This window comes from Pseudomonas monachiensis, assembly GCF_047345015.1.
Lineage (GTDB): Bacteria > Pseudomonadota > Gammaproteobacteria > Pseudomonadales > Pseudomonadaceae > Aquipseudomonas > Aquipseudomonas monachiensis.
This window is the reverse complement of sequence record NZ_CP178857.1, coordinates 575,344-633,014: the sequence shown is the minus strand read 5'-3', so window position 1 is coordinate 633,014 and position 57,671 is coordinate 575,344. Positions and strand designations below refer to the sequence as shown.

The window sequence follows — 57,671 nt, the reverse complement described above, 5'->3', positions numbered from 1 at the left end:
GGGGTTCAATGCGTTTTGGAGTCTTCATCAGCTTTTATTGTGGGTCCTTTATTACCAAACACGCGAAAGTCATTCGTTATACGGCAATCCACTCACGGGGGGGAGGGGTTGCCGACTTATGAACATTGCAGATGCACACAATGTACCGATTTCATCAGGTAAAACCGACGACCGCCATGGGTCGTTCCAGATCATAGCCGAGCCTGCGTCACTTGTTGTGCAGGGGCATTGAGGGCAATTGCGACAGAAGCTGACAACACAACTCATGCCTTCCGTAGGATTTTTCCCAACAGACCTCAATTTCCTCCGACAACGGCCGAAGCCCTAAGTGACAAAGTGATTTGTCCGACAATCGCTCCCCCAACAATAGCGATGCCGCACTCAAGGATCCGGGTTGACCAAGAACGTTTACGGCTGCCAATAAACCGCGAGTCATCTGCACTGCGTGGGCCGACAAGAAAATCTGGAGCGCGGATGAACATCAAACAGAAGTTGACCTGGGCGTTTGCAATCATCGCCTGCCTGCCCGTGGTGCTGGTCGCCACCCTCGTTGTGCTGAACCTGCGCAGTGATGCCAGGGACGAATTCGTCGACGGCAGTGCCCGCGAGATTCGTCAGGTCAGCAACGCCATGCAATTGTTCTTTGACGGCATCAGCCAGAACGTCGATTACCTGGCCAAGCAACCGCTGATCCGCAACTCCGACGACAGCCTCAAGACTTACATGGCCGCCAACGCCGAGAGCGTCCCCCAGGGCGAGGCGGACAAAAAAGTCTTCGCCCTGCTCCAGGACCTGGGCAACAGCCACCCGGCCTATGCCTATGCCATCCTCGGCACCGCGGCGGGCGGCTATGTGTCGTGGCCGGATGATCCGAAGCTCAATAACTACGACCCGCGCCAGCGCCCCTGGTACAAGGCCGCCCAGGCCAAACCGGGCAAGCCGTTCCGCACCGAGGCTTACTACTGGGCCCAGGACGACGCGACCTACGTCAGCACCGTGCGCACCATCGACAACAAACTGGGCACCAACGGTGGCGTGGTCAGCATCGACGTGACGCTCAAGCAGCTCACCGAAATCGTCAAGCAGATCAAGCTCGGTGAAACCGGCTACCTGATGCTGCTGGAAAACACCGGCATGGTCCTGGTGGACCCGAAACAACCGGAACACAACTTCAAACCGCTGAACAGCCTTGGCGACGGCTACGCGCAACTGGCCAAGGCCGGCAAGGGCCTGGTGGAAGTGGAGCTGAACGGCGAGCACTACATGGCCAACGTCTGGCCATCGGAGCAACTGGGCTGGACCTTCATCGGCCTGATCAAACAGGACGACGTGATGAGCTCCGCGACCCAGTTGACCTGGTTGATCGCCATCATCGCCGCCGTCCTGGCTGTCATCTTCGCCGTCGTCGGCGCCAGTTTCGCCAGCCTCATCGTGCGCCCGATCCGCAGCGTGGCCAGCGGCCTGGAAGGCATCGCCCAGGGCGAAGGCGACCTGACCCAGAACCTGCAAATCCGTGGCAACGATGAAACCGCGCAACTGGCCAACTGGTTCAACCAGTTCCTGACCGCGATTCGCAACCTGATCCAGAACATCGGCGGCGCGGCGGGCAAGATCCTCGCCACGTCCAAGAGTTCGACCCAGGTCTCCAGCGACATGGCCGAAGCCGCCGGACGCCAGCGTGAAGCGGTGGACATGGTCTCCACGGCGTTCCACGAAATGGTCGCCACCGCCAACGAAGTCGCGCGCTCTTGCAGCCAGGCCGCGGAGTCTGCCGACAGTGGCCAGCGCCAGGCGCGCGAAGGTCAGCAGCAGATCGACGCGGCGGTGAACAGCGTGGATCGCCTGAGCCAGGAAATCGAACAGTCGGCCCAGTCGATGCAACAGCTCGAACGCGACAGCAACGACATTCAGTCGATCCTGGGGACCATCCGCTCGATCGCCGAACAGACCAACCTGCTGGCGCTGAACGCCGCGATCGAAGCGGCCCGTGCCGGTGAACAGGGACGCGGCTTTGCCGTGGTGGCCGACGAAGTGCGGGCCTTGGCCAAGCGCACCGCCGACTCCACGGCGGAAATCGACGGACTGCTGGGCAATCTGGCCAAACGCACCAGCCAGGTGGCCCATCAGATGCACGCCAGCCTGGAAGTGTCCCAGCAATCGGTGACCCGCATCGGCGAGGCACGCAACAGCTTCGGACAGATCCGCGAGTCGGTGGACGTGATCCGCGACATGAACACCCAGATCGCCACGGCGGCGGAACAACAGCATCAAGTGGCCGAAGACATCAACCGGCACATCAGCCAGATCCATGGCGATGCGCAATTGGTGGCGGAACTGGCCAACTCGGCGCGCCTGGACTCCCAGAGCCTGGCCGGGTTGTCCAGTGAGCTGGACGGGTTGGTGCGCAGGTTCCGGACCTAATTAGTCGCCATACCCCCAAACCCTGTGGGAGCGAGCGTGCTCCGGGCGGCGTTCCGACGATGAGGCCACCAGTTTCAACATCTTTGTTGACTGACACACCGCCATCGCGAGCAAGCTCGCTCCCACAGTTGTTCTGTGTTCAGCGTTCGATGATGGCGGTCACGCCCTGCCCGCCCGCCGCGCAGATCGAAATCAGTCCCCGCCCCTTGCCCGCCACATCCAGCAACTTCGCCAGGTTGGCGACGATGCGCCCGCCCGTAGCGGCAAACGGATGCCCCGCCGCCAATGAACTGCCCTTGACGTTGAGCCTGCTGCGGTCGATCGAGCCCAGCGCCGCATCGAGCCCGAGACGGGTTTTGCAGTACTCGGGATCTTCCCAGGCCTTCAAGGTGCACAGCACTTGCGCGGCGAAGGCTTCGTGGATTTCGTAGTAGTCGAAGTCCTGCAAGGTCAGGCCATTGCGCGCCAGCAACCGGGGCACGGCGTAGACCGGTGCCATCAACAAGCCCTCGGCGCCGTTGACGAAATCCACCGCCGCCGCCTCGCCGTCACGCCAGTAGGCCAGGATCGGTAAGCCGCGTGCCTTGGCCCATTCCTCGCTGCCCAACAGCACCAGTGACGCACCATCGGTCAGTGGCGTGGAGTTGCCGGCGGTCAGGGTGCCCTTGGCGCTTTTCTCGTAGGCCGGCTTGAGCGCGGCGAGCTTTTCCAGCGTGGAGTCCGGGCGCAGGTTGTTGTCGCGGGTCAGGCCCAGGAAGGGTGTCATCAGGTCGTTGTGCCAGCCCTCGGCGTAGGACGCGGCCAGTTTCTGATGGCTCTCGAACGCTAATTGATCCTGTGCTTCGCGCGGGATGTCCCAGGTCTGCGCCATCAACTCGCAATGCTGTCCCATGGACAACCCGGTACGCGGCTCGCCGTTGCGCGGGAATTCAGGAAGCAGATGCTTGGGACGCAACTGCAGGAAGGTTTTCAGTTTGTCGCCGGTGGTTTTCGCGCGGTTGGCTTGCAGAAGTATTTTGCGCAGGCCTTCGCTGACGCTGATCGGCGCATCCGAGGTAGTGTCCACGCCACCGGCAATGCCACAGTCGATCTGCCCCAGGGCAATCTTGTTCGCCACCAGCAGCGCGGCCTCCAACCCGGTGCTGCACGCCTGCTGGATGTCATAGGCCGAGGTGGCGGGCGACAGTCGCGAACCCAGTACGCACTCACGTGTGAGGTTCATGTCCCGCGACAATTTGAGCACCGCCCCGGCGACCACCTCGCCGATGCGCTGGCCGTGCAGGTTGTAACGCTCGATCAGGCCTTCGAGGGCGGCGGTGAGCATCACCTGGTTACTGGCCGTGGCGTAGGGGCCATTGGAGCGGGCGAAGGGAATCCGGTTACCGCCGATGATCGCGACGCGGCGCAGTTGGGTCATGAAAAGCTCCTGATGAAATTGCCAAAATTGAAACTCCCCCTGTAGGAGCTGCCGAAGGCTGCGATCTTTTGACTTGGCTTTTTTGGAATCAAGATCAACAGATCGCAGCCTTCGGCAGCTCCTACAATGACCAAGCGTAGGCCTTATCTCGTGGATCGAACGACTGATCGCCATTCGTGGTCCACACTTTGATCCCCAGCTTTCGGAGCGCGTTCCATGTCTGACCGCTATATCGACTTCGCCAATTCGTCCATCGGCCACCGCCTGGTCGGCGCCCTGGGGTTGCCGACGCCGACCAGGCTTGAGCGCTGGCAAGCGGGCCGGTTGCGACCTGTGGAAGGCGCACTGCTGATCGGCGGCGGGCCGTTGACCGAACACGTCAACGCCTTCGCCAACCGCCTGACCGACGCGATCTACAGCTACGGCACCGAGCCTTCGATGGCCACGGCCTGGATTCCCGGCCACGGACCGAAACTCAAGGCCGTGGTATTCGACGCCAGTGACCTGCTGCACACCGATCAGCTCAAGCAACTGCGCGAGTTTTTCCAGCCGCTGATGAAGAACCTCGAACACTGTGCGCACCTGGTGATTCTCGGGCGTGACCCGCAAACCCTGCGCGACCCGTTCGCCGCCAGTGCACAGCGTGCCCTGGAAGGTTTCGGCCGTTCCCTGGCCAAGGAATTACGCAGCGGTGCCACCCTGCAATTGATCTACGTCGGCGAAGGTGCCGAGGCGCAGCTGGAAGGCCCGCTGCGGTTTTTCCTCTCGCCGAAAAGCGCCTTCGTGTCCGGGCAGGTCATTCGCTTGAATCCGTGCGCGACGCCAGTCACCGACTGGACACGCCCGCTCGCCGGGCGCAAGGCTCTGGTTACCGGCGCAGCACGCGGTATCGGTGCCGCCATCGCCGAAACCCTGGCCCGTGATGGTGCCGACGTCACCCTGCTTGACGTGCCTGCGGCCAAAACCGATCTCGAAGCGCTCGCCGCGCGCCTCGGCGGGCGCAGCATCACCCTCGACATCTGCGCCGAAGACGCCGCCGTGCAGTTGATCGAACAATTGCCCGATGGCCTCGACATCGTGGTGCACAACGCCGGCATCACCCGGGATAAAACCCTGGCCAACATGACCCCGGAATTCTGGGACGCGGTGCTGGCGGTCAACCTCAATGCGCCGCAAGTGCTGACCAAAGCCCTGCTCGACAGCGGCACCCTGCACGACAACGGCCGGGTGATCCTGCTGGCGTCCATCAGCGGCATCGCCGGCAATCGCGGGCAAACCAATTACGCGGCGAGCAAGGCCGGGTTGATCGGTATGGCACAAGCCTGGGCGCCGCTGCTCCAAGAGCGCGGCATCAGCATCAACGCCGTGGCGCCGGGGTTCATCGAAACGCAGATGACCGCACACATTCCCTTCGGCCTGCGCGAAGCCGGACGGCGCATGAGTTCGCTGGGCCAGGGCGGCCTGCCGCAGGACGTCGCCGAGGCCGTGGCCTGGCTCGCGCAACCGGGCACCGGCGCGTTCACCGGGCAAGCATTGCGCGTATGTGGGCAAAGCGTTCTGGGAGCTTAAGGATGATCACCGACTGGCACACACTCAACCGCGAACCCGGCCTGCCGGGGTTGTACGCACGAGCGGCGACACGGCGCAAAATCACTGGCAGCCACCTGCCCGATTCGGGGTTGCGTTGCTGGGTCGAAGTCGATCCCAAGCGCCTGGCGGCCTATCGCAAGGTCTGTGGTTTCGCCGACAACGGCCTGCTGCCGCCGACCTACCCGCACATCCTCGGGTTTGCCTTGCAGATGCAACTGCTCACAGCCAGGGACTTCCCGTTCCCGCTGTTGGGTCTGATTCACCTGAGCAACCGCATTCGTGTACTGCGCCCCATGGGCGGGGTGAGTCGGGTGCGCGTCAGCGTGCAAGTGCAGAACCTGCTACCCCACGCCAAAGGCGCAACGTTCGATTTGCTGACCATACTCGACGATCAGTTGGGCCCGTTGTGGGAAGCAGAAAGCCGGATGCTCTGTCGCGGCGTCAAACTCGAGGGCGAACCGCTCGAAGAGAGCCTGGTACCGAGCCTGGCCCTGAGCGAAGTCGAGCACTGGAAAGCGCCCTCGGACATCGGCCGGCAATACGCCAAGGTGTCCGGCGACTACAACCCGATTCACCTGAGCGCGGCCAGCGCCCGACTCTTCGGCTTCCCGACCGCCATCGCCCATGGTCTGTGGAACAAGGCGCGCACCCTGGCTGCGCTGGCCGGGCATCTGCCTGTGGCGAATGTCGAGATCGAAGTGCAGTTCAAGAAGCCGGTACGGTTACCCAGTGAAGTGACGTTGCTGGCCAGTGCGCCGGGGCCGAGTGGGGACTTTCAATTGGTGGGTCTCGGGGAGCTGGAGCATATGGTCGGGCATTGGCGACCGGTGGCCTGAACGGCTGATATTTATGGTGAGGAAGCGTGCTCCTGATGGGCTGCGTACACTCAGATAATCAGGTCGGCTTTCAGGCCGCCTTCGCGGGCAAGCCCGCTCCCACAGGGATTGGGGACATCTGCAAAAATCAGGTCGGCTGTCAGGCCGCCTTCGCGAGCAGGCTCGCTCCCACAGGGATTGGGGACATCTGCAAAAATCAGGTCGGCTGTCAGGCCGCCTTCGCGGGCAAGCCCGCTCCCACAGGGCCAAGGTACATCCGCCAGGTTCAGGTCGGCTGGCAGGCCGCCTTCGCGGGCAAGCCCGCTCCCACAGGTTCAAGGTACATCCACCAGGTTCAGGTCGGCCGGCAGGCAGTCTTCGCGGGCAAGTCGGATCGCCACACCGCCGCTCCCACAGAAGAGCAAAGGCAGAGCAGCCCACACCGCGCCGCTTCTCACCACTCATCAGGCCGAGCGTTAGCTCGCCTGCAGCTCTTGATCTTGATCCACCCGCCCCCTCGGGAGGCTGAGCGGAGGTGTTCATCCGGGGATTGGCGCGCAGCGCCGTTCGACGCAGTCGAACTCATTGCATGTAGGTCGAAGCGAAGCCGACCGGAGGGCAATGCCCCCGGATGAATACCGCAGCGAAGGAACCCCGAGCCTTAGCGAGGGGCCGTACGTAAGGGGCGAGCGTTTTTTGCTTACTTTTTTAGGCGCTTGTAAAAAAGTGAGTCGCCGTAAGGGCGAAACCGCCAGCCGCCGTTACCGCAGAAATGGATATGTACTCAACCCAAACCACCAACATGGTCGGCCCAGAGGCCGCCAAGTCAACGCTTGACCAGATAAACCTGCGGCTGAGGAAACAGATTATTGAGCGTCTCCAACAACCGCACGTGATAAATCGGCTTGCGAAAAAGATCCAGCACCTGCAAGCGCAACATGTCACTGACATCATCCATGCCCGCATGCCCCGACATCACAATCACCGGCAAATGCTGGCGCGACGTATGCTCGCGCAAGCGCTTGATCAACGACATGCCGCTCTCCTCCGGCATGCGCAAATCGGTGATCACCAAAGCGATATCGGGATGCCGGGTCAGATGCTGCAGCGCGAGCTTGACCGAAGTGGCCGTAAAGCAGTTGAACCCCTCACCCTCCAGCAACTCAGCCAACTCAAGCAATGCGTCCTCTTCGTCATCCACCAGAAGCAACTGTTGGCGTGGCTGTGCGTGAGTGTTCATGAGGTAACACCTGCAATGGACGAAGCGCTGATGTTAGTACCCGATTTCAGCATTTCCGATGCCTTAATCAGGAACTAGGGACCAGTGCAGTCCTGATATTGCCGAACACCGTCCTAATATCATCCCCAACGCCCGAACTGAGCCCGGCGATAACCACCGCGACCATGGCAGCGATAACCGCGTACTCAATACCTGAAGCCCCCTCGGTATCCTTGATCAAGCCTTTGTAATATGCGATTTCGGCAGCGACCTTCAAAACAAGCGTGGAAAAAGACATGGCATTTCTCCTGGACGACGACGGGTGTTGCACGGACGCAACATGATTCCCCAGTGCCAGCACCAGCATTGTCGGCATTCCCAGGCCCAACAACTGTAAATACGCATTAATACGAAAGCATTAACCGTTTCGTTGACGTCAAAAACAGGTCGTTTTATCGCAACTTTGCACTTCCGTTAGATATTTTCCCCGCACTAATGGCATTTTGCTCTACCTGCGCTACGGTCAAATAGCGAAATAGTTCCATGTTCATAGCTGCCTGATTGCGAAGTTGTCTCGTTGGACTTGACGAGGTTTGCGCAGCAGGAAAGGGAGAGCCTTCATGAACAGCCGTGTCACTCTGGGCCTCGCCGGACTGTTTCTGGTCGGCGCCATCATTACCGGCTACTGGGGACTCTCATTGAGTCGCCAACCGGCCCCCGAGGCCGTTGCCCAATCCACCGCCAATGCACCGCTGGCCATCCCACAGGCACCTCTGTCGGCAAATGACCCGACCCGCCATCCGGTGGTCGTGCTGGTCAACGATGTCGCGCCATATACCCCGGTCACCCCCGCCGATGTCGTCCTGGAACAGTTGCACACCGCCCCGGTCGGCAGCCTGACCAGCCTCGACCAGGCGATTGGCCGTACCCCCTGGCGCGCCCTCACCGCCGGCAGCTGGCTCAACGACGAAAGCTTCGAAGCCGGCAGCAAGCTGTCGCGGATGATCCGCCCCAATGAGCGCGCCCTCGCGGTCGCCACAGACGAAGTGGTCATAGTCGGCGGGCAACTGACGCCGGGGGACTATGTCGATGTGCTGCTGTTCCTGCGCATGGACACCCTCAATCCTCAGCCAACGGCTCAACTCGTGGTGCCGGCCTTGCGGGTGCTCGGGGTCGGCGAGCAATTGGGGTTGACCAACGACGGCCAGCCTTCCAGCCCGGCGCGCAACGCCGATGAAAAACTCAAACAGGATCAATCCCGCGCCGCGGCGCGGACCGTGTTGCTCGCCGTTCCTGAACAACTGGTGAGCCGCCTGATGCTCGCGACCCAGGCCGGCGTGCTGCGCCTGGCCGTGCGTAGCGCCGATGAAAAACGCCTGGCGCGTTACTGGGCCGGCGACAGCGGCTCTGCCGCCAACCTGGCCAATGCCAACCGCGAGTTGTTGCAATTCAGCCAGTTGGCCATGACCGGGCCACCCAAACCTGTCACCACCAGCTCTGGCGCCGCGCCGCGCAAGCAGAGCGTGGAAGTCATTCGCGGTAACGAGATCACCCAACAAACACCCTGAGTCGAGCAAGGATGCCTTTCCATGCGCAGACCTTTTACGCCATTGTTCAACGGCTTGATCCGGGCCAATTTGCTCGGCGGCCTGCCGGCGAGTGCGGTATCACGTAGCGAGTTACCGCAATGAGCCAGAACCTGAGTCAAACCTTCCTCGCGATCACGCGCAACAGCACCGACCTGGAATGGCTGCAAGGTGCCCTTGCGCCCCTGGGCCAGGTGGTCAGCGCCGGTGGCGGCAGCCTCGACGAACTGTTGGCACTGGTGGACGTGACCTGCGCCAGCCTGGTGTTCATCGGCCTGGACCGCGACCACGTGGTCACCCAAAGCGCGTTGATCGAAAGCGCACTGGAAGCCAAACCGATGCTGGCGATCGTCGCGCTGGGCGACGGCATGGACAACCAGCTTGTACTCAATGCGATGCGTGCCGGGGCCAGGGACTTCGTGGCCTATGGTTCACGCTCAAGTGAAGTCGCGGGGCTGGTGCGACGCCTGAGCAAACGCCTGCCCGCTGTCGCGCCGAACACGCACCTTGGCCGCCTGACCGTGCTGTATGGCGTGCAGAGCAGCGCCGACGGCGCGTTGCTGGCCACACACATGGCGCAAGTGGTGCAAAAAAGCGGTCAGCACACGCTGCTGCTGGACCTTGGATTACCCCGGGGCGATAGCCTGGCGCTGCTGGGCCTTGAAAGCTCGTTTCATTTCGGCGATGCATTGCGCCACTTGCGACGCCTGGACGCGACACTGATCGACAGCGCCTTCACCAGTTGCGAAGCCGGGCTGCGCATCCTCGCCTACGCCAGTGGCGATGAACCGCTGGAACACACCAGCGCCGCCGAGCTGTACATGTTGCTCAGCGCCCTGCGCCAACACTTCCAGCACATCGTGGTAAACCTCACAGGTCAACCCGACAGTGAGGCGCTGCGCACCTTCGTCAGCCATTGCGACAAACTGCTGTGGTACACCGACCAGAACGTGCTCGACTGCCGCCGCAACCTCACGGTGCTCAACTTGTGGCGCGAAAAAGGCATGAAGCTCGATCACGCCAAACTGCTCGTGGACCGCTACCTGCGTAGCGTCGCACCGGACTCCGACACCCTGGGCAAGACGTTCGGCCTGGAGATCATCGCCACCCTCGCCTACAGCCCGGAAGTGCGGCTCAACGCCAAGAACCAGGGCCTGACCCTGTTCGAACTGGCCCCACGCGAGGGCCTCACCCAGGGCCTGCGCGCCCTCGGCGAGCGCCTGGCCAAGCATTCCGAAGGCCTGGCCAAACCCAAGACCGGCTGGTTCAACCGCTTGAGGGGCGCACAATGAGCAGTGAAAAACTCTTCGGTTCCCCCCATCGCGGCGCAATCGGCAACACCGACCACGAAGGCCTGAAACTGGTGCTGCACCGCTACATCATCGACGCCATCGAAGAGTCGGGGAAAAACCTGCTGGAGGGTTCGCGCCAGGCGCTGTCGCAGTTCGTGATCGACAAGGTGGCCGAGTACATCGCGCGTTTGCACCTGGCGATTTCCCGCTATGAAATGGAGCGCCTGGCCGAAGAGATCGTCGACGAACTCACCGGTTTCGGCCCTCTGGAAGTACTGCTGCGCGACCCGACGGTGACCGAGATTCTGGTCAACGGGCCGCACCGGGTATTTGTCGAACGCGAAGGCTTGCTGCACTTGAGTGACCTGCGCTTTATCGATTCGCACCACGTCGAACGTGTCATGCAACGGATTCTCGCGCCCCTGGGTCGACGTCTCGATGAGTCCTCGCCCATGGTCGACGCGCGCCTGCCGGACGGCAGCAGGGTCAACGCCATCATTCCGCCGATTGCCCTCGATGGCCCGTGCCTGTCGATCCGAAAGTTCCGCCAGGACATGCTCAAAAGCTCCGACCTGATCGCGATGCAAACCATCGATCACGGGATCTTCGAATTCATTCATGAAGCCGTGGGCAAGCGCTGCAACATCCTGATCAGCGGCGGCACCGGCACCGGCAAGACCACGCTGCTGAACATTCTCAGCCAGTTGATCAACCCCCACGAACGACTGGTCACCATCGAAGACGTCGCCGAACTGCAACTGGGCCACCCTCACGTCGTGCGCCTGGAAACCCGTCCACCGAATGCCGAAGGCCATGGCGAGGTGAAAGCCAGCGACCTGATTCGCAACGCCCTGCGGATGCGCCCGGACCGGATCATCCTCGGTGAGATTCGCGGCGTCGAAGTGGTCGATGTGCTGACCGCGATGAACACCGGCCACGACGGTTCGATGAGTACCGTACACGCCAACAACGCCCAGGATGCACTGCTGCGCCTGGAAACCCTGGTGGGCTTGACCGGTCGCAGCATCGCCGAACGCACCCTGCGACAAATGATCTGCGCGGCGCTCGACGTGGTCATCCAGCTCACGCGCCTGCCCGACGGTCGCCGCTGCGTCAGTGAAGTGGTGGAAGTCGTTGGTGTGCGCGACGACGTGTATGTCACCAACACACTGTTCCGTTTCGACCGCCACACCGGATTTGGTTTCCTGCGCGAAGCCGTGAACCCGGCTGGCGACAAATTGCGCCGGGACTCGGCGCTGTCTCCCTCGGCGTACTGAGGTCACGGCATGCTCAAACCGGCGCTGCTCATCCTCGTTTGCCTGATCTTTCTCGGCCTGGCGCTGCGCCTGCTCTATAGCGGCTTGCGCCAGACCGGCAACGAACGGATTCTGGGACGCCTGAACCAGGGACAACCGCTTCGGGCCGTGCAGAAGTCATCATGGGCGGGCCTTGAGCGGGCGTTCCTGCGTGCCGGTCTCGGACGCCCCACCGAACGCCTGGGCCAATGGCTGGTGTTCTGGATACTCGGGGTGCTGCTGGGGATTGCCCTGGGTGGCTGGATCGGCGCGCTACTGGCGCTGCTGGTGCCTCCGGTGGTGCTACGACTATTCGTCAGCTGGCGTTATCAGCGTCGCCTCAGTCGCATGATCGACCAACTGCCGATGCTGCTCGACCATGCCGTACGCAGCTTGAAGTCCGGGCGAACCCTGGCCGATGCCGTGCTCGGCGCCATCGATGCGGCCGAACACCCGCTGAAAAATGCGATGGGCCGGATTCAACGCAATGTGCAACTGGGGGTCAGCCTGGCAGACGCCGCTTCGGACTTCGCCGAACTGTACGAAAAAGACGAACTACGCCTGCTCGCACTCGGCTTGAAGGTCAACCACCACTACGGCGGCAATGCCAGTGAGCTGTTGGAAAACCTGATCAAGATGATCCGCGAGCGCGAGCAAGCGGCTCGCCAGTTGAAGGCCATGACCGGCGAAACCCGCATCACTGCCGTGGTCCTGGCCCTGCTGCCGGTCTCGGTCGCTGGCTACTTTCTACTCACCAATCCAACCTACCTGCTTTCCATGTGGCACGACAGCTCGGGGCAAATCATGCTGGCGAGTGCCTTCGGATTTCAGGTATTCGGTTGCCTGGCGCTTTGGCGCATGTTGCGTAGCCTATGAATATGACGATGCTCTTGCTGGTGAGCGCACTGCTGCTTTTCGGGGCTGCGCTGTTGTTGCTCAGCGCCTTGCTGGACCAAAGCCGACGGGCACGCCAAGTGGCCCAGCGCCTCGATGGCAAGGCGCCCGGTGATAGCCACCTCACCCAACTGCTGCATGCCCTGGGAGCCAGTCGGCTGGGGCAGCAGTCGGTCAAAATGGACAACGAAACCCAGGCCCTGCTCAACCGCCTGGGCTGGCGCAGCGTACGCCAACGCTCGCTGTTCGCCGCCTTGCAGGTGGGTGTGCCGATGTTGGCGCTGTCCTTGTGCCTGCTGATCCAGGGGCTGTTCTTCCCGAATGTGGAGAACCACTGGATCGCCCCGATGCTCGCCACCAGCGCCGGCTATCTGTTGCCCAAGCGCTGGCTGGCCGCCGCCGCACAGCGTCGGCAAAAACAACTGGCCACCGAAACCTCGACCTTCATTGCACTGCTGCGCACCCTGTTCGAATCCGGCATGGCGGTGGAGCAATCCCTGCGTGTGCTGAGCCAGGAGGGCAGGCAGTTGCTGCCCGTCCTGACCCATGAACTGCGCCTGATTCTGACCCGCGTCGACTCCGGCCTGGAACTGGGCGAAGAGTTGAACAAGACCACCCGCTTGCTTGCGGTAGACGAGTTCACCGACACCTGCGTGATCCTTCAACAATTGATCCATCAGGGTGGCGGCGCGATGAAATCCCTGCTGGCGCTCAAACAGTTGCTCGACGACCGACGCCTGACGCGCCTGCAGGAATACATCTCCAAAATGTCCGCCAAAATGTCCGTGGTGATGATGCTGTTTCTCTTCCCGGCGTTATTGATCGTCCTGGCCGGCCCGGGCTTCACGGCCCTGGCCAGGTCCTTTGGGCACTAATCCTGCGGATCGAGATTATCCAGCGCCCGATTCACCGCCAGCTCACCCAGCATGATCACCTGCGCAATCCCCAGCATCGTATTGCGCTGCGAGCCCTGCAGAAACCCAGCGAAATCACTCGCCATCACACTCGCCGACGCCAGTGACTCACAGGCGTGGGCCAGCAGGGTTTCGGTGTCGATATTCGGGGCGATGACAAACATCGTGCCTGGCTTGTGGGTGACAGGTTTTGGGGGATTTGGGGTGGGTTTGATCATGGTGAAGCTCCAAGTATGAGATGGAGCTGCCACTGATCGCCGCGACAGCAATCAAGGGTGGCAGCTGTACGCGGGGTCGCGGACCGAGCTACTTGGAAACCCGGCATACCCGAAGGTATCCCGCGCACAGCCACCATTACATCAAACGACAAGCACCGAAGCGCTCCGGTTTGAGCCGGTGGATTATGCACCAAGTAGACTAAAAGGCCGCGACAGCCCGGTCACTGATTTTGCAGCGACCGACAAAGGCTAGAGATCGCGCTTCCGACGGACAACCTGAAAAGCGTGTCGGAGATTTCCCAGGGGTTTGAGGAAAACTACACAGGAATGTGTTGGCTGAAAGGACGTCATCGCGGGCAAGCCCGCTCCCACAGAAAGGCAAAGACAGGTCGGCGTACACCGCGTCGCTCTTCACCACTCATCAGGCCGAGCGTTAGCTCGCCTGCAGCTCTTGATCTTGATCCACCCGCCCCCTCGGAAGGCTGAGCGGAGGTGTTTATCCGGGGATTGGCGCGTAGCGCCGTTCGACGCAGTCGAACTCATTGCATGTAGGTCGAAGCGAAGCCGACCGGAGGGCAATGCCCCCGGATGAATACCGCAGCGAAGGAACGCCGAGCCTAAGCGAGGGGCCGTACGTAAGGGGCGAGACCTTTTGGTTACTTTTGGGGCGTTTGCCAAAAGTGACCCGCTGTAAGAGCGGAACCATAAGCAGCCGTTACCGCAGCAACGGATATGTACTCAACCTAAACCACCAGCATGGTCGGCCCAGAGGCCGCCAAGCCTCAGTGCGCCGTAACCCGCTGCCGCCCCACGGTCCCACTGGGCGACAAGGCCAACGCCAACTGCGTCCGATTATGCATATGCGTCAACCGCAACACCTGCGACACATACAACTTCACCGTGTTCTCGGTAATCCCCAACTCACAGGCAATCTGATAATTGGTCTGCCCCTTGCCCACCAACCGCGCCACGTCCAGTTGCCGCGGTGACAGCTGATTGAACATCGCCGGAACCTCCACCGCATCACCATCAGCGACACCCGCGTCAGCCGCATGCGGCCCACGCCGAACCTTGTCCAGATCCTGGTACAGATCATCGATCGACTCGGACAGATACTGCAGCTTCTGATTCAAATGCCCCAACTGCAGGTTCTTGTGCCTCTCCTGCAAGGCCACTTCCTGCCGCTGCAACCCCTCGAACAACTCATCCAGATCGATCGGCTTCTGGTAATAGTCGGCAACGCCAGCGCGCAGGGCCTTGATCACATCCTGCTTGTCGGCACACCCGGTGAGCATGATCGCCTCGAACGCCCGGTGCTTGCCCGATAGCCGCTGCAACTCCTGCATCAGCTCAATACCGTCCATGCCGGGCATGTGAAGGTCCAGTAGCACCAGGCCGATATCGAGGTCTTCGTTGAAACGCTCGATCGCCTGATAGCCCGATTCGCAGGGAACACAACGGTAACCTTTGCCCTCCAGAAACTCGCAAAGCTCTTCAACGATCAATGGCGCATCGTCGACCACAAGGACTTTTACTGCCGAAGTAAACTTGCTCACGAGTAACTCCCTGTCAGGTCAAAGGTTGACCCGTCCCTCAGCGACAGCCAGCGGCTGTACAACTTCTGTCTGAAAAGTAGACGTAGTTTGCGGCTATGTACACAAAAGGGTCGGCTAGCGGAACCAGGCAAATGTCAGAATCAGCCCCACCAGCACGAAGGGTGCAAATGGCTGCTTCCTTGACAGTTCAGGTGCCATGTAAAAAAGATGGGTTCTAAGCCCTTGACCCATATGAAGCCAGACTCTTGGCGCCAGCAGCAGCCAGAAAACGCTGGCCAATCCGGCGCCAATAAACGTGCCGAGCACGTGCATACCGTCCGTCGCAAGAGCCAGGGCGGCCATGAGTTTCACGTCGGCGCCACCCATTCGCTTCATGGCATAGCCCGGTAGCGTGAAGCCCAGGGCCAACAAAAAGGCCCAGCCACCCTGTTGTGCCTCGGCACCCAGCCAGGTCGTGCCGCTCCACAGCAACCATGCCAGGGCCAGGGCACCGCCGCCCAGGGTGAGGCCGTTGACGATGTGCCGTTGCCGGGCATCCTGTGCGGCGCACAGCGCCAGCCAGATCAGTAGGACAAAGCTCTGCATTCGGTAAAAAACGTCCGTTTTGGCTGAATGATTCTATGCTGACATTACTCAGTGTTGGTCAGGGTAGACGCACTCATGAAAGCCAGCCTCCCCCACAAACAAAAAGGTGCCGCCGCAATTGAATTCGCCTTGGTGTTCATCATTTTTTTTGGCGTGTTCTACGGCATCATCAGCTACAGCCTGCCGCTGCTGTTGATGCAGTCATTCAACCAGTCGACCGCCGAAGCCGTACGCCGCAGCGTGGCGCTGGACCCCGCCACCCCGGGTTACAGTGCCGCGCTGATCGCCCGCGCCAAGACGGAGCTGACCACGCAAACGGCCTGGATTGCGCCGGCCCTGAACTTCAATGTCGCCACTGATGCCACCGTCACTTATGTGGGCGGCTTGCTGACAGTGCGCATCAGTTACCCCACCAATAAAATCAGCGCCGTCATCCCGTTCCTGAACCTGCCCGGCATCGGTCAGGTACCCAATCTGCCGGCGACCCTCACGGCCAGTGCGAGCCTGCAATTTTGAGTGCCGGGGACAAATTGTTCGGGCGCCTGCTCCACCGACACCCGCCGCCGCCACCGGAGCCGCCGGAGGCACTGCAGGTGCACAGCTTCGGATTGCAGATGCAGCTCAATGCCGAGGGGCGTGTCGTTCAATTGAGCGGTCCGCTGCGGCACTTGCTGGCCCAGCATCCCCCCAGCGCACAGGCACCGCACCTGCTCGACTTCCTGTTGCCCCACAGCAGCCTCGTCATCGAAGGCTCGCCAGCGGACTGGCAGGGACAAACCCTGGACCTGGACTTCTGCAGCCTCAACGGTCCGCCGCTACATTTGCGCGGCTGGGTGCAACCCTTGGCCGATGCCTGGCTGTTGCAGATGCTGGACATCGGTGACTTGCTGCTCGAACGCCGGCAATCGCGCAACCGCGAACAATGCCAGGTGCTGGCGCTGCAAATCGCCGGACAGTTGCGCCTGTGTAGCCTGACTCGCCTGCCCGAGATGCTGGCCGAACAACTGCAAAGCCTGGCCCAGCGCTTTCAGATCCCGTGCATTGCCCTGGCCTTGCTCGATGAGCAGGAACAGGGTTGGCAAATTTACCAGCACTACGCGGCCCTTGATGCAGCGCAACTTTGGCAAAACGGTCAACGCCTGGGCACGGGGTTGGACAGTCTGAGCGGCTCCGCACCGCAGCACCTGACCCCGCGCGAACACCCGCGCCTGCAGGGCACGTTCGGCAATACCGATGGCTTCGCCGTGCCTTATCACGATGCGCAAGGGGTGGTTGCCTGGTTGCTGTGCGGTTTCTTCACGGCGCAACAACGCGCCCCCGATGTCACGGAACGCGACTGGCTGCAAATCACCGCCGCGCTCGCCAGCCCCTTGCTCGGGCGCCTGCGCGAGCATCGGCATCATCTGCAACTGGAACGCCTGGAATCGCTGCAAGCCTTGCTGGGAACAGGCTGGTGGGAAGTCTTCAGCGACAGCGACGAGGTTCAGTTGGCGCCTTCGCTGGTCACCACCCTGAACCTTGGAACATCGCGTTTATCCGTGCAGGACTGGCTCGAACAGGTGTATCCCGTCGACCGCGAAGAGCTGCGCATGCGCCTGAAAGACTTGCAGACGCAGGGCATTCCCCTGCTGCTGTGTGTGCGCCTGTATCGCCCCTACAATGCGCCCGAACCCATCTGGTATCGCCTGCAAGGCCAGGCCCTGGGCGCGGGGAAAAACCGTCGGCTGGTGGGTTTCATGCTCGACATCAGCGACATAAAGAACCAGGAGCAGATCGCCGCCGCCGCCCGCGCACGCCTGGACAATCTGATCGCCAGCTCTCCGGCGGTGATTTACGTACAGCGCTATGTCGAAGGTGTGTTGCAACCGGTGTTCTTCAGCGACAGCCTGTTGCCACTGCTCGGCTGGACCCTCGCCGACTGTGCGCCCGGGGCGTTGGTTGAACGGGTACATCCCGACGACCGCCCGCAGTATTTCGAGCGCACGCGGCTGTTGCTGCGTGAAGGCTCGGTGCGCGCCCGCTATCGGTTGCGCGACAGTCGCGGCGACTATCACTGGCTGCTGGACGAAGCGAAGTTGTTGCGCGACGACCTCGGCTTGCCGGTGGAAGCCGTGGGCCTGTGGCTGGATATCACCGAAGCGACCCAGGCCACTGAACAGGTCAGGCAAAGTGAAGAACGCTACCGGATTCTGGTGGAAGACTCGCCGGCGATGATCTGCCGCTACCAGCCGGATCTGACGCTGACCTTCGGCAACCGCCCGTTGGCCACCTACCTGGAATTGGCGCCCGAGCAATTGCCGGGGATGAATCTGGGCAACTGGATGTCCAGGGAACAGCGCGAGGCATTCACTCGACGGCTGGACCAGTTGAGCCCCGAATTTCCGGTCAGTACCGCCGAGATCAACCTGCAACTGCCCGGCCGCGAACACGCCTGGTGGGTCTGGTCCGATCGCGGGGTGTTCGATGAACAGGGCCGGTTGCTCGAGGTCCAGGCCGTGGGGCGCGACAACACCGAGGTGCGGCGCTCGCAGCAGCAGCTCACACAAAGCGCGAAAATGGCCACCCTCGGTGAAATGGCCACTGGCCTGGCCCATGAGATCAACCAGCCGCTGAACGTCATGCGCATGGCCATCGTCAACGTACTCAAGCGCCTCAATAACGGTGATGTACAGGTCGATTACCTGATCGACAAGCTCACTCGCATCGACACCCAGGTGCAGCGCGCCGCGCGGGTGGTGGACCACATGCGGGTGTTCGGCCGCCGTTCGGAAATCGAGCAGCAGCCATTCAACCCGGCCAAGGCCATCGAAGGCACGCTGGCGCTGTTGTCCGAAGGAATGCGCGGCAAAGGCGTCGACCTGCGCATCAGCGAGACCGGTTTTGAAGTGCTGGTGCGCGGCTACGTCGATCAGCTTGAGCAGGTGCTGATCAACCTGATGGTCAACGCCCGTGATGCATTGCTCGGCAAGCGCGAGGCCAACCCCGATTTCAAACCGTGGATTTCGCTGTATACCGAACGGGATACGCACTCGGTACGCCTGTGGGTCGAGGACAACGGCGGCGGAATCGACCCGCGTTTGCTGGAGCGGATTTTCGAGCCGTTCTTCACCACCAAACCGGTGGGTGTCGGCACCGGTCTGGGGCTCTCGGTAAGCTACGGCATCGTCGAGCACATGGGCGGAAAACTGAGCGTGCAAAACACCAGCGAAGGTGCGCGTTTCTGCATCGAACTGCCGATTGTGACGCCGGACTAGATCACCAGCGCCGCTCGACCCGAATGACAACTGAGGTTGGCACCCACTTCGACTTTGTCCAGGTCGATCCCCAGGCTCGCCAGCAACGTATTGATCAGCGTATCCAGTAACGGGCTGAGTACCGTATTGATCGCATTGACCAACGCAGTCGTGACCTCACTCAAAATACTGCCCAAGCCTCCCACGATGCTGCCCGACGGCCCATACATGTTCACACCAAGGTTACTCACAGTGGTGTTCAGGCTGTTGACGATGTTGGTCGTGGTAAAGGCGTAGTAAAACGGTGGCTGATTGATCTCCGGCAGGTTGGCAGCCGCCGGTGCGGAATAGACGTGGGGGATGTTGGCATTTTGGGCAACCGCAGTGTTGACCATGAGATCGATGCTGCCGCCAACACCGGGCTGATGGTTGTAGCAGGTCAGGGACAGGATCAGCAGCCGCTTGCAGGTCTGCACGCCGATGTCGATGACCTTCAGGGGATTGACGTGGTTGCTGGGTGGAACAGTGGGTGAGCCAAACACATCGGCGGGATTGATCTGCCCGATCTTCAAACCGATCAGCGTGGTGGTGGTGCTGGTCGTCAGGCTTTTGTTCGTCGTACTCACACAACTGTAAGCCGTGACATAACTCCAGGCACCGGCCGCCTCCAGGGCCACGTCGATGCGTATCGGAGGTGGCAACAGCTTGATTTCCGGCGTGTCGCACGGCACGAGCACCGCGCAGGTCAATTCGTTGACAACGCCCACCAGGTCCCAATCAAACAATGAGTTCAGGATATTGGCCAGGGGTGAAGCGAGATCGATGACAGCGTTGACCAGAGGCGTGATGGCGTCCAGCACGGGCAGGTTGATCGACAACAACGTCTTGACCTGAGCCGTGCGTACATAGATGCGGTTGGGGCCCAAAGGGGCCAATGCCGCGTTTTTTGGATTGCCGATGGCCGACAGTTGCGGGGGCTCCATCACCTGCACCCGTGCCGTGATCTGCGCCAGGCCAGCGATGTTGATCGGCAAGGTCGCGACCGCGGCATTCTTCTTGTTGGCCAGTTGTACAAACCCTTCAATCAGATCGAAGGCTTTGAGGTTCACGGCAAGGGTCGAGATGTCGGTGCCGCTTTCAACATGCAACATGTTACCCAGCACAACGGACGTCGTACCCGCTGCCACCTTCAACGCTTGCAGGCTGACAATGGTTGCAGATGCTCCAAGTGTGCCGTTGGGGTCCAGTACGTTGATGGCGGTCTGGATCAACTGGCTGACATTGATCGTATTACCCAGTACCTGATCGTAGCCAACCGCAGTCAGGCCGAGGTCGATTTTCAACCGGTTGAGGTAGCCGAGCAGGCTGATGTCGGTATTGACCAACCCGTTCCAGCCCGCCGCACTGATACTGACGTTGCCTCCCAGCAACCCTCCGAAAAGCAGACTGGTAATGGCGGCCTTGCTGGTATCAAAGGTCAGGACCGCACTGCGGATCGTCAATGAAGCCAGGGGAGGCGGCAACGCAGCGACCGCCGTAGCGCTCAGCGTCAGCGTTGAGCCCGCCGGTGCGCCGCCGGCCAACGCGCCGATGCCGCCGGCAATACTCTGTTGCACGACATGGCTGGCAATAACCCGGATAGCCTCGCTTTTGCTTGGGTCGGCAGCGAATACCCGAAGGTTGTTGGCATCCAGGGTCAGCGCACCACACGCCACAGCCAGTACGCGTCCAGTGGAGGGAATGGCGAAACCATTTCGTTGCGCGCTGGCCGTGGCATAGGTGTTAGCGGTTGAGCCGCCGGAACAGTCTCCCCCCCTGGTGGCAGCCTCAAGGGCGGCCATGTCTGCCACGCGCTGCAAACTGCGTTTTTCCAGATACAGCCTGCCGGTATCGACCACCAACAACATGAATGCCAACGCCAGAGTCAGGGTCAATGCAGCCATCAAGCCGATCGCCCCCCGTTGCCGGGCCGGGCCGCAAAACTGCAGGCGGGGAGACATGGCGCACTCCTTTGCCGGCGCACGGCCGGGCGCAACCTCCGTTGGTGAAAAGCAGTGTAGACAAGGGCGGCCGAGACTGCTGGCAACTTGCCAGTTCAGGCAATAAAAAACCCCTGTGAGGCACAGGGGTTCAGGGGCTGGCTGATTCTAGGATGCGTGCGGTGGGTAGTTAGCCAATATCCGCGTGACCGTTTCCCAGATGGCATCGCGACGATCGGTCGGGTTCGGCGTGCGGCTGAGTATCTGTTCGTCACTGCCACGCCACACCAGCTTGCCGTCCTTGCCATCGAGCAGGTCGATCTGGATGGTCGCCACTTTGTAGCTGACGTTGCGGGTTTCGTTATACATGGGGGCGCCGTAGTAGCCATACCACGGGTTACCCCAGCCGCCGCCGTAATTGGTGGTCACCTGTTGTTGCCGCTCTTCGACAATCAGGTAGGTCTGTACATTCAAATCGCCCTTGGCGCCTGCGGCGGCCGGGCGCAGACCGCGCTGATCCAGTTGATCGGCAACCGCCTGACGGACGCGCTGTTCGGTCAGGTCGCTCTTGATCCGTGGATCATCGGGACGGTATTGCAGGGCGGGTTCTTTCCAGGTCCAGCTGCGATAGGCAGCAAAGTCGCGGCTGGCGTCGAAGTCATGATTGACCTGGTTGGCGGCGCAGGCACTGAGTAGCGCGGCCACTGCCAGTAAAACAAAACGGCGGAACATGATGAGTCTCCGGTTGAAGGCATGATCCTGCGAAATGCTTCTTATTCGATAAGAAGCTAACTGGGAGGATACGCCGACATTGCCTTTTCCACAGCCTGCCGTATGGCATCGGCCCGCTCGCTTTCGCTGCCCCGGTTGCCGGTTTCAGCGCTGGCGCTCCACACCGGCTGGCCGCTCCTGGCGTCATACATATCCACCTGAACCACTACGACTTGCTCCTGATAGGTACGAACGACCGGTACAGTGGCGTACCCGCCATATCCAGGGCCATAGCCGTTGTAGCCACCATAACCGCCGCCGTAATAGTCGTCCTGAACCTGGCGCAAGCGGGTTTCCATCCGCAGGTCGGCGCTGACAAACAGGTCGGCCGGTCGATTATCGTGCAGCGGGCGCAAGCCGCGTTGATCCAGCGCATTGCTGACCGCTTCGGCGATCTGCGCCGAGTCGGCCCAGGCGGTGCCCGGTGGCAAATGCCCGTCGAGCCACGCCCAACTGCGGTAGCGCCCATAGTCACGGGGGGCTGCCGGGTAAGCGCTGCGGTCAAAGGTCTTGGCGGCCTGGGGCGGCGCCGGTGGCAATGGGTTGGACGTGGCGACATAGGGGTTGCTGCCCTGACAGGCCGCCAGCCCCAGGCAGAACACCAGCACACCTGAATGACTTTTCATTGCGTGCTCCGATCAGACAGGCCGACAGATCCAGTGCAAATATCGCCCAAGCCCGGCAAAGCCCGGATGACGACGGTGGGCCAGTTCCATTTCCAGCAGGTCCGCCAGCTCGGCGCGGGCCTGGAACTCCACTGGCATGTAATCGTGGAAAACCCGCACGCCACTCATGGTTTCGACCTTCCACAGACCTTCAAGTTGCGCCGCCAGCTCGCGCGGATCAAGGGGCTGTTGCGGGGTCAAGCTCTGCTTTTCACCGGCCATGTCGTTCTTGCGCATCTTGCGGAAATGGCCCTTGAGCAAGTTGCGATAAATCAGCGCGTCGCGGTTATAGAACGCCAGGGACAGCCAGCCGTCGGCCTTGGTCAGTTGATGCAGCACCGGCAGGATGGCGTGGGGTTCGGCCAGCCATTCCAGCACGGCGTGGCACAGCACCAGGTCGTAGGGCTCGGTGAGCTGCCCGAGCAGCTCCTGCCACGGTGCCTGAATGAACGTGGCGCTCTGCCCGGCTTCGGCAAAGCGCTGGCGGGCGCCTTCAAGCATCGGCTCGGCGGGCTCGGCGAGGGTCACCTGATGGCCGCGCTGGGCCAGCCACAACGACATGTGGCCAAGGCCGGCGCCGATGTCCAGCACGCGCAGCGGCCGGTCGGGCAGGATTTCGGTCAGGTCGGCCTGCAACACCGCGAGACGGATCGCGCCTTTGGCACCACCGTAGATTTTTTCGGCGAAACGGGTCGCCAGTTGATCGAAATGACGGTCGCTCATCAGCTGAACCTCCGTTCGCTGTCCGCCAGTTTGCTGCGCACCACGGCTTCCATGTCCAGGCCCAGCTCGCTGCACAACAGCAACAGATAAAGCACGATGTCACCGACTTCCTGCCCGGCGTGGGCAAGTTTGTCCGCCGGTAACTGGCGTGACTGGTCTTCGGTCAGCCACTGGAAAATTTCCACCAGTTCGGACATTTCCACGCTCGCGGCCATGGCCAGGTTTTTCGGGCTGTGAAATTGCCGCCAGTCATTGCGGTCACGGATGGCGTGCAGGCGTTCGGTCAGTTCAACAAGGTTCATCGGGCTCTCCTGAAGGCGTATAGCTTCGGGGGGATCACAGGTGAAGGCAAGGGGCAGAAGGTGCACGCTCTGCGTGCAACCCTCTATGCTTGTGGGAACTCGGCAGCATGATCGACAGCCCAAGACTCAATTCTCTTTAATCAGGACGTTCACTCCATGCAGGTAGAAGGTTTTTCCGAATGGCTCGGCCAGGTACTCGGCTCGATCATCCGCTTCATCGTTGATGCCCTCAGCGGGCTGTTCAATCTGTTGAGCAACGCCAGCAGCAATTTTGTCGAAGGCCTGTCCCAGGCGCTGGGCATGGATACCTCGGTCATCAGCATCGTGACCTTGATCCTCGGGCTGATACTGCTGTGGTCGGCGATCCGCGCCTTTCTCAATGCATCGTTCATCATGGGGATCATCTGGTTGGTGCTGGGGCTTTGGTTGCTCAGCTGGATCATCCACTGACACCACTGGACACCTGTGGGAGCAAACCCGCTCCCACATTTGATCGCGGTTTGCTCTCGATGTGCCGCTACAATGCCCGCTCCCCCAAGGAGCCTGCATGTCCAACCTGACCGCCGACTGGCGCGACCGCCCTACCCATCGCCGGGTCTGGGCGCTCGCTGCGCCGATGATTCTTTCAAACATTTCCGTACCGCTGGTGGCATTGGTCGACAGCACCGTCATCGGTCACCTGCCTCATGCCCACCAACTCGGCGCCGTCGCGGTCGGGGCCAGTCTGTACACCTTCCTCGCCTGGGCCATGGGCTTTCTGCGCATGGGCTCCACCGGGTTCGCCGCCCAGGCGGCCGGGCGCGGGGATGGCGCGGCCTTGCGGCAGATTCTCTTGCAGGGCCTGCTGCTCGCCATTGGCCTGGCCGTGGTCCTGGGGGCGGTGGGCGTGCCTTTGAGCGGGGTCGCGTTGCACTTCATGCAACCGTCGGCGGAGCTCGATCAACTGACCCGCGAGTTCTTCCACACCCGCCTGTTCGGCCTGCCGGCAGCGCTCGCCAGTTATGCACTGGTCGGCTGGTTTCTCGGCACCCAGAACGCCCGGGCGCCCCTGGCGATTCTGCTGAGCACCAACCTGGTCAACATTGCCCTGAACCTGTGGTTCGTCCTCGGCCTGGAATGGGGCGTTGTCGGTGCGGCCAGGGCCTCGGTGATTGCCGAATGGACCGGTGCACTGATTGGCTTGCTGATGACCCGCAAAGCCCTGCGCGCCTACCCCGGCCATATCGTCTGGGCAGCATTGGCGCTGTGGCAGAGTTGGCGGCCACTGCTGGCGGTCAACCGCGACATCTTCATCCGCAGCCTGGCGCTGCAATCGGTGTTCTTCCTGATCACGGTGCAAGGCGCACGACTGGGCGACGCCACGGTCGCGGCCAACGCTCTTTTGCTCAATGGTCTGCTGCTGACCGCCCACGCCCTCGATGGCCTGGCCCACGCCGTCGAAGCCCTGTGCGGACATGCGCTTGGCGCCCGTGACCGCGATGCCCTGCGCCGTTCATTGGTGGTGGCCGGTGGCTGGTCGTTGCTGGCAAGCCTGGGCTTTGCCGCGCTGTTTCTGTTCGCCGGGCATCTGTTCATCGAGATGCAGACCGACATTCAAAGTGTGCGCGACACCGCCTTCATCTATCTGCCCTACCTCGCCGTACTGCCGCTGATTGCCGTCTGGAGTTACCTGCTCGACGGCCTGTTCATCGGCGCCACCCGCGCCCGGGAAATGCGCAACGGCATGCTGCTCACCGTAGCGCTGGTAGTGCCCTTCGGCTGGGCGCTGCAAGGCGGAGACAACCATGGCCTGTGGATAACCTTTCTGTTGTTCATGCTGTTGCGCAGTCTGACCCTCGGTGTGATCGCCTGGCGCCTGCGCCGAAACGATGGCTGGTTCGCCGGCAGCATTCACTGATCGGGCGCGGCCCCGGCAATCAATTTCGGCCCTCACGGCCAGGGTGGTTCGTTCTGCCACAGCCGACGCAGGCTATCGAGTCGCTCCTGTTGAGTCCCGCCCGGCAGCGGCTGCATGGGCACGGCATCGGGGTGCTGCAGGCGTAGCCATATCCAGCCATCAAGTACCGGGCGCTCGCTGAAAGCCAGCGCCAGCCCTTCCTGCACATAGGTCCACAGACGAAGGAAATCGACACCGGTGGATCGGTTCCAGCGCCAGGCATGCTGTTCGAGCAGGCAGGTTTGCAGTTTTTCCTGCTGCCCGGCGCTTAGACTTTCCTCGACGGCCAACGGGCTGACCGCCAACCCCGGGTTGGACAAGCGCTGCCAGCCCTGACATCCCATCGCGCGGTCGCCCCAACTACCGCCGAACCAGCGTAACTGGTGGATAGGCCCTAGCCAGCGACTCAGCTCAACGGCATCGCAGGCATCGAAAAAATAGCTGGCCGTGATTGGGTTGTAGTAATTCAAAAGGGCCCGGTGCAGACCAAGCGTGACCGTGAGCATGCGTCGCAAATGCGCCAGCAACAACGCAGTGCCGGCTTCACTGTGCATCAGCAATCCGGGCCAGCGTTGTCCGTCGACGAAGCATAAATCGGCCAGTGCCGGGCAGGTGTGCAGATCGACCAGGACCGGCCCCTGTTCATGCAGCGCATGCCACTCCGTACCTTCGAACAACCCGAAGCATCGGGCCTGGGCAAACATCTGCCGAAGTGTGACACCCGCCTGCGGCGTGCCCGGCACATCCAGCAACAGCCACTGCGGGGGCGCCTCGGGCGTGCATGTGGCGATCATGCTCCAGAGCTCTGGCCAAGCTGCGTCGCCAGACGACAGGTACACAAAGCCTGTGCGCAATGGTTGAAACTGCCGCCACCGGGTAGCAGGCACAACATCAGCAATGGCTCCCCCGAACGCAACCATTGCTCCACGCCCTCATGATGGGTGCAGCCCGGCTCGGGGGTGACAGCGTCCACCGCTTCAACCGTTGCCGGCGCATGCAGCACCCCGGTTATCTGCGGTTGATCGGGATCGCCCTCGAAAAAACTCACGACCAGCTCAGTTCCTTCCCGCAACGGCGATAACGTCGAGGCCTGCAACTGCCTGGCCAGGGGCAGCCAGCAATGACTGGGCGCCGCACCTTCGCCCTGATAAAGCCAGTCGAATTGCACCGGTACCGGCCTTGCCGGGTCGGGGCCGGGCTCATCGACCTCGACCACCCACGCCCGTTGCGGGCCATGCATCCTTGGTTGGACCGTCGCACAGGGCGGCTCGATGGGTGCCGGCCACTGCAGGGTACGGGCCTGATTGTAGTAGGGCGTCGTCGTATCCTGGCTGCCCCAATGCTCAACGTGGGTCAGCAACCAGAGCCGATTGCAATCGGCAGCCGGGTGACCGGACAACGGCATCAACCGACCGCTGCGCAAGGTCGTCAGGTCCGTCCGGCATTCGGCACTCTGCAGCGCTGTTCCACCGCGGCGCTGGCGTTCGAACTGCCGCACCGCCGGCCGTTCGCCTTCGCCGCGCAATACCGCAGGTTCGCCGGTTGGAAAATGCTGCCGGTCATCACCAAACACCACACAGTGCCCGCGGGCCCCGTGTTCGAAGTGGTAGTGAAGCCCTTCCCGGGCGCACAGTCGCTGGAGAAATTGCAGGTCTGACTCTCGATATTGCGTGCAAAAATCCCGGGGTGGGTATTCGCCGCTTAGTTCCAGGCGTCGATCCATGCCGGTAATGCCGTGCTCCTTGAGCACCTGGTCGAGGATTTGTGGCACTGAACGGGCGCTGAAGATTCGTTGGCTGAAACGCTGGGCCAGGCAAGCCAGTCTTGGCCCCAGGCGCACCTGACAGAGCCGGGGTGCCGAGGCGTGATCGCGCTGGACGATTTCATGCAATTGTCCATGCACGTGACTTTCGGCTGGCCCGAAATGCAGGGAGGCCGGGCGGTACAGCAAACTGGCAAGGTCAAGCTCCGGGTCATCGATCAGCAGATTCAGGTCGAACACGAACGGCTCGCTGATGGCTTCTCTGCCGGTAAAGGCCAGGACCTCTAAGGAGTCGGGCAGACCTGCTACATCCAGACGAAATGAAGGTTCGCTGACTGGATTGAACATCGGCGTTTCTCTACAGGAGGGGCGGCCGGGGATTCTCGCTGAGAGACATGGCCGAGTAGAGTGCCGAAATACAAATTAGGAAATAACCTACGCGAAAAGAAGACCAAATGCGCTGGGTTGTCGAAGATGCTGGAAATTTCGTCTGGAATAGAAGAATTGCCGCACCAGGTCATCTGAAATTTCCGCAGCGAACGGAAAATTTTCAGACAACCTGATGAGCGTGCCCCTTACCTCAGGAAGACAGGTAAGACGAACGGGTCAGCCCCAGACGCAAGGCATCGAGGAACTGCGTTCGCTCGGTGGCGCTGATGCGGGCACTGGCGCACTTGTCGCGGTAGTGGGTCATCAGTTCTTCCGGGGACAAGTGCACGTAACGCAGCATGTCTTCGATGGTGTCGTGGGTTTCGATACCGGCGTGGTACACGCTGCCGTCGGCGTTCTGGTAGATGTTCACCGAGTCGGTGTCACCGAACAGGTTGTGCATGTCGCCAAGAATTTCCTGGTAGGCACCGACCAGGAACACACCCAACAGGTAGTCCTCGCCTTCCTTCAGGGCATGCACCGGCAAACTGGTCTCGATGCTCTGCTCGTCGACGTACTGGTTGATCTTGCCGTCGGAGTCACAGGTCAGGTCTTGCAGCACCGCGCGACGCAACGGCTCTTCGTCGAGACGGTGCAGCGGGATGATCGGCAGGACCTGGTCGATGGCCCAGGTGTCCGGCAGGCTCTGGAACACCGAGAAGTTGCAGATGTACTTGTCGGCCAGCTTGTCGTTGAGTTCGTCCAGCACCTGACGGTGGGAACGCTGGCGTGCCTTCAACGAGTTGTGCAGGCGACGGCAAACAGCGAAGTAGCATTGCTCGGCCAGGGCTTTCTCGGCCAGGGTCAGCTTTCCGTCGGCGTACTGGGAGGCAACATCACTCATGTAGTGCGTGGCGCGCCAGTAGGTTTCGGTAACCATTTCGATGTCGGTCGGACCCAGCAGGTCCACCAGCCACTGCACGGTTTCCGGCAGCGCTTCCTTGTTCTCGATCTGCGGCACGTCGTCGTTGTGTTTCTCGACGTCGGTCACCTGGATCACCAGCATGGCGTGGTGCGCGGTCAGGGAACGGCCGCTTTCGGAGAAGATATTCGGGTGCGGCAGGCTCTGCGCATCGCAGAACTCCTTGAGCATCCCGACCACGACACCGGCGTAGTCGTCCATGTCGTAGTTGATCGAACTGGCGTTACGCGAGTGCGTACCGTCGTAGTCAACGCCCAGGCCACCGCCGACGTCGATGTGGTCCACCGGCAGGCCAAGGTTGCGCAACTCGCCGTAGTAACGGATCGCTTCCTTGAAGCCGTGCTGGTAGTCCGCCAGGTTGGCGATCTGCGAACCCATGTGGAAGTGCAGCAGGCGAATGCCCTGGTCCAGGCCGGCCGCACGGAAACGCTCGACCACCGACAGCAGTTGCGCCGCCGACAGACCGAACTTGGATTTCTCGCCGCCGGTGTCCGCCCACTTGCTCGAGGCCAGGGATGACAGGCGCACGCGCAGGCCGACTTGAGGCTTGACCTTGAGCGAGTTGGCTTCTTCGATCACCAGGCCGACTTCGGATTCTTTCTCGATCACGATGAACACGTTGTGGCCGAGCTTCTGGCCCATCAACGCCAGGCGAATGAATTCGCGGTCCTTATAGCCGTTGCAGACAATGGTGCCGCCCTTCGGCGCCAATGCCAGCACTGCCAGCAGCTCAGGCTTGGAGCCGGCTTCCAGGCCGATGGAAACGTTCTGGGTAGCGATGATGTTCTCGATCACCGCTTCCTGCTGGTTCACCTTGATTGGGTACAGCGCGGTGTATTTGCTCTGGTATTCCAGACGCTCGATGTTCGAATCGAACGCGCCGGTCAGCTGACGCACGCGGTCTTGCAGGATGTCCGGGAAACGGACCAGCAACGGCAAGGACAGGCCGCTTTTGCGCAGCTGGTCGACTTGCTCGTACAGGTCGATAGGCGAGCTGCTCGGACCGTTCGGACGAACTTCGACGCGACCGGCGTCATTGATCGCGAAATACCCGGCCCCCCAATGGCGAATCCCGTAAACACTGCGGCTGTCCGCAACTGTCCATTGGCTGCCATCGTCTTTGCGTGTGCGTCGTACGGACATCGAAGTCCCCTATAAAGAAGTCATAGTGCGTCGCCTGGGTTCAGGCCGGCGCAGTCTAAAGAATGAAAATGACGGTTCGTCAACGAGGCAATAGACCCCGCCGACCGCAGTGAGTTTAGATACCGGTCATGAACAGGCTCTGTGAAAACCATGTAGACGATGCCGGACCTGAATGTCATCAGGACCGGATCAAGCCGCAGGTGGTTTTCACAGAGGCTGCTAGCCGCCGGACTTCTTCGCCTTGAAACCGAGCTTGATCAGTTCTGCCAAGAGTAGCTCGACATGATCGCCCTGGATTTCGATGACACCGTCTTTCAGCGCCCCACCGGTACCGCAACGTTTCTTCAACGTCGTGGCCAGGTCCTTGAGCGCGTCTTCAGCCAACGGCACGCCGGTGATGGTGGTCACCGTCTTGCCGCCACGGCCCTTGCTTTCGCGACGCACGCGAGCGATGCCGTCGCCGGCCGGGATAACGGTCTGTTTGCAGATGCAGGCGTCCACCGGCTTACTGCATTCCGGGCAATGACGACCTGCGTCGGTGGAAAATACCAGGCCGCCCAAGGCGGCGAAGGATGCGGCTTTTTTGGCCACCGGCAATCCTCTTCGGAGGACAAAGACTGGTCGCAGCACTTGGGAAGGCTATCGACCGCGAAGCCCCACTCAGGCAGGGGCAGCGCTACTGAAACGGTACGACTCTTTGTAGGAGCTGACGAGTGCAACGAGGCTGCGATCTTTTGATTTCGACGCGAAAGCAAAGTCAAAAGATCGCAGCCTGCGGCAGCTCCTACAACGGGCAATGCCGGTTCAGCTTGAAAAGGTCGCGCAGTGTAACGGCAAAAACGCCGATTGCTAAGAGCCAATCGGCGCCAATTTATAGCTGTTTTGCGACGTCGATCCGGCGTGAGCGCAAATAGCGCTTCAACGCTGCCAGAGAGTCCGGGCAATAAGGCTTTTGCTCGATTTCCAGCATGACCTGATCGACGGGGATAAAGCGCGCTTCGAGCACCTCTTCGGGTTGCAGGATCAACGGTCCGTCCCATACCGCTGAAAACGCCGAACACCACAGGCGATTGCCGGTGTCCTCGAAGAAAAAGTGGTCATGGGCAGTCAGCTCCACGCCACTTACGCCCAGCTCTTCCTCCAGCTCCCTTGCCGCCGACTCGGCGTAGGTTTCACTGGCGAGCACCATGCCCCCCGCCGCCACGTCCCAGTAACCGGGATAGATCGCCTTGCTCAGGGTGCGTCGGTGTACGCACAGTTCGCCAGCGGAGTTGAACAACATAATGTAGGTGCCGCGCCCGATCAGCCCGCGCTCGCGCAAATCGGAACGGACCAGGGCTCCGAGCAGGTTGTCCTGTTCGTCGACCCAGGCGATCTGTTCGGCATCGGAGGCCGCACGGTGCGCGGCTTCCCTGGCGTTATCGACCATGACTCAGCCCTGATTGAGCAATTGGCGCAAATCGATCACCGCGGCGTTGGCCCGGGAAATGTAGTTGGCCATGACCAGCGAGTGGTTGGCCAATACGCCGAAGCCGCTGCCGTTGAGGATCATCGGGCTCCACACCGGCTCCTGCGACGCTTCCAGTTCACGAATGATCTGGCGCACGCTGACCGTGGCGTTCTTCTTGGCCAGCACATCGGCGAAGTCGACTTCGATGGCGCGCAACAAGTGCGACAAGGCCCAGGCCTGGCCGCGAGCTTCGTAGAACACGTTGTCGATCTGCAGCCATGGGGTTTCGACGATTTCCTCATCGACTTGCGGCGCCACACCCGGCGTCACCACCTCGGTTTTCAGCGCAGTGTTGAGCTTGACCCGGCCCACACTGGCCGACAGCCGTTGCGACAGCGAGCCCAGACGGGTGCCGACGTCACCCAGCCAGTTGTTCAGGTTGTCGGCGCGGGCATAGAACAACGCGCTCTTCTGGTTTGGATCGGACAGGCGCGCCTGATAGCGGCTCAGGGAATTAATGCCTTCCTGGTACTCGGACTCACTGGATGGCAGCACCCAGCTCTTGTTGTCGAAGTTGAAACGCGGCTCGGCCTTGGCCAGGTCAGCGTCTTCAGCCGACTGCGACTGCGAACGGGCGAAGTCTTTACGCAGTGCCCGGCTCAGGTCACGGACCTGCACCAGCACGCCATATTCCCAGCTCGGCATGTTGTCCATCCACAGGCCTGGCGGGAATCGGTCGTTGGAAATATAGCCGCCTGGCTTGGTCAGCAAGGTGCCGGCGACGGTCTTGAGGGTTTCCACCGTGGTGTAGCCGACGACCATCTGCTTGCCTTCTTTCTCGGCCGCCAGTTGCGCGGTTTGCTGGACCGGGAACAGCGCCGGCTCCTGGCTCCAGTACCAGCCCAGGACACTCGCCACCAACAGGTAGATGCCCAGCAGAGTGGCCAGCGCCCGGCTGAACAACAGACCACCCAGATAACTGCGGGTCTCCGACTTCGGTTCAGCGGCACGTTCAGGCGCACTGTCTGTGCGGTTCTTCCAGTCCAGCATGGCGATTTCCTTTCAAGCTCTTGAGTTCAACGGTTCGACCACAACCATACAACAACGTGCCTTGGCCCGGCACCCGCCATCGCACCGATGCGAAAAATTACCGGGCTTGCAGATCAAAGGAGTACCTGTGCAGCCGACGACGTCGCGACCATCGAAATCCCCCCCTAATGGTTTGGATTGCCACCCTAAGGGAATCCCCGACCCTCTGAAATCCAAAAAACCGGACCGATCAGCACCGGTAAAAAATCATCAATGACCAGTTGTCAGCTGCTCGTCCATTTCCGCCCCGCACCCGCCAAGTGCCCTGATTCAAGCACTATGCCCCTTGCGAACCGCGACTTGAAAGACTCGAACAAGACCGACCAGTCACAAACTGAATGAAGTCACATTGCAGATTATTGACGTACAGCACTCATGCAATGGATAAGTGGTGCTAGCATAGAGCCACCACTCGACCTCAGTGTGCACCCTAACTAGTAGTCAGGATATGACCGAGCCAGAAGATCCCAGCCGCGAGCGCCTCAAGCACCACTTTGCCCAGCGGGTAATTCATCAGGCTCGTCAGATTCTTGAGATATGGCAGCGCCTGCAACGCAGTGAGTGGTCCACCGCCGACCTTTCGGAACTGAGCGAGGCCAATCTGCGCCTGCTGCGTTTCGCCGAGCGCTTCGAACAACCGGAACACACGCAACTGGCACGCTACATCGGTCAGTCCCTTGAGGCAGTCGACGCCAATCGCGGACGCCTGAGCAGCGGCCTGATCACCGATCTCAATCGCTTGATGCAGCGCCTGTCACGCACCGGCCTGCGCCATGGCGACCAACTCGATCAAACCTTCCTGCCGCCGCTGCGCAAGCCCATCTACGTGATGCTGCAGGATCACGACCGTGCCGAGCGCCTGGCCAAGCAACTGGAATTCTTCGGCCTCAGCGCCCAGTCCCTGGACAGCGTAGACGCGTTTCGCTCATCGATGGTCGAGCGCCTGCCGGCGGCGATTGTCATGGACGTGGACTTCAGTGGCACCGGCGTCGGCCTGAAACTGGCCGCCGAAGCCCAGGAAGGCCTCGATCATCAACTGCCACTGCTGTTCTTCAGCCTGCACGAAACCGACACTCCGACCCGCCTGGCAGCCGTGCGCGCCGGCGGCCAGGAATTCCTCACCGGCACCCTCGAAGCGTCGAGCCTGCTGGAGAAGATCGAGGTCCTGACCTGCGTCGCCCAGTACGAGCCTTATAAAGTACTGATCATCGACGACTCCCGCGCCCAGGCCTTGCACACCGAGCGCTTGCTCAACAGCGCAGGGATCGTCACCCGCACCTTGATCGAGCCAATCCAGGCGATGGCCGAACTGGCGGACTTCCAGCCGGACCTGATCATCCTCGACATGTACATGCCGGCCTGCACCGGTACGGAACTGGCCAAGGTCATTCGCCATAACGACCGTTACGTCAGCGTGCCGATCATTTACCTGTCAGCCGAAGACGACCTGGACAAACAACTCGACGCCATGAGCGAAGGCGGCGATGACTTCCTGACCAAACCGATCAAGCCCCGGCACCTGATCACCACCGTGCGCAATCGTGCGGCCCGGGCACGCAACCTCAAGGCACGGATGGTCCGCGACAGCCTCACCGGGTTGTACAACCACACGCACATCCTGCAATTGCTCGAAGACTGCTCGTTCCGCGCCCGCCGCGAAAGCAAGCCGCTGAGCTTTGCCATGCTCGACATCGACCACTTCAAACGGGTCAACGACAGCCACGGCCACCCCATGGGCGACCGGGTGATCAAGAGCCTGGCGCTGTTTCTCAAGCAACGCCTGCGCAAAACCGACTTCATCGGCCGCTACGGTGGCGAAGAATTCGCCATCGTCATGCCGGACACCGATATCGAAGCGGCCTACAACGTGCTCGATGAAATCCGTCAGCGCTTTGCCGAGATTCACTACCCCGCGCAACCCGATGATCTGTGGTGCACCTTCAGCGCCGGAGTGGTTGAGCTTTGCGAAAGCTCCGACAGCCTGATGATGGCCAGCCAGGCGGACGAAGCGCTGTACCGCGCCAAACACGGCGGACGCAATCGCGTCCAGGCGGCCCGGACATCAAAGCAAAGTGCCACTTTTTTATCGGAATCGACCGATACGGTCATAAGCCTGTAACAGAAACGCAATAACTTCAGGCGCTTACCATTTCTGCCGTTGGTAGTCCGTGATGCGCCTGAAGCTGCTGACCAATCTCAATACCCTCCTTCTGGTGGCCGTGTGCGTGGCCCTCGGCGCTACGCTGTGGTGGTCGCAGAAAGCCCTTGAGCGTCCGTATCTATTAATGGAGCGCTACCTGGGCCTGTCGCAGCAATTTCACAATGACGTCGTCCGCAGTGTCGAGGATTACCTGGGCAGCGGCGACGCGTTGCGCCTGAGCACTGCCGCTCAAGGCATCGACAGCCTGCAAAAAGAACTCGGCGAATTGCCACCGGCCCTGGCCGAGGCGTTACGCCCAAGCCTTTGGACCCTTGAAGAATTCAGCAAGACCGACCTGCTGGCCGCCGGCAAGCTGGCAGGCGATCCGCAGGCCTTGCTGCTGCAGGCCGAGCGGGAACTGGGCGCCAGTCTCGATCAACTCAGCCAGTACGCCAGCGGCAATGCGGCTTACCTGACGCCGCTGCTCACCGCATCGCAACACCTGGGCAAATTGTCCCTGGCCCGTGACAAACTGGTCAGCAGCGGCCGCAGTGAACTGGCCTCCGATGTCGAACGCGAAGTGACCAACATCCGCACCCAGGCTGAAAAACTGGACGCCCTGCCTTTGCTCGGCGTAGCCACCAGCAGCGAATCGAACACCGACGATTTCGCCTCGATGATGGGCCTTGAGAACACGGAAAAAACCGTTGCCGAAGATGCCGGCGTGGGCCTCAAGCGTGAGCTCAACAGCCTGCTCACCCGCTACCCGGCCGAGCTTTCGCGCACCCGCGATCAAATCCAGAAGCGCGCCGACCTCAGCGCGGCGACCCACCTGAAAATCGCCGACGTGCAACAGGCCATTGCCGGGCTGGAACCGGTAGTACGCGCCCAGCACGGGCAGATCCAGGGTGAAGTGCGGGTGATGCAAGGCGTGATGATCGGCTTGATTCTGTTGATCGCCCTGCTGATCGACACCCTGCAGCGCAAACTCGCCCGAACCCTGACCAACCTCGCCCCGGCCCTCTCGACCTGGGCCGAAGGCGACTTCAGCCGCGACATTCAACTGGGCAGCACCAACCGCGAATTGCATGACATTGAAGCCTCCCTCAACCGCTTGCGCGCCTATCTGGTGGACCTGGTGGGGACCATTCGCCGCAACGCCGAGCAGGTGGCCGACAGCAGCCGCACCCTGGCCGACCTGAGCAACGACCTGCACGACGGTGCCGAGCATCAGGCCGGTGACACGGCACTGATCCGCGACTCCCTCAGCGAACTGGAAGCGACCATTCAACAAGTCGCCGGCGATGCCAGCCAGGCCGCCGACGCCAGCCGCCACGCCGGCCTGGCCGTGGAGCACGGACAGAAAGTCATCGGCCTGAGCCTCACGGGTCTGCATGCGCTGGTGGATGAAGTGCAAGGCAATGCGCAAATGATTGAGCACCTGGCTGAAGAGTCGGCCACCATCGGCGGCGTGCTGACGGTGATCCGCTCGATTGCCGACCAGACCAACCTGCTGGCCTTGAACGCCGCCATCGAGGCGGCCCGGGCCGGGGAAATGGGCCGAGGCTTTGCAGTGGTGGCCGAAGAGGTGCGCTCACTGGCGCAACGTACCGCCGGGGCCACGGCAGAAATCCAGACGCTGATCGCAGGACTGCAAACCGCCGCGCGGCAATCGGTGGAAGGCATGCGCGCCCAGGTCGCACATGCCGAAGCGACCGCCGGCCAGGCCCAGGCCGCGGATGGGGCACTGGATAAGATCGTGGGGGCGATCCAGACCATTTCCGCCACGGCGGTACGCATTGCTGATGTCACCGCCCAGCAAAGCGGCGCTGTCAGCGAAATCCGGGACCACAGTGAGCGGATTCACCAGCTGGGCGGGGATAACCTGCTGCGCATTGGCCAAGGGCGTGAGCAAGGGGAGAATTTGCTGGTGCTGGGTGGGCGATTGCATACGGCCGTTCAGGCCTTCCGCGTCTGATAAATCGCTTTCACTGTAGGAGCTGCCGAAGGCTGCGATCTTTTGACTTTGCCTCTCAAGAGCAAGATCAAAAGATCGCAGCCTTCGGCAGCTCCTACGCAGTTCGATGTGACCATGCTCTCTCAGCTATCATCCCCCCAATTCCGATACGCGAGATCGTCATGCGCCGTTTGCTTTGCCTGCTGTTTTTAGTGTTCGCCCTGCCGGCCAGCGCCACTGGCTTGCTGGAGAACCGACCCAACTCCACCTTGGGCTCGATCAACAACAGCGCCGACTTCCTGCCGGTGCGCGAAGCTTTCCGGCTGAGCCTGGTAGAGAGCACGCCGCAATCGATAAAGCTGCGTTTCGTCGCCACCGAAGGTTATTACCTCTACCGCCACCGCTTTCAATTTCGCGCCGATCCGGCCGATGTCGCCCTCGGAGCGGCGAAACTGCCCGACGGTCAGAAAAAGCACGATGAATACTTCGGCGATGTCGAGGTCTATCACGACATTCTCGACGTCGAGTTGCCGCGCACCGACCAACGCGCCTTCACCCTGGTCGTGACCTATCAGGGATGCGCCGACAAAGGCCTGTGCTATCCACCGGAAACCGAGCGCCTGAGCATCGACGGCAGCGGTGCTCCGGCGACGGTTTATCCATGGAGCTGGCGCGAACTGGCGCTGTTTTTCCTCGCGGGCCTGGGCCTGACGTTCACGCCATGCGTGCTGCCCATGCTGCCGATCCTGTCCGGCGTGGTACTGCGCGGTCAGGTCGGTGGCTGGCGCGGCTTCAATCTGTCGCTGGCCTATGTGCTGCCAATGGCCGCCTGCTTTGCCCTGCTCGGAGCCCTGATGGGCCTGTTCGGTGCCCAACTCAATCTGCAGGCGCGACTGCAGTCGGCCTGGGTGTTGGTGCCGTTCGCGATGTTTTTCGCCGTGTTTGCCCTGGCAATGTTCGGCGTGTTCGAGCTCAAGTTGCCGCACGCCATCAGCAGTCGCCTGGACCGCATCGCCGGCCGCACCGAAGGCGGGTCATTGTGGGGCGCCGCAGTGTTGGGCGTGGTCTCCAGCTTGCTGGTCTCACCCTGTGTTTCGGCGCCATTGGCCGGCGCGCTGCTGTACATCAGCGCCAGTGGCGATGCCTTGGGCGGCGGCTTGAAACTGTTCATGCTCGGCCTCGGCATGGGCGCGCCGCTGTTGCTGGTGGCCACCGGTGGCGCAGCCTGGCTGCCGAAAAGCGGTCCGTGGCTGGTCTACGTGAAAAACGCGATTGGCGTGTTGTTGCTCGGGTTGGCCGTCGGCCTGCTCAGCCGCGTCTTGCCGGGTCAGGTCACCTTGTTGCTCATCGGTTTGCTGGCCGGCGGCGTCGGCCTGTTCATGGGAGCGCTGGAGTTCGTCTATAAACCACCGCGCAAACGCCTGGGCCAATTGCTCGGCATGTTCCTGCTGTTTTACGCACTGGCCTGCTGGTACGGCGCCTTCAGCGGCCAGTCCGACCCGCTCAACCCGATCGGCCAGCCCCGTATCGTTGCCAACAACGGCCCCGCGCAAAACGCCAGCACCTGGCAAACCGTCAGCACGCCGGCCGATCTGGACCGAGCACTCGCCGACGCACGCGCATCCGGCACACCGCTGCTGCTCGACTGGTACGCCGACTGGTGCATAAGCTGCAAAGTCATCGAGCGTGAGGTGCTGGACGACCCTGTCGTCATCGAACGCCTCAAGGGCTACCGGCTTATTCGCTTCGACATCACCGCCAGCAACGCCGAGCAACGCGCCCTGCTCGACCGTTACCAGTTGTTCGGGCCACCGGCCCTGATGTTTTTTGGCAAGGACGGTGTCGAACGCGCCGATGTTCGGGTGATCGGCGAGATCAACGCCAGGGACTTCGCCGAACGTGTTGCCAGGGCGAATGACCAAATTTAATCAAGCAGTCATATATTTCGCGCAAACATCGGTCATCGTGCTGGCTATTGCAGAGAACTGGACAGTCACAAAGGCTTTGCGGCATAGTCGCCGGGTTCTGACAATTGCTCACAGATAACATAGGAACCGCCGATGGCGACGTTACTCGTTCTGCACGGACCCAACCTGAACCTGCTCGGCACTCGTGAACCGGGCACCTATGGCGCCACGACGCTGGCTCAGATCAACCAGGACCTGGAACGCCGTGCCCGCGAAGGCGGTCACCATTTGCTGCACCTGCAAAGCAACGCCGAGTACGAATTGATCGACCGCATCCACGCTGCCCGCAGCGAAGGCGTGGACTTCATTCTGATCAACCCAGCAGCTTTTACACATACAAGTGTCGCATTACGTGACGCGCTGCTGGCGGTGAGCATCCCATTCATCGAAGTGCATTTGTCTAACGTGCACAAACGCGAACCTTTCCGCCATCACTCTTACTTCTCCGACGTAGCGGTGGGAGTGATCTGCGGCCTTGGCGCCAGCGGTTATCGACTGGCCCTGGAGGCCGCCCTAGAGCAGCTTCAAATACAGGCAACAGCTTGAACAACAAGCGTTAAACGCCCCTGACCGACCCTTGGGAGTTGATGATTCATGGATATCCGTAAAGTTAAGAAACTGATCGAATTGCTGGAAGAGTCCGGCATCGACGAGCTCGAGATCAAGGAAGGCGAAGAGTCCGTACGCATCAGCCGTCATAGCAAGACCCCGGCTCAGCAGTACTACGCGCCAGCTCCAATGCACGCTCCGGCCCCCGCGCCTGTCGCTGCCGCCGCTCCGGCTGCCGCTGCCGCACCTGTTGCCGCCGCCGCGCCAGCACTGAACGGCACCGTTGCCCGTTCGCCGATGGTCGGTACTTTCTATCGCAAGTCTTCGCCAAGCTCGCCGTCCTTCGTCGAAGTCGGCCAGACCGTGAAGAAAGGCGACACCCTGTGCATCGTTGAAGCCATGAAGATGATGAACCACATCGAAGCTGAAACCAGCGGTGTGATCGAATCCATCCTCGTCGAAGACGGCCAGCCGGTTGAGTACGACCAACCGCTGTTCACCATCGTTTGAACCGCGGAGAGCCTTTGATGACTGCGAAGTTGGAAAAAGTTCTGATCGCCAACCGCGGTGAGATCGCCCTGCGGATCCTGCGCGCCTGCAAAGAGATGGGCATCAAGACCGTCGCCGTTTACTCCAAGGCCGACAAGGAACTGATGCACCTGGGCCTGGCAGACGAATCCGTCTGCATCGGTCCGGCATCGGCCGCCCACTCCTACCTGCACATTCCGGCAATCATTGCCGCGGCCGAAGTGACTGGCGCTACCGCCATTCACCCGGGCTACGGCTTCCTTGCGGAAAACGCCGACTTCGCCGAGCAGGTCGAGAACTCCGGCTTCGCGTTCATTGGCCCGAAAGCCGAAACCATTCGCCTGATGGGCGACAAGGTATCGGCCAAGCACGCCATGATCGCTGCCGGCGTTCCGACTGTTCCGGGCTCTGACGGCCCGCTGCCGGAAGACGAAGAAACCGCTCTGCGCATTGGTCGCGAAGTCGGTTACCCGGTGATCATCAAGGCCGCTGGCGGCGGCGGTGGTCGCGGCATGCGCGTTGTGCATAAAGAAGAAGACCTGATCTCCTTCGCGAAACTGACCCGTACCGAAGCTGGCGCGGCGTTCGGCAACCCGATGGTCTATCTGGAAAAATTCCTGACCAACCCGCGTCACGTGGAAGTCCAGGTCCTTTCCGATGGCCAGGGCCAGGCTATCCATCTGGGCGACCGCGACTGCTCGCTGCAACGCCGTCACCAGAAGGTTCTCGAAGAAGCGCCAGCACCGGGCATCGACGAAAACGCACGTGAGGAAGTACTCGCACGCTGCGTCAAGGCTTGCATCGACATCGGCTACCGGGGCGCTGGCACTTTCGAGTTCCTGTACGAAAACGGTCGCTTCTACTTCATCGAGATGAACACTCGTGTCCAGGTAGAGCACCCGGTTTCGGAAATGGTCACCGGCATCGACATCGTCAAGGAGATGCTGAGCATCGCCGCCGGCAACAAGCTGTCGTTCACCCAGGATGACGTGGTCATCCGCGGGCACGCGCTGGAATGCCGGATCAACGCCGAAGACCCGAAAACCTTCATGCCGAGCCCGGGCACGGTCAAGCATTTCCACGCCCCAGGCGGCAACGGCGTTCGCGTCGACTCGCACCTGTACAGTGGTTATGCCGTTCCGCCGAACTACGACTCGTTGATCGGCAAGCTGATCACCTACGGGGCAACCCGTGACGAAGCCATGGCGCGCATGCGCAATGCGCTGGACGAGATCGTGGTCGACGGGATCAAGACCAACATCCCGCTGCACCGCGACCTGACCCGCGACGAAGGCTTCTGCAAAGGGGGCGTGAACATTCACTACCTCGAGCACAAGCTGGCTGGCGAGAAGCACTAAGCTTCGACCCCATCGACAAAGCCGCCTTCGGGCGGCTTTGTTGTTTAAGTTCAAAAGATCGCAGCCTTCGGCAGCTCCTACATTTGAAATGCGTTCCCCTGTAGGAGCTGCCGCAGGCTGCGATCTTTTTGCTTCACCCCTATAGTCGTCTTCTGCCCCGCGCTCGCGTAAACTTGCGTCCTTCTCGCAGCCCGCCAGGCTGCAATCAATATTTTTCAAAGGTGCCCGCCATGCCTTGGCTGCAAGTACGTCTCGCCATCAGCCCAGAACAAGCCGAAACCTATGAAGACGCTTTCCTTGAAGTGGGCGCCGTGTCGGTGACCTTCATGGACGCCGAAGATCAGCCGATCTTCGAGCCGGAACTCAACACCACGCCGCTGTGGTCGCACACGCACCTGCTGGCCCTGTTCGAAGGTGGCACCGAGCCAGGCCCGGTATTGGCCCATCTGGAACTGCTGACCGGCAGCCCGCTACCCGAGCACCACAGCGAAGTGATCGAAGACCAGGACTGGGAACGCAGCTGGATGGATGGTTTCCAGCCAATGCGTTTCGGCCAGCGCCTGTGGATCGTGCCGAGCTGGCATGCCGCACCAGAACCTGACGCCGTGAATTTGCTGTTGGACCCGGGCCTGGCGTTCGGCACCGGCACCCACCCGACCACCGCACTGTGCCTGGAATGGCTCGACGGTCAGGACCTCAAAGACTGCAACGTGCTGGACTTCGGTTGCGGCTCGGGGATTCTGGCGATTGCCGCACTGTTGCTGGGCGCCAGGGAAGCCGTCGGCACCGATATCGACGTGCAGGCGCTGGAAGCCTCCCGCGACAACGCCGGGCGCAACAACATCGCCGACCACCTGTTCCCGCTGTATCTGCCGCAAGACCTGCCGCAGGTGCAGGCCGACGTGCTGGTGGCCAACATTCTCGCCGGTCCGCTGGTGTCCCTGGCGCCACAGCTGTCGGGCCTGGTCAAGTCGGGCGGTCGCCTGGCGCTGTCGGGCATCCTCGCCGAACAGGGCGATGAAGTCGCTGCCGCCTACACCAAGGACTTCGATCTGGACCCGATCGCCAATCGCGATGGCTGGGTGCGCATCACTGGCCGTCGGCGCTAGAATGAGCGTCTGCATAATCCGGATCGCCGCATGACCGACAGCTTCGTCACCCAGTGCCCGCATTGCCAAACCAGCTTCCGCGTCAGCCATGCCCAGTTGAGCGTGGCTCGCGGGGTGGTTCGTTGCGGCTCCTGCCTGCAGGTGTTCAATGCCGCCAGGCAATTGCTTGAGCAGGCGAGCAAGGAATCACCGGTCACGACGCCCGTGCAGCCTGAGGAGCCCCTTGAGCCATCACCACCGCGCGCCATCAGCCAAAAGCAATGGAGCGCGACCGAACTGGACCTGGACAGTCTCGACCTCGACGAAGAGCTCGCCCGGCTCGAGCAGCGGGAAATCCAGCCGACCACCGAACTCGGCCGCCATCGCGACGACTCGCTGAGTGCCCGTCGCGACAGCACCGGGCAGGATGACGAGGAGCCGTGGTCCGACAGCCTGTTCAGTGAGTCGGCGGCCGATCGTGCGCAACTCGACGAACCGCTCGACAGCCTTGAAACGCCAGAGCCGACGGTCGAACCGAGCAAAGCCTCGCGCACCGAACCTTCGCTGTCCCTGGAACCGGTTGATCTCGACGAAGAATCGCAGCCACCTCATTTGCGACTGCACGACCCTCTCGATGCACCGCTGAACCACGAACGCCTGTCGGCCGCCGACGAGAGGGAAATCGACGACAACCTGCCTTCGATCGAACCGCTGCGCAAGCGACGCGAACGCAGCGAACCGGGCGTGCGTGCCGAAGTGCTGCAAGACCTGACCGACGACCCGCTGCAACTGGACTGGCAAAAACGCCGCTCGCCCTGGGGCCGACGCCTGTTCTGGCTGCTGCTGGTGCTGATTGCCGCTGGCGCCCTCGCCGGCCAGTACATTGCCTACCATTTCGACGAACTGGCGCGACAGGATCAATATCGCCCGTGGTTCCAGCAACTGTGCCCGCAAATCGGCTGCACCGTGCCTTCCAAAGTCGACATCGCGAAGATCAAGAGCAGCAACCTGGTGGTACGTAGCCATCCCGAGTTCAATGGCGCCCTGGTGGTCGATGCGATCATCTATAACCGCGCGCCCTTCTCCCAGCCCTTCCCGTTGCTGGAGCTGCGCTTCGCCGACCTCAATGGCCATCTTATCGCCAGTCGTCGCTTCAAGCCTGGCGAGTACCTCAATGGCGATCTCGAAGGCATGGCGGAAATGCCTCCGCAAACGCCGATCCACATCGCCCTGGACATTCTCGACCCAGGTGCCAAGGCCGTGAACTACAGTCTGAGCTTTCACTCTCCGGAGTGAAACGCTTCATTGCTCCCGGATTCACGCCGGCTTTCTGACTGCCCCAGGCGAACCAAACCACGGGTAATAACAGAATAACTGTTCAGAATTTGTTCAATTCAGCCTTTATCCAGTCATCGAGAGCGGGTATCATGCCAACCCTTTTTCGAACTCTCATGATCCGGCCCCACAACAGGGAAGTCCTATGTCGGCGGTACGCATCGGCCCATACACATTACATAACAGCTTGATTCTCGCCCCCATGGCGGGAGTCACCGACCAGCCCTTTCGTCAGCTGTGCAAGCGCTTGGGCGCGGGACTGGTCGTCTCGGAAATGGTCACCAGCGACATGAGTTTGTGGAACACCCGCAAGTCGCGCATGCGCATGATCCACGAAGGTGATCCCGAGCCTCGCTCGGTACAGATCGCCGGTGGGGACGCGCAGATGCTGGCGGACGCCGCCCGTGCCAACGTTGAAATGGGTGCACAGATCATTGATATCAACATGGGCTGTCCGGCAAAAAAAGTCTGTAACAAGGCGGCCGGTTCCGCGCTGTTGAAGGATGAACCCCTGGTAACCGAGATCCTGCAGGCCGTCGTGGCTGCGGTCGATGTGCCGGTTACCCTGAAGATCCGGACCGGTTGGGACCGGGACAACAAGAACGGCCTGACGGTGGCAAAGATCGCCGAACAGGCAGGCATTACGGCGCTGGCGGTGCATGGCCGCACCCGTGCCGACCTGTACACAGGTGTTGCCGAGTACGACACCATTGCCGCGATCAAGCAGGCGGTGTCGATTCCGGTCTTCGCCAATGGCGATATCGATTCGCCGGAAAAAGCCCGGTACGTGCTCGACGCGACCGGTGCCGATGGCCTGTTGATTGGCCGGGCTGCCCAGGGGCGGCCATGGATTTTTCGCGAGATCGACCATTTCCTGCGCACCGGCGAGAAGCTCCCGGCGCTGGAACTGATCGAGGTGGAACGCATTCTGCTAGAGCATCTGGCTGCCCTGCACGCCTTCTATGGTGATGTCATGGGCGTGCGCATTGCTCGAAAGCATGTGGGCTGGTATCTCGCAACCCTGCCGGGCGCCAGGGAGTTTCGCGCCCACTTCAATCGTTTGGATGGTACGGATGCACAATGCGCCAACGTTCGGGGATTTTTCGCCGAGCGTTACAAGAGCCTGACAGGGGACGGAGAGTGGGTGGCCGCATGACGATGATGACCGAGACTTTAGTGAGTGGAACAACACCCGTGAGCGACAACGTGAATTTGAAACAGCACCTCAATACGCCAAGCGAAGAAGGCCAGACCCTTCGCGGGAGTGTCGAGAAGGCGCTGCACAATTATTTCGCCCACCTTGAGGGCGCTGCCGTCACGGATGTGTACAACCTGGTGCTCTCCGAAGTCGAGGCTCCCCTGCTCGAGTGCGTGATGAACTACGTCAAGGGCAACCAGACCAAGGCCAGCGAGATGCTCGGGCTTAACCGGGGCACGCTGCGCAAGAAACTCAAGCAGTACGATTTGTTGTAAGCATTCAATCAAACCAGAAAGGCGCCCGCGTAAAACCGGTCGCCTTTTTTGCTGACTTCCTTTGCTTTTGATGGAAATTGAGATGACCGACCAGACTACCCGCCTGCCGATCCGCCGCGCCTTGATCAGCGTTTCCGACAAGACCGGGATCCTCGAATTCGCCAAGGAGCTTGAAGCCCTGGGCGTCGAGATCCTCTCCACCGGCGGGACGTTCAAGCTGCTGCAGGACAACGGCGTTGCCGCAGTGGAAGTCGCGGACTACACAGGTTTTGCCGAAATGATGGACGGCCGGGTGAAGACCCTGCACCCGAAAATCCACGGCGGGATCCTCGGTCGTCGCGGCATCGACGACGCCATCATGAACGAGCATGGCATCAAGCCGATCGACCTGGTTGCGGTCAACCTGTACCCGTTCGAAGCCACCATCAACAAGCCAGGCTGCGACCTGCCGACCGCCATCGAGAACATCGACATCGGCGGCCCGACCATGGTCCGTTCGGCAGCAAAAAACCATAAAGACGTGGCCATCGTGGTCAATGCCGGCGACTACGCCAGCGTCCTGGAAAACCTCAAGGCCGGCGGCCTGACCTACGCTCAGCGTTTCGACCTGATGCTCAAGGCATTCGAGCACACCGCCGCCTACGACGGCATGATCGCCAACTACATGGGCACCGTGAACCAGGCGGCTGAAACCCTCTCGACCTCCGGTCGCAGCGAGTTCCCGCGCACCTTCAACAGCCAGTTCATCAAGGCCCAGGAAATGCGCTACGGCGAGAACCCGCACCAGAGCGCGGCGTTCTACGTTGAAGCCAAACCTGCCGAAGTGGGCATCGCCACCGCGACCCAACTGCAAGGCAAGGAACTGTCGTACAACAACGTGGCGGACACCGACGCTGCGCTGGAATGCGTGAAGAGCTTCGTCAAGCCAGCCTGCGTGATCGTCAAGCACGCCAACCCGTGCGGCGTGGCTGTCAGCCCTGATGCCGAAGGCGGCATCCGCAAGGCCTACGACCTGGCCTACGCTACCGACACCGAATCCGCGTTCGGCGGCATCATCGCCTTCAACCGCGAGCTCGACGCCGAGACCGCCAAGGCCATCGTCGAGCGTCAGTTCGTCGAAGTGATCATTGCCCCAAGCGTCAGCGAAGAGGCCCGCGCCATCGTCGCCGCCAAAGCCAACGTGCGCCTGCTGGCCTGCGGCGAGTGGTCGGCTGACCGCGCTGCTGCCTGGGATTACAAGCGCGTCAACGGTGGCCTGCTGGTACAGAGCCGCGACATCGGCATGATCGGCACCGACGACCTGAAAGTCGTGACCAGGCGCGCCCCGACCGAGCAAGAGATCCACGACCTGATCTTCGCCTGGAAAGTCGCCAAGTACGTTAAGTCCAACGCCATCGTCTACGCCAAGAATCGCCAGACCATCGGTGTCGGCGCCGGTCAGATGAGCCGTGTGAACTCCGCGCGTATTGCTGCCATCAAGGCTGAGCACGCGGGCTTGCAGGTAGCCGGTTCGGTGATGGCTTCCGACGCTTTCTTCCCGTTCCGCGACGGTCTGGACAATGCGGCCAAGGCGGGCGTGACTGCCGTGATCCAGCCAGGCGGCTCGATGCGTGATGCTGAAGTGATTGCTGCTGCCGACGAAGCCGGCATCGCGATGGTCTTTACGGGCATGCGCCACTTCCGTCACTAATACGGCAACGGTCGCACTGACGCCGGCATCTGCTGCGTTGGAGCCCACCTCGATGATGCTCATTGCCAAAAGGCAACTCCGCTCATCGAGGTGGGCTCCGCCTTGCATCTACCGGCGTCATTGCAACCTCCTAAGGCGTAAAGCGCTTTAGGTTCTAAAACAGAATTAGCGTCATCCGAGGTTTTTGAAATGAATGTTTTGATCATTGGCAGCGGTGGCCGTGAACACGCCCTGGCCTGGAAAGTGGCTCAGGATCCGCGCGTGCAGAAGGTATTCGTGGCTCCGGGCAACGCCGGTACCGCCATCGAAGCCAAGTGCGAGAACGTCGCCATCGACGTACTGGCGCTTGAGCAACTGGCAGACTTTGCCGAGAAAAACGTTTCCCTGACCATCGTTGGCCCTGAAGTGCCGCTGGTTGCCGGTGTTGTGGACCTGTTTCGCAGCCGTGGCCTGGATTGCTTCGGTCCGACCGCTGGCGCTGCGCAGCTGGAAGGTTCGAAAGCCTTCACCAAGGACTTCCTGGCGCGCCACAAGATCCCGACTGCCGACTACCAGAACTTCACCGAGATCGAGCCGGCCCTGGCTTACCTGCGTGAAAAAGGCGCTCCGATCGTGATCAAGGCCGATGGCCTGGCCGCCGGTAAAGGCGTGATCGTCGCCATGACCCTGGCCGAAGCCGAAGACGCCGTGCGCGACATGCTGGCCGGCAATGCCTTTGGCGATGCGGGTTCGCGCGTGGTCATCGAAGAGTTCCTGGACGGCGAAGAAGCCAGTTTCATCGTGATGGTCGACGGCAAGAACGTGCTGCCGATGGCCACCAGCCAGGACCACAAACGCGTCGGCGACGGCGACACCGGTCCAAACACTGGTGGCATGGGTGCTTACTCCCCGGCGCCGGTGGTTACCGCCGAAGTGCACAAGCGCGTCATGGACCTGGTGATCTGGCCGACCGTGCGCGGCATGGCCGAGGAGGGCAACGTCTACACTGGTTTCCTGTACGCCGGTCTGATGATCGACAAGGCTGGTAACCCAAAAGTCATCGAATTCAACTGCCGCTTCGGCGACCCTGAGACCCAACCGGTGATGCTGCGCCTGCAGTCGAGCCTGGTGCTGCTGGTCGAGGCCGCTCTGGCCCAGGCGCTGGACAAGGTCGAAGCACAATGGGATCCACGCCCGAGCGTCGGCATCGTGCTGGCCGCCGGCGGCTATCCTGGCGACTACGCCAAAGGCGCGGCCATCAATGGCCTGGACGCAGCGGCAGCACTGGAAGGCAAAGTCTTCCACGCCGGTACTGCGCTCAAGGACGGTCAAGTCGTAACGGCCGGTGGTCGGGTGCTTTGCGCCACGGCCATGGGTGCCAGCGTCGATGCTGCACAGCAGCAGGCCTACAAGCTGGCGGCTTCGATTGACTGGGAAGGCTGCTTCTATCGCAAGGACATTGGCTACCGCGCCATTGCCCGCGAGCGTGGCGAAAATCAGGAATAAGGTATGCACCGCGCCAGGCAATGAACACCGTTTATTGCCTGGCTATTCCGGCGCCGCGCATCGTTATATTCTGGCATCAACCTAACGAAGGGATTTCGCCGTGCGCTGGCTCAGGATTGCCATAAGCTTGACCGTCACTTTGCTGACCTTGCTCTGCATGCTTCCGGCCCAGGCCGCGCAAGGCAGTGGCTGGGCGGTATTGCTCGACGAACAGGGCGATCTGCAACTGAGCGACATCCGTTCCGCACGCTACACCAATCAATTCAGCCCTATCGAACTCGACCGCCTTACCGCAGCCGAACCCGATGGCGCGCTATGGTTGCGATTCAGGCTTGCACCGGGCAAACACGAACAGTTGCTGCGCGTGTTCGCGCCTGACCTGCGCCAGTTCAACATGTTCGTTCTGGACGGCGACAAGCTGATCGATCAATCCAGCACGGGCAACGAACGCCCCCAATCCGAGCGACCATTGCCCAGCAGCGACTTCATGCTGGCCCTGCCGCAAAGCGACAACCCCCTCGACGTGTACCTGCGACTGGCCTCCGACCACCAGTTACGGCCCTATATCACCCTGCAATCGGCGATCCTCTCGGCCGCCAACCAGAACCAGACCCTGATCTATGGCCTGTTGTTCGGTTGCATCGCCATGCTGATCCTGCACAACCTCATCCGCTACACCTACACCCGCTCGCGCAGCGCCCTCTGGTTGGCGACGTGCGAAGGGTTATTGATGCTCAGCCTGCTGTTGTTGCTGAACCTGGCCGGTCCCTGGCTGCCGGACTGGCATGCACTGCAAACGCCGGGGGCTTACCTGGCATTGATAATGACTGCGCCCTGCGGCCTGATGCTTGCCTATCGTTTCTTCGCCCCGCTCGGGCCGCATCCGCTGAACCGGTTGCTGCTTGGCGAGATCCTGCTCATCACCGCCTGCGGCCTGATGCTGCTGTTCGTCAATACCTTGCCGCTGAACTTCATTACCTACGGTCTGGTAGCGCTGGCAGGCCTGAGCATGCTGTTCATCAGCGCCTATCACTGGCAAAAAGGTTATCGCCCGGCTCGCCTCTTCGTGGCAGCCATGGTGGTGTTCAACCTCGGGACACTGGTCATCCTGCCCGCCCTGTTGGGGTTGACCCTGGTCGAACCCCATGGCCTGATCACCATCTTGCTGGTGTTCATCTGCATCAGTGGCCTGTTGATGAGCATTGCGTTGAGCGAGCGCCAGCGCCGCATCACCGAAGACCGCTTCAGCATCAGTCGTGACCTGGCAGCCAGCAACGCCGAGATCAACGCCAAGGCCGAGTTCCTGGCGAAGATCAGCCATGAGATCCGCACTCCGATGAACGGCGTCCTCGGCATGACCGAGCTACTGCTGGGCACACCGCTATCGGTCAAGCAACGCGACTATGTGCAGACGATCCACAGCGCTGGCAACGAGCTGCTGACACTGATCAACGAAATTCTCGACATCTCCAAACTCGAGTCCGGACAGATCGAACTGGACGATGTGCAGTTCGACCTCAATGCACTGATCGAGGATTGCCTGAGCATCTTCCGCGCCAAGGCCGAGCAGCAAAACGTCGAGTTGATCAGCTTCATCCAGCCGCAAGTGCCCCGGGTGATCAGCGGTGACCCGACACGCTTGCGCCAGACGCTGTTGAGCCTGCTTGAAAACGCCCTGAAAAAAACCGATGAAGGCGAAATCCTGATCGTCGTTGCGCTCGACGAGCGCAACACCAAACCACGCCTGCGTATCGCCGTGCAGGACAGCGGCGAGCCCATGGACGCCGAAGAACGCGACGCCCTGATGCACGCCGAACTGCACAGCCGGCATTTTCTTTCAGCCACCCAGTTGGGCGGCAACCTGGGGCTGGTAATTGCCCGCCAGCTGATCCGCTTGATGCAGGGGGAATTCGGGATCAAGAGCGGCAACAACCAGGGCAGCACCCTGTGGCTGACCCTGCCGCTGGACCCGGATCGTCTCGAGCACCCGACCTCCGACCTCGACGGCCCGCTGCAGGGTGCGCGGGTATTGGTGGTGGACGACAATGACACCTGCCGCAAGGTGCTGGTGCAGCAGTGCAGCGCCTGGGGCCTGAACGTCAGCGCCGCGTCTTCCGGCAAGGAGGCGCTGGCCCTTCTGCGCACCAAGGCTCACTTGCGCGATTACTTCGATGTGGTCCTGCTGGACCAGAACATGCCCGGCATGACCGGCATGCAACTGGCGGCCAAGATCAAGGAAGACCCCAGCCTGAACCATGACATCCTGTTGATCATGCTCACCGGCATCAGCAATGCGCCGAGCAAGATCATCGCGCGCAACTCCGGGATCAAGCGCATCCTCGCCAAACCGGTGGCCGGCTACACCCTCAAGACCACCCTGGCCGACGAGCTGACCCAACGCAACAAAGGCCTGGTCGTCACGCAACCACTGCCAAACGGCCCGGCACTACCGGTCAAGGTCCCCAGCGACTTCCGCATCCTGGTGGCCGAAGACAACAGCATCTCGACCAAGGTGATCCGCGGCATGCTGAGCAAGCTCAACCTGCAACCGGATACCGCCTGCAACGGCGAAGAGGCCCTACAGGCAATGAAGGCCCAACGTTACGACCTGGTGCTGATGGACTGTGAAATGCCGATCCTCGACGGCTTCTCGGCCACCCAGCAATTGCGTGCCTGGGAAGTCGGCAATCAGCGGGTCCGTACCCCCGTGGTGGCATTGACTGCCCATATCCTGGCCGAACACAAAGAGCGTGCACGCCAGGCCGGCATGGACGGACATATGGCCAAGCCGGTGGAACTGTCGCAGCTGCGTGAATTGATCGAGCACTGGGTCGCCCAGCGTGACCAGCACAATCGCGCAACAACCCAAACGTCCTGAGCCGACAGACTGCGCAACCCCTGATAGACTCCCCCCTCGACTTCCCTCGCCAGTGAGCCCGGCACCATGCTCCATGTGTTGTTCAGTGTTTACCTGAAGATGCTGGTGCTCTACAGCCCATTCTTCGTGTTGTCCTGCTTCATCAGCCTGACCCGTGGTTACTCGCGCAAGGAACAGCGTCGGCTGGCCTGGAAAGTAGCGGTCGCCACGCTGGTCTCCAGTGTGCTGTTGTATTTGTTCGGCCGGGTGATTTTCAGTGTTTTCGGCATCACCGTGGATGCCTTTCGTATCGGTGCCGGCAGCGTGCTGTTCATCTCGGCACTGGGCATGGCCCAAGGCAAATCGGCAGTACAGACCGATAACGTGCAGCAGGATGTCACCATCGTTCCGCTGACCATCCCGCTGACGGTTGGCCCCGGCACCATCGGTGCCTTGCTGGTGATGGGCGTGAGCCAGCCGCACTGGGACGACAAGCTCACGGCCATTGTCAGCATTGCCCTGGCCAGTTTTACCGTGGGGGTGGTGCTTTATCTGTCCAGCCGCATCGAACGCATACTCGGCGACCAGGGCTTGCAGATTGTCAGCCGGTTGATGGGATTGTTTGTGTGTGCGCTGGCGGCACAGATTATCTTCACTGGGGTGAAGGGGTATCTGGTTCCCTGACGCTTCAACCGGTTTTAACGACGCCGGCTGAAACGCTTGACCAGCACCTCTTTGCGATGCTCGCCAAGGTACTCTTCCATGTCTGTCTTGATCATCGCATAGCGGGCAGGGTTAAACGTGACGAAGGCCTTCCCGTGAAAAATATCGAGACTCGAGACTTTCCAGTCGACAAACAGGATACCGTCATTGCGGCCACCGCCCTTATGGTCGACTGCGGCCAATGCGACCAGGATGAGGCCATTCGGCATTTGCTCGCAGGGTATCGTCGATAACCGCACGCCTTCGGCTTTTTTCGACTCCAGGTTCAACAGCTGGATGGCCTCCGGCTCCGACTTCAACGCGGTCAGCGTGGAGTTCGTTACCGCACTGAGCACCGACGCACCTGGAACAGCGGCCTTCGCGGCTTCCACGGCAGCCTCGACAATATCGACCAGAACATTATCAATGGTAATATTCAGCGAACTCGACGCGTACTTGGAAAATCCTTTGTCAGGAACAAAACACCCGAGATCTTCCATGCATTGGGTAAAGGCGTGATACCAGGCTTTTGGATCGTTACCACCCGGCACTTCATAGTTCGCCTCTATTCTGGACATGGTGATTATATTTTCAATAATCGCCATGTTCTCAAGACTGATCTGATCGCCATAACCAATCAGACTATTGCCCAGCACCAACGCATCCAACTCCTTGTTCGGGCGGGACGCCTCGGCCAGCACGTGCCTTTTAACACGGGCCTTGGCGACCAGTGCAGGTTGGCGTTTTTGAATACACCCCCTGACAAAATCAGCACTATGCTCTGGACTAACAGAGCTTTGATAAATATCCATATACATCATTCCTTTGTTAGTTATTACTCCCTCACTGGGGAGTACGCCAAAACTAACGCAGCAAAATAAATCCCACAAGCTCAGTAAAATACAGAGTATGTAGGAATAACCATGTTTTTCGATTAATAGAGATCAGTCACACCAATAAACGCCTTGATCATGAACAGCGACTCATGATCAAGGCGTTTATATAGTAAAAAGTAACTTACTGAGGAATTGGAGTAAGTTTATCGCCATAACTGCGGGGCGTATAAACCCAGGAGCGGCCGTCCGTGCGAGGGAATACCCGGGTGGTAGACGATCCCACCAGCACCATGGTGCGCATATCGACCTGCTCGGGAGTCAACTGACCGAGCGTTGTTACGCGCAAGGTCTGGCCTGGACGACCAATATCGCGCCCCAGCACCACCGGCGTTTCAGGCACACGATGCCGGGCGACAATATCCAACGCCAGGCCCAACTGCCACGGCCGCGAACGCGAAATCGGGTTGTAGAACGCCAGCGCCAGATCGGCTTGCGCGGCCAGGTCCAGGCGTTTTTCGATGATCGACCAAGGCTTAAGGTTGTCCGACAGCGACAACACGCAGAAGTCATGCCCCAACGGCGCACCGGCCTGGGCAGCCGTCGCCAGTGAGGCCGAGACTCCCGGCAGCATCTCCAGATCGACGTTGTGCCAACTGGCATCGGCAGATTCGTGAAGCGCTTCCAGCACCGCCGCTGCCATGGCGAAGACGCCCGGATCGCCCGACGACACCACCACCACCGAGCGCCCCTGGGCCGCCAGTTCGAAGGCGTGGCGGGCGCGTTGCATTTCTTCGCGGTTGTCCGTGCAATGCTGCACCTGATCGGCACGGAACGGACCGGCCATGCGCACGTAGGTTTCGTAACCCAGCACGTCGGTTGCGCGGGCCAGTTCGGCCTTCACCGCCGGCACCATCAGTTCGGCAGCGCCCGGCCCGAGGCCGATCACCGCCAGACGCCCACGCGGGCGGCCGATCTGTAACGGGTCCAGCGGCTGCTCTGCCACTGCGATGGCAACGGTGTCATCGCCAAGGATGGAAACGGGTTGGTCGATGGCCGTGCGCAGACATTCGCCAACCACGCTCTCTGCGCGGGTAAAGCGCAATGGCACACCGAGTTCCAGCGCTGATTCATGTAACGCCGGGTCGGCCATTTCGGTGTCGGCGGCCAGCAGGCAGGCCAGCGATTGCGTGGCGATTTTTTCTTGATGCAACGCCTCGCGAACCGTCGTCGCGACGTTGCTCACCCCAGCACTGACAGCCACCACCACGTTGCGCGGATAAATCAGCAATTCATTGGCAGCGGGCTCGCGCTCGGCATGACTGACATGCACCGCCAGTCGGGCCTGCACATCTTCAGGCAATTGCGCCTGCGCCAGCCACGGCGCCTCGCCTTCGATACGCACGGTTTCGCCGGCGAGCAAATCGGAAACGAAACGCTTGCCCAGTTCCAGGTCGCCAAGGGCATAACCACTGGGCGGGTTGAGCAGGCACGTGCCGAAACGCAACTCGCCGCTGGTGGTGATCGCCGCCGCGACTTCCAGCGTGGCGGCAATCTCCCGCGCCATCACGTTTACTCCGCCAAGACCACCCAACAGTGGAACCACGGCGCTGCCGTCTTCGGCCACTGCCAATACCGGTGGTTCGGCGCCTTTTTCCAGCAGCAAGGGCGCCAGCGTGCGGATCACGATCCCGGCCGCGCACAGGGCAATGATCGGTGCACCCTGTTGATAGAGCTCGCGCAGGGTCGCACCGAATTCGTGATAGACCCGATCCGCGCCTTCGACCCGTTCGGCCAGGCCGTGGATCAGGGCGTCGGGATACACCTGCTGAATGCTGCGTGCGGTAGCGAGGCTGCCATTGCCGAGAATGACAATTGCCGGAACTGGACGGGTCATCAGCCTTGCCACCTTTCGCCGGGAACGATGATCAACGAGAAATACGGCGAAGACATCGGCTCGACCTGATCCAGCGGCACGATCTTCTGATTGGCCATGGTCGCGCGCTCGACGTACAACGCGCGCTCGGCCAGACCGAGTTCTTCCAGCACCTGGCGAACCTTGGGAAAGTTGCGCCCCAGCTTCATGATCACCGCGGCATCGGCATCGGCCAGGCGACGCTTGAGTTCATCGTGCGGCAATACACCGGACAACACCGACAGGCTCTGATTGCGATACACCAGCGGCGCACCGAGCACTGAGGCGCCGCCAAGCATCGAGCATACGCCGGGCACGACTTCGGCCTGATAGCGCTGGGCGAGCCGGTCGTGCAGGTACATGTAGGAGCCGTAGAAGAACGGATCGCCCTCGCAGATCACCGCCACGTCGCGGCCCGCATCGAGATGCGCGGCCAGTTCTGTGGCCGCGTCATCGTAGAAGTCGCTGATCACTTGCTCATAGGACAGCGGCGCCGGCAAGGCTTCGGTGGTCACCGGGTACACCAGTGGCAGCAGATTCTGTGCTTCCTGCAGATGCGCCTCGATGATGCCGAAGGCGTTGCCCTTCTTGCCCTTGGCCACGAAGTACGCCACTACCGGCGACTCGCGCAGCAAGCGCAGGGCCTTGACGGTAATCAGTTCCGGATCACCAGGGCCGACGCCGAGGCCGATCAAACGTCCAGGTTGCTGCATTATTCGATCTCCGTGGCGAGGGCATTGACAGCGGCGGCGGCCATGGCGCTTCCGCCCAGGCGACCTTGCATGATGACAAAAGGCACGCCACGGCTGTCGGCCGCCAGCGCAGCCTTGGATTCGGCGGCACCGACGAAGCCCACCGGGAAGCCGAGGATCAACGCCGGTTTCGGCGCGCCGGCGTCGAGCATTTCCAACAGATAGAACAACGCCGTCGGTGCGTTGCCGATCACCACCACGCTGCCTTCAAGATGCGGACGCCACAGCTCCAGCGCAGCGGCGGAGCGGGTATTGCCCAATTCACGGGCCAGTTCCGGAACGCTCTCATCGCGCAAGGTGCAGATCACCGGATTGTTCGCTGGCAGGCGCGCGCGGGTAACGCCTTCGGAGACCATCCGCGCATCGCACAGAATCGGCGCACCGGCCGCCAGCGCATCACGCCCGGCCTTGCCCGCCCCTTCGGAAAACTGCAAGCCGTCGATGGCATCGACCATGCCGCAGGCGTGAATGACACGGACCGCGAGTTTCTCCAGATCGGCCGGGATTCGGTCGAGGTTGGCCTCGGCGCGAATGATCGCGAAGGAGTTGCGATAGATCTCCTGACCGTCGCGGATGTAATCAAGCATCAAGGGGGCTCCGTGAGCGGGCGTCGAGCAAGGTCGCGACCGCTTCAATAGTAAGGTTGCGTGCGTGCAGCGCGCCGAAACCCGGTTGCGCTGCATCGCGAAAATAGAGATCGTAGTGGCCGGGGGCGACGGCCAGCAACGTGACAGGTGCGATATGTGCGGCGGCGCAGGAACGCGGACAGCCGCTCAGGTGAATGTTCAGTGCCGGCCCATGGCGGTGCAGCAGCGCCGCCAGTTGCAGGGCATCGCCCTTGGTCTCGGCCAGGCCTTTAGCGCAACCGTTTGAGCCGGTGCAGGCGATCAGTCGGGACAATGGCTGATCGGCTTCGCACTGCAAGCCAAGAGACTGCAATTGCCGAATGACCTCGGCGGCATTTTCCGTGCGGACATTGGGCACCAGCAGACTTTGCCAGGGAGTGAAGCGCAAGCTTGAATCACCGAGCTCGCATGCCACTTGTGCCACACCGCGCAGCATCGTCGGGTCGAGCCGCCCCAATGGCGGGACGGCCCCTACGTAGACGACACCGGACTCGGCCTGGGGATGTGCGCCAATGTGCAAATCACTGCCACGCGAAATCCGCTGCCAATCGACAACCGTCTGCATCGATACACGCTCGTCCAGCTGAAGCATAAAGTGCTCGAGCGAATACTCGGTCAGCAAATGACGCATCCGCGTCTGCTCGGGGCGTGCCAATTCGAGGAACAACTCAAGCACCGCGACGACCAGGTCATGGCCATCGTCGAGCGCAACCGATCCTGCCGGTGAGTCAGTCGGGCATCCGGCCAGACCAAACGCCAGGCGTCGCTCACCGTTTTGCTCAAAGGCCGCGAGCCACAGGTCGTGGGGATGTTCAAGCATCGCCAAGGCCTCGCCGCCATCGAGTTGCACGGCGAACTTGGCACTGAGATCGTGAAAGCGTTCGTGCTCTTGCACCGTGGCCAAAATCCGCTCGGCCAACGCACGGGTATCGAACAGCATCAACCGATCGAACCCGGCAGCGGGGCTGAGCATCAGATTGCGCACATCGTCGCCCGCCGCATTGCTCGGCCCCAATCCTGCGGCTAGCAGGCAGTCGATCACGGCTGCCTGTTCGCTGCCGATTCCACGGATCTGCAAGTTGGCGCGGTTGGTCGCTTCGATCACGCAACCGGCATATCGCTCGGCTGCATCGGCCACCGCGACGGCCTGCTGTGCACGGATGGAACCACTGTTGAGTTTGATTCGGCAAATACCGCCGTCCAACGCCTGGACGATACGCAGCAATCCGGGACAGGCCGAAGGGCGTAAGGGCTTGGATTTCTGACGAGAATTCACTGGATGACCGGAACGAGACGAAGGGCAGCATTATGCCTGTTTTGCATGGCAGGATGAAAAGTCCGGGCAGCTGGACGACGAAAAGCGCTTGGACCCGGCGGCGGATTTTTCGTCTGACGCGGGAGGCGAACTTGCTCGTGCCTGACACAGAACACTAACAACAAGAATCAACTTCACAACCCACTCTTATTTCAACCGCCTATCGACTCCTGTACTTTTTAACTTTCAAGTAACGACAACAAATATGCGTTACAGCCAAATATCAGGAGCAACATATGGCCACAAACAAAACAGCCGGAATGTTAACTGGAAACAGCCTTACTTCACATATAGGTGAATTCTCACTACAAGATTACGAAAACCTGACCCAGTGCACGCAGATAGCCACAAAGTCCGCGGACATGCTTTGCAGCCGCTTTGCTGATCCTTCAAAGTGGCTAAATGAATATGTAAATACGTTGGACTTCATAGGTTGGTCTGTCTTTGAAGACGCGATTTTCACCCGCACTCGCAGCGTCATTTCCCACAGTATTGCGGACTTCCTGGTCCAAAGTGCTCAAGGCATGAAGGACTCCCGACAAGGGAATGCCATGATTGACACGCTCGACGCGCTGAAGCCCGACAAACCGGCAATGTTTTCACTGGATGAAGAAAGCCTTATGGGAGAAAGCTTTCAGGTAATACCTGCACGGTACAATTCGAGGGGGGTTCTCGAGATAGCTGTCTTTAATCTTGAATTGGTAACGCACACAAGAGAAAGCAGTTTCCTGTTCTGGGACTGGGAAGACCAGGATGCACAAATCATCCAGCGACGGGCTAGCCTTAAACTGGACAAACACAAACTCGACAGTAAAAGATCGCTGATTGAAAAAAAGCTTCACGAGATCACCATGAAGAGATTCGACCTGCGAAAACGATCATCCGTTTGAGTATC

50 protein-coding genes and 1 pseudogene (1 of these 51 running past the window's edge) are annotated in these 57,671 nt (G+C 61.0%); 28 read left to right on the top strand and 23 right to left on the bottom strand.

Annotation, left to right across the window (positions count from 1 at the left end; translation table 11 throughout):
- Positions 1-28 carry the start of a PA4780 family RIO1-like protein kinase gene (locus ACMDB8_RS02750; protein WP_056725232.1) on the bottom strand. Its footprint begins 866 nt before the window's first position, so the window shows 28 of its 894 coding nt (coding positions 1-28); its start codon is at positions 26-28; the stop codon falls past the left edge of the window.
- 344 nt (positions 29-372) lie between these two features.
- Here ACMDB8_RS02750 and ACMDB8_RS02745 point away from each other — a divergent pair.
- Positions 373-1,563: pseudogene (locus ACMDB8_RS02745) on the top strand (cache domain-containing protein); the annotation flags it as partial.
- A gap of 90 nt (positions 1,564-1,653) precedes the next feature.
- Positions 1,654-2,421, top strand: a complete 768-nt coding sequence (locus ACMDB8_RS02740) for a methyl-accepting chemotaxis protein (protein WP_409078614.1) — start codon at positions 1,654-1,656, stop codon at positions 2,419-2,421.
- Positions 2,422-2,560: 139 nt separating this feature from the next.
- On the opposite strand, the gene ACMDB8_RS02735 is transcribed toward ACMDB8_RS02740, so the two are convergent.
- On the bottom strand, positions 2,561-3,838 hold the full coding sequence (locus ACMDB8_RS02735) for an acetyl-CoA C-acetyltransferase (RefSeq protein WP_409078604.1): 1,278 nt from the start codon (positions 3,836-3,838) through the stop codon (positions 2,561-2,563).
- A 216-nt stretch (positions 3,839-4,054) separates the two neighbouring features.
- On the opposite strand from ACMDB8_RS02735, the gene ACMDB8_RS02730 reads away from it, so the two are divergent.
- Entirely contained in the window at positions 4,055-5,407 is a 1,353-nt protein-coding gene (locus ACMDB8_RS02730; protein WP_409078603.1) for a 3-oxoacyl-ACP reductase, read from the top strand.
- A gap of 2 nt (positions 5,408-5,409) precedes the next feature.
- Entirely contained in the window at positions 5,410-6,264 is an 855-nt protein-coding gene (locus ACMDB8_RS02725; RefSeq protein ID WP_056725237.1) for a MaoC family dehydratase, read from the top strand.
- Positions 6,265-7,069: 805 nt separating this feature from the next.
- Here the strand turns inward: ACMDB8_RS02725 and ACMDB8_RS02720 are convergent.
- On the bottom strand, positions 7,070-7,483 hold the full coding sequence (locus tag ACMDB8_RS02720; protein ID WP_056725238.1) for a response regulator: 414 nt from the start codon (positions 7,481-7,483) through the stop codon (positions 7,070-7,072).
- Between the two features lie 67 nt (positions 7,484-7,550).
- Entirely contained in the window at positions 7,551-7,760 is a 210-nt protein-coding gene (locus ACMDB8_RS02715; RefSeq protein WP_056725239.1) for a Flp family type IVb pilin, read from the bottom strand.
- Between the two features lie 322 nt (positions 7,761-8,082).
- On the opposite strand from ACMDB8_RS02715, the gene cpaB reads away from it, so the two are divergent.
- The 5 genes from cpaB (at position 8,083) to ACMDB8_RS02690 (ending at position 13,404) form a co-directional block, all read left to right on the top strand.
- Complete coding sequence (gene cpaB / locus ACMDB8_RS02710) at positions 8,083-9,030, top strand: Flp pilus assembly protein CpaB (protein WP_223541696.1); 948 nt, start codon at positions 8,083-8,085, stop codon at positions 9,028-9,030.
- Between the two features lie 119 nt (positions 9,031-9,149).
- Positions 9,150-10,340: an AAA family ATPase gene (locus ACMDB8_RS02705; protein ID WP_056725241.1), complete on the top strand. Its 1,191-nt coding sequence runs from the start codon at positions 9,150-9,152 to the stop codon at positions 10,338-10,340.
- The gene (locus tag ACMDB8_RS02700) at positions 10,337-11,617 is read left to right on the top strand and encodes a CpaF family protein (RefSeq protein WP_056725242.1); all 1,281 of its coding nucleotides are present in this window, start codon (positions 10,337-10,339) and stop codon (positions 11,615-11,617) included. The genes ACMDB8_RS02705 and ACMDB8_RS02700 overlap by 4 nt, the downstream gene beginning before the upstream one ends.
- A 9-nt stretch (positions 11,618-11,626) precedes the next feature.
- Positions 11,627-12,511, top strand: a complete 885-nt coding sequence (locus tag ACMDB8_RS02695; RefSeq protein WP_409078602.1) for a type II secretion system F family protein — start codon at positions 11,627-11,629, stop codon at positions 12,509-12,511.
- A gap of 2 nt (positions 12,512-12,513) precedes the next feature.
- Positions 12,514-13,404: a type II secretion system F family protein gene (locus ACMDB8_RS02690; protein WP_056725246.1), complete on the top strand. Its 891-nt coding sequence runs from the start codon at positions 12,514-12,516 to the stop codon at positions 13,402-13,404.
- On the opposite strand, the gene ACMDB8_RS02685 is transcribed toward ACMDB8_RS02690, so the two are convergent.
- The 3 genes from ACMDB8_RS02685 to ACMDB8_RS02675 all read right to left on the bottom strand — a co-directional run bounded on the left by ACMDB8_RS02685 (position 13,401) and on the right by ACMDB8_RS02675 (position 15,802).
- Complete coding sequence (locus ACMDB8_RS02685) at positions 13,401-13,661, bottom strand: DUF6124 family protein (RefSeq protein ID WP_056725249.1); 261 nt, start codon at positions 13,659-13,661, stop codon at positions 13,401-13,403. The two genes, ACMDB8_RS02690 and ACMDB8_RS02685, sit on opposite strands and share 4 nt — an antisense overlap.
- A gap of 782 nt (positions 13,662-14,443) precedes the next feature.
- A complete protein-coding gene (locus ACMDB8_RS02680) occupies positions 14,444-15,217 on the bottom strand; it encodes a response regulator transcription factor (protein WP_409078601.1) in 774 nt (257 codons plus the stop codon).
- 114 nt (positions 15,218-15,331) lie between these two features.
- Complete coding sequence (locus ACMDB8_RS02675) at positions 15,332-15,802, bottom strand: prepilin peptidase (RefSeq protein ID WP_409078600.1); 471 nt, start codon at positions 15,800-15,802, stop codon at positions 15,332-15,334.
- A 75-nt stretch (positions 15,803-15,877) separates the two neighbouring features.
- Here ACMDB8_RS02675 and ACMDB8_RS02670 point away from each other — a divergent pair, with 75 nt between their 5' ends.
- Both ACMDB8_RS02670 and ACMDB8_RS02665 read left to right on the top strand, forming a co-directional pair.
- Positions 15,878-16,318, top strand: a complete 441-nt coding sequence (locus ACMDB8_RS02670) for a TadE/TadG family type IV pilus assembly protein (protein WP_056725254.1) — start codon at positions 15,878-15,880, stop codon at positions 16,316-16,318.
- On the top strand, positions 16,315-19,056 hold the full coding sequence (locus tag ACMDB8_RS02665) for a PAS domain-containing sensor histidine kinase (protein ID WP_056725257.1): 2,742 nt from the start codon (positions 16,315-16,317) through the stop codon (positions 19,054-19,056). Before ACMDB8_RS02670 ends, ACMDB8_RS02665 begins: the two co-directional genes overlap by 4 nt.
- Here the strand turns inward: ACMDB8_RS02665 and ACMDB8_RS02660 are convergent.
- The 5 genes from ACMDB8_RS02660 to ACMDB8_RS02640 all read right to left on the bottom strand — a co-directional run bounded on the left by ACMDB8_RS02660 (position 19,053) and on the right by ACMDB8_RS02640 (position 23,475).
- Positions 19,053-21,035: a pilus assembly protein TadG-related protein gene (locus ACMDB8_RS02660; RefSeq protein ID WP_223541700.1), complete on the bottom strand. Its 1,983-nt coding sequence runs from the start codon at positions 21,033-21,035 to the stop codon at positions 19,053-19,055. The two genes, ACMDB8_RS02665 and ACMDB8_RS02660, sit on opposite strands and share 4 nt — an antisense overlap.
- A 147-nt stretch (positions 21,036-21,182) precedes the next feature.
- Positions 21,183-21,746 (bottom strand): DUF4136 domain-containing protein, encoded by a 564-nt coding sequence (locus tag ACMDB8_RS02655; protein WP_056725261.1) that lies wholly within the window; start codon positions 21,744-21,746, stop codon positions 21,183-21,185.
- Between the two features lie 56 nt (positions 21,747-21,802).
- Positions 21,803-22,411 carry a DUF4136 domain-containing protein gene (locus tag ACMDB8_RS02650; protein WP_056725263.1) on the bottom strand — a complete coding sequence of 203 codons (609 nt, stop codon included), beginning with the start codon at positions 22,409-22,411 and terminating at the stop codon, positions 21,803-21,805.
- A gap of 12 nt (positions 22,412-22,423) precedes the next feature.
- Positions 22,424-23,173 (bottom strand): methyltransferase domain-containing protein, encoded by a 750-nt coding sequence (locus ACMDB8_RS02645; protein ID WP_056725266.1) that lies wholly within the window; start codon positions 23,171-23,173, stop codon positions 22,424-22,426.
- Complete coding sequence (locus tag ACMDB8_RS02640; RefSeq protein WP_007971343.1) at positions 23,173-23,475, bottom strand: MazG-like family protein; 303 nt, start codon at positions 23,473-23,475, stop codon at positions 23,173-23,175. The genes ACMDB8_RS02645 and ACMDB8_RS02640 overlap by 1 nt, the downstream gene beginning before the upstream one ends.
- Before the next feature lie 156 nt (positions 23,476-23,631).
- Here ACMDB8_RS02640 and ACMDB8_RS02635 point away from each other — a divergent pair, with 156 nt between their 5' ends.
- Together ACMDB8_RS02635 and ACMDB8_RS02630 are read left to right on the top strand one after the other, a co-directional pair.
- Entirely contained in the window at positions 23,632-23,925 is a 294-nt protein-coding gene (locus ACMDB8_RS02635) for a hypothetical protein (protein WP_056725270.1), read from the top strand.
- A gap of 97 nt (positions 23,926-24,022) precedes the next feature.
- On the top strand, positions 24,023-25,372 hold the full coding sequence (locus tag ACMDB8_RS02630; protein WP_056725272.1) for an MATE family efflux transporter: 1,350 nt from the start codon (positions 24,023-24,025) through the stop codon (positions 25,370-25,372).
- Positions 25,373-25,404: 32 nt separating this feature from the next.
- On the opposite strand, the gene ACMDB8_RS02625 is transcribed toward ACMDB8_RS02630, so the two are convergent.
- From ACMDB8_RS02625 to ACMDB8_RS02600, 6 genes are all read right to left on the bottom strand, one after another.
- A complete protein-coding gene (locus ACMDB8_RS02625; protein ID WP_056725274.1) occupies positions 25,405-26,205 on the bottom strand; it encodes a DUF4123 domain-containing protein in 801 nt (266 codons plus the stop codon).
- The gene (locus ACMDB8_RS02620) at positions 26,202-27,521 is read right to left on the bottom strand and encodes a type VI secretion system Vgr family protein (protein WP_223541703.1); all 1,320 of its coding nucleotides are present in this window, start codon (positions 27,519-27,521) and stop codon (positions 26,202-26,204) included. The genes ACMDB8_RS02625 and ACMDB8_RS02620 overlap by 4 nt, the downstream gene beginning before the upstream one ends.
- A gap of 232 nt (positions 27,522-27,753) precedes the next feature.
- Positions 27,754-29,667 carry an arginine decarboxylase gene (speA, locus tag ACMDB8_RS02615; RefSeq protein ID WP_056725278.1) on the bottom strand — a complete coding sequence of 638 codons (1,914 nt, stop codon included), beginning with the start codon at positions 29,665-29,667 and terminating at the stop codon, positions 27,754-27,756.
- 219 nt (positions 29,668-29,886) lie between these two features.
- Positions 29,887-30,258 (bottom strand): translation initiation factor Sui1, encoded by a 372-nt coding sequence (locus ACMDB8_RS02610; RefSeq protein ID WP_008053936.1) that lies wholly within the window; start codon positions 30,256-30,258, stop codon positions 29,887-29,889.
- Between the two features lie 280 nt (positions 30,259-30,538).
- Positions 30,539-31,096, bottom strand: coding sequence for an NUDIX hydrolase (locus ACMDB8_RS02605; protein WP_056725280.1), 558 nt, complete (start codon positions 31,094-31,096; stop codon positions 30,539-30,541).
- A gap of 3 nt (positions 31,097-31,099) precedes the next feature.
- Complete coding sequence (locus ACMDB8_RS02600) at positions 31,100-32,167, bottom strand: DUF2333 family protein (RefSeq protein WP_046039967.1); 1,068 nt, start codon at positions 32,165-32,167, stop codon at positions 31,100-31,102.
- Positions 32,168-32,654: 487 nt separating this feature from the next.
- Here ACMDB8_RS02600 and gcbA point away from each other — a divergent pair, with 487 nt between their 5' ends.
- The 14 genes from gcbA (at position 32,655) to ACMDB8_RS02530 (ending at position 51,317) form a co-directional block, all read left to right on the top strand.
- Positions 32,655-34,325 (top strand): diguanylate cyclase GcbA, encoded by a 1,671-nt coding sequence (gcbA, locus tag ACMDB8_RS02595; protein ID WP_409078599.1) that lies wholly within the window; start codon positions 32,655-32,657, stop codon positions 34,323-34,325.
- Between the two features lie 52 nt (positions 34,326-34,377).
- Positions 34,378-36,324: a methyl-accepting chemotaxis protein gene (locus tag ACMDB8_RS02590; RefSeq protein ID WP_223541704.1), complete on the top strand. Its 1,947-nt coding sequence runs from the start codon at positions 34,378-34,380 to the stop codon at positions 36,322-36,324.
- Positions 36,325-36,485: 161 nt separating this feature from the next.
- Positions 36,486-38,231 (top strand): protein-disulfide reductase DsbD, encoded by a 1,746-nt coding sequence (locus tag ACMDB8_RS02585; RefSeq protein ID WP_409078598.1) that lies wholly within the window; start codon positions 36,486-36,488, stop codon positions 38,229-38,231.
- A gap of 132 nt (positions 38,232-38,363) precedes the next feature.
- Positions 38,364-38,816 carry a type II 3-dehydroquinate dehydratase gene (gene aroQ, locus ACMDB8_RS02580; protein ID WP_056725289.1) on the top strand — a complete coding sequence of 151 codons (453 nt, stop codon included), beginning with the start codon at positions 38,364-38,366 and terminating at the stop codon, positions 38,814-38,816.
- A 48-nt stretch (positions 38,817-38,864) separates the two neighbouring features.
- Positions 38,865-39,329: an acetyl-CoA carboxylase biotin carboxyl carrier protein gene (gene accB, locus ACMDB8_RS02575; protein ID WP_056725291.1), complete on the top strand. Its 465-nt coding sequence runs from the start codon at positions 38,865-38,867 to the stop codon at positions 39,327-39,329.
- A gap of 17 nt (positions 39,330-39,346) precedes the next feature.
- Positions 39,347-40,705 carry an acetyl-CoA carboxylase biotin carboxylase subunit gene (gene accC / locus ACMDB8_RS02570; protein WP_056725293.1) on the top strand — a complete coding sequence of 453 codons (1,359 nt, stop codon included), beginning with the start codon at positions 39,347-39,349 and terminating at the stop codon, positions 40,703-40,705.
- Positions 40,706-40,935: 230 nt separating this feature from the next.
- On the top strand, positions 40,936-41,814 hold the full coding sequence (gene prmA, locus ACMDB8_RS02565; protein ID WP_056725294.1) for a 50S ribosomal protein L11 methyltransferase: 879 nt from the start codon (positions 40,936-40,938) through the stop codon (positions 41,812-41,814).
- Positions 41,815-41,844: 30 nt separating this feature from the next.
- Positions 41,845-43,089: a DUF3426 domain-containing protein gene (locus tag ACMDB8_RS02560; RefSeq protein ID WP_056725295.1), complete on the top strand. Its 1,245-nt coding sequence runs from the start codon at positions 41,845-41,847 to the stop codon at positions 43,087-43,089.
- Between the two features lie 184 nt (positions 43,090-43,273).
- Positions 43,274-44,284 (top strand): tRNA dihydrouridine synthase DusB, encoded by a 1,011-nt coding sequence (gene dusB / locus ACMDB8_RS02555; RefSeq protein WP_056725297.1) that lies wholly within the window; start codon positions 43,274-43,276, stop codon positions 44,282-44,284.
- Complete coding sequence (gene fis / locus ACMDB8_RS02550) at positions 44,281-44,601, top strand: DNA-binding transcriptional regulator Fis (protein WP_015093301.1); 321 nt, start codon at positions 44,281-44,283, stop codon at positions 44,599-44,601. Before dusB ends, fis begins: the two co-directional genes overlap by 4 nt.
- An 82-nt stretch (positions 44,602-44,683) precedes the next feature.
- The gene (gene purH / locus ACMDB8_RS02545; RefSeq protein WP_409078597.1) at positions 44,684-46,291 is read left to right on the top strand and encodes a bifunctional phosphoribosylaminoimidazolecarboxamide formyltransferase/IMP cyclohydrolase; all 1,608 of its coding nucleotides are present in this window, start codon (positions 44,684-44,686) and stop codon (positions 46,289-46,291) included.
- 189 nt (positions 46,292-46,480) lie between these two features.
- A complete protein-coding gene (purD, locus tag ACMDB8_RS02540) occupies positions 46,481-47,776 on the top strand; it encodes a phosphoribosylamine--glycine ligase (protein WP_409078596.1) in 1,296 nt (431 codons plus the stop codon).
- Positions 47,777-47,876: 100 nt separating this feature from the next.
- On the top strand, positions 47,877-50,654 hold the full coding sequence (locus ACMDB8_RS02535; RefSeq protein WP_409078595.1) for a hybrid sensor histidine kinase/response regulator: 2,778 nt from the start codon (positions 47,877-47,879) through the stop codon (positions 50,652-50,654).
- 66 nt (positions 50,655-50,720) lie between these two features.
- Positions 50,721-51,317, top strand: a complete 597-nt coding sequence (locus ACMDB8_RS02530; RefSeq protein WP_111284385.1) for a MarC family protein — start codon at positions 50,721-50,723, stop codon at positions 51,315-51,317.
- Positions 51,318-51,331: 14 nt separating this feature from the next.
- Here ACMDB8_RS02530 and ACMDB8_RS02525 read toward each other — a convergent pair whose 3' ends face one another.
- From ACMDB8_RS02525 to cobG, 5 genes are all read right to left on the bottom strand, one after another.
- Positions 51,332-52,147 (bottom strand): hypothetical protein, encoded by an 816-nt coding sequence (locus tag ACMDB8_RS02525; RefSeq protein WP_409078594.1) that lies wholly within the window; start codon positions 52,145-52,147, stop codon positions 51,332-51,334.
- 205 nt (positions 52,148-52,352) lie between these two features.
- Positions 52,353-54,065 carry a precorrin-3B C(17)-methyltransferase gene (gene cobJ / locus ACMDB8_RS02520; RefSeq protein ID WP_409078593.1) on the bottom strand — a complete coding sequence of 571 codons (1,713 nt, stop codon included), beginning with the start codon at positions 54,063-54,065 and terminating at the stop codon, positions 52,353-52,355.
- On the bottom strand, positions 54,065-54,796 hold the full coding sequence (locus tag ACMDB8_RS02515) for a precorrin-2 C(20)-methyltransferase (RefSeq protein WP_409078592.1): 732 nt from the start codon (positions 54,794-54,796) through the stop codon (positions 54,065-54,067). The genes cobJ and ACMDB8_RS02515 overlap by 1 nt, the downstream gene beginning before the upstream one ends.
- Positions 54,796-55,422 carry a precorrin-8X methylmutase gene (locus ACMDB8_RS02510; protein WP_056725313.1) on the bottom strand — a complete coding sequence of 209 codons (627 nt, stop codon included), beginning with the start codon at positions 55,420-55,422 and terminating at the stop codon, positions 54,796-54,798. The genes ACMDB8_RS02515 and ACMDB8_RS02510 overlap by 1 nt, the downstream gene beginning before the upstream one ends.
- A complete protein-coding gene (cobG, locus tag ACMDB8_RS02505) occupies positions 55,415-56,737 on the bottom strand; it encodes a precorrin-3B synthase (protein ID WP_409078591.1) in 1,323 nt (440 codons plus the stop codon). The genes ACMDB8_RS02510 and cobG overlap by 8 nt, the downstream gene beginning before the upstream one ends.
- A gap of 275 nt (positions 56,738-57,012) precedes the next feature.
- Between cobG and ACMDB8_RS02500 the strand changes: the two genes are divergently transcribed.
- Positions 57,013-57,666, top strand: a complete 654-nt coding sequence (locus ACMDB8_RS02500; RefSeq protein WP_409078590.1) for a hypothetical protein — start codon at positions 57,013-57,015, stop codon at positions 57,664-57,666.
- Positions 57,667-57,671: the final 5 nt, after the last annotated feature.

Excerpts from the sequence above, each read along its gene's own strand:
- ACMDB8_RS02740 (WP_409078614.1), top strand. The coding sequence starts at position 1,654 with ATGGCCGAAGCCGCCGGACGCCAGCGTGAAGCGGTGGACATGGTCTCC.
- ACMDB8_RS02735 (WP_409078604.1), bottom strand. The coding sequence starts at position 3,838 with ATGACCCAACTGCGCCGCGTCGCGATCATCGGCGGTAACCGGATTCCC.
- ACMDB8_RS02730 (WP_409078603.1), top strand. The coding sequence starts at position 4,055 with ATGTCTGACCGCTATATCGACTTCGCCAATTCGTCCATCGGCCACCGC.
- ACMDB8_RS02725 (WP_056725237.1), top strand. The coding sequence starts at position 5,410 with ATGATCACCGACTGGCACACACTCAACCGCGAACCCGGCCTGCCGGGG.
- ACMDB8_RS02720 (WP_056725238.1), bottom strand. The coding sequence starts at position 7,483 with ATGAACACTCACGCACAGCCACGCCAACAGTTGCTTCTGGTGGATGAC.
- ACMDB8_RS02715 (WP_056725239.1), bottom strand. The coding sequence starts at position 7,760 with ATGTCTTTTTCCACGCTTGTTTTGAAGGTCGCTGCCGAAATCGCATAT.
- cpaB (WP_223541696.1), top strand. The coding sequence starts at position 8,083 with ATGAACAGCCGTGTCACTCTGGGCCTCGCCGGACTGTTTCTGGTCGGC.
- ACMDB8_RS02705 (WP_056725241.1), top strand. The coding sequence starts at position 9,150 with ATGAGCCAGAACCTGAGTCAAACCTTCCTCGCGATCACGCGCAACAGC.
- ACMDB8_RS02700 (WP_056725242.1), top strand. The coding sequence starts at position 10,337 with ATGAGCAGTGAAAAACTCTTCGGTTCCCCCCATCGCGGCGCAATCGGC.
- ACMDB8_RS02695 (WP_409078602.1), top strand. The coding sequence starts at position 11,627 with ATGCTCAAACCGGCGCTGCTCATCCTCGTTTGCCTGATCTTTCTCGGC.
- ACMDB8_RS02690 (WP_056725246.1), top strand. The coding sequence starts at position 12,514 with ATGACGATGCTCTTGCTGGTGAGCGCACTGCTGCTTTTCGGGGCTGCG.
- ACMDB8_RS02685 (WP_056725249.1), bottom strand. The coding sequence starts at position 13,661 with ATGATCAAACCCACCCCAAATCCCCCAAAACCTGTCACCCACAAGCCA.
- ACMDB8_RS02675 (WP_409078600.1), bottom strand. The coding sequence starts at position 15,802 with ATGCAGAGCTTTGTCCTACTGATCTGGCTGGCGCTGTGCGCCGCACAG.
- ACMDB8_RS02670 (WP_056725254.1), top strand. The coding sequence starts at position 15,878 with ATGAAAGCCAGCCTCCCCCACAAACAAAAAGGTGCCGCCGCAATTGAA.
- ACMDB8_RS02660 (WP_223541700.1), bottom strand. The coding sequence starts at position 21,035 with ATGTCTCCCCGCCTGCAGTTTTGCGGCCCGGCCCGGCAACGGGGGGCG.
- ACMDB8_RS02655 (WP_056725261.1), bottom strand. The coding sequence starts at position 21,746 with ATGTTCCGCCGTTTTGTTTTACTGGCAGTGGCCGCGCTACTCAGTGCC.
- ACMDB8_RS02650 (WP_056725263.1), bottom strand. The coding sequence starts at position 22,411 with ATGAAAAGTCATTCAGGTGTGCTGGTGTTCTGCCTGGGGCTGGCGGCC.
- ACMDB8_RS02645 (WP_056725266.1), bottom strand. The coding sequence starts at position 23,173 with ATGAGCGACCGTCATTTCGATCAACTGGCGACCCGTTTCGCCGAAAAA.
- ACMDB8_RS02640 (WP_007971343.1), bottom strand. The coding sequence starts at position 23,475 with ATGAACCTTGTTGAACTGACCGAACGCCTGCACGCCATCCGTGACCGC.
- ACMDB8_RS02635 (WP_056725270.1), top strand. The coding sequence starts at position 23,632 with ATGCAGGTAGAAGGTTTTTCCGAATGGCTCGGCCAGGTACTCGGCTCG.
- ACMDB8_RS02630 (WP_056725272.1), top strand. The coding sequence starts at position 24,023 with ATGTCCAACCTGACCGCCGACTGGCGCGACCGCCCTACCCATCGCCGG.
- ACMDB8_RS02625 (WP_056725274.1), bottom strand. The coding sequence starts at position 26,205 with ATGATCGCCACATGCACGCCCGAGGCGCCCCCGCAGTGGCTGTTGCTG.
- ACMDB8_RS02620 (WP_223541703.1), bottom strand. The coding sequence starts at position 27,521 with ATGTTCAATCCAGTCAGCGAACCTTCATTTCGTCTGGATGTAGCAGGT.
- speA (WP_056725278.1), bottom strand. The coding sequence starts at position 29,667 with ATGTCCGTACGACGCACACGCAAAGACGATGGCAGCCAATGGACAGTT.
- ACMDB8_RS02605 (WP_056725280.1), bottom strand. The coding sequence starts at position 31,096 with ATGGTCGATAACGCCAGGGAAGCCGCGCACCGTGCGGCCTCCGATGCC.
- ACMDB8_RS02600 (WP_046039967.1), bottom strand. The coding sequence starts at position 32,167 with ATGCTGGACTGGAAGAACCGCACAGACAGTGCGCCTGAACGTGCCGCT.
- gcbA (WP_409078599.1), top strand. The coding sequence starts at position 32,655 with ATGACCGAGCCAGAAGATCCCAGCCGCGAGCGCCTCAAGCACCACTTT.
- ACMDB8_RS02590 (WP_223541704.1), top strand. The coding sequence starts at position 34,378 with ATGCGCCTGAAGCTGCTGACCAATCTCAATACCCTCCTTCTGGTGGCC.
- ACMDB8_RS02585 (WP_409078598.1), top strand. The coding sequence starts at position 36,486 with ATGCGCCGTTTGCTTTGCCTGCTGTTTTTAGTGTTCGCCCTGCCGGCC.
- aroQ (WP_056725289.1), top strand. The coding sequence starts at position 38,364 with ATGGCGACGTTACTCGTTCTGCACGGACCCAACCTGAACCTGCTCGGC.
- accB (WP_056725291.1), top strand. The coding sequence starts at position 38,865 with ATGGATATCCGTAAAGTTAAGAAACTGATCGAATTGCTGGAAGAGTCC.
- accC (WP_056725293.1), top strand. The coding sequence starts at position 39,347 with ATGACTGCGAAGTTGGAAAAAGTTCTGATCGCCAACCGCGGTGAGATC.
- prmA (WP_056725294.1), top strand. The coding sequence starts at position 40,936 with ATGCCTTGGCTGCAAGTACGTCTCGCCATCAGCCCAGAACAAGCCGAA.
- ACMDB8_RS02560 (WP_056725295.1), top strand. The coding sequence starts at position 41,845 with ATGACCGACAGCTTCGTCACCCAGTGCCCGCATTGCCAAACCAGCTTC.
- dusB (WP_056725297.1), top strand. The coding sequence starts at position 43,274 with ATGTCGGCGGTACGCATCGGCCCATACACATTACATAACAGCTTGATT.
- fis (WP_015093301.1), top strand. The coding sequence starts at position 44,281 with ATGACGATGATGACCGAGACTTTAGTGAGTGGAACAACACCCGTGAGC.
- purH (WP_409078597.1), top strand. The coding sequence starts at position 44,684 with ATGACCGACCAGACTACCCGCCTGCCGATCCGCCGCGCCTTGATCAGC.
- purD (WP_409078596.1), top strand. The coding sequence starts at position 46,481 with ATGAATGTTTTGATCATTGGCAGCGGTGGCCGTGAACACGCCCTGGCC.
- ACMDB8_RS02530 (WP_111284385.1), top strand. The coding sequence starts at position 50,721 with ATGCTCCATGTGTTGTTCAGTGTTTACCTGAAGATGCTGGTGCTCTAC.
- ACMDB8_RS02525 (WP_409078594.1), bottom strand. The coding sequence starts at position 52,147 with ATGGATATTTATCAAAGCTCTGTTAGTCCAGAGCATAGTGCTGATTTT.
- cobJ (WP_409078593.1), bottom strand. The coding sequence starts at position 54,065 with ATGACCCGTCCAGTTCCGGCAATTGTCATTCTCGGCAATGGCAGCCTC.
- ACMDB8_RS02515 (WP_409078592.1), bottom strand. The coding sequence starts at position 54,796 with ATGCAGCAACCTGGACGTTTGATCGGCCTCGGCGTCGGCCCTGGTGAT.
- ACMDB8_RS02510 (WP_056725313.1), bottom strand. The coding sequence starts at position 55,422 with ATGCTTGATTACATCCGCGACGGTCAGGAGATCTATCGCAACTCCTTC.
- ACMDB8_RS02500 (WP_409078590.1), top strand. The coding sequence starts at position 57,013 with ATGGCCACAAACAAAACAGCCGGAATGTTAACTGGAAACAGCCTTACT.